Annotated in this window: 59 protein-coding genes (2 of these 59 cut by a window edge); 54 read left to right on the top strand and 5 right to left on the bottom strand. The window is 40.5% G+C overall.

The features are described from left to right. Positions 1 to 551, bottom strand: the beginning of a protein-coding gene (locus CD03_RS0113895; protein WP_027294173.1) for an IS1182 family transposase. It extends 907 nt beyond the left edge of the window; only the first 551 of its 1,458 coding nucleotides appear in the window; its start codon is at positions 549 to 551; its stop codon lies off the left edge, out of view. A 213-nt stretch (positions 552 to 764) separates the two neighbouring features. Between CD03_RS0113895 and fliB the strand changes: the two genes are divergently transcribed. From fliB to eno, 6 genes are all read left to right on the top strand, one after another. Next, entirely contained in the window at positions 765 to 1,934 is a 1,170-nt protein-coding gene (fliB, locus tag CD03_RS0113890) for a flagellin lysine-N-methylase (protein WP_027294172.1), read from the top strand. 386 nt (positions 1,935 to 2,320) lie between these two features. Next, on the top strand, positions 2,321 to 4,150 hold the full coding sequence (locus CD03_RS0113880; RefSeq protein WP_027294171.1) for an ABC transporter ATP-binding protein: 1,830 nt from the start codon (positions 2,321 to 2,323) through the stop codon (positions 4,148 to 4,150). Next, positions 4,147 to 5,970 carry an ABC transporter ATP-binding protein gene (locus tag CD03_RS0113875; protein WP_027294170.1) on the top strand — a complete coding sequence of 608 codons (1,824 nt, stop codon included), beginning with the start codon at positions 4,147 to 4,149 and terminating at the stop codon, positions 5,968 to 5,970. The genes CD03_RS0113880 and CD03_RS0113875 overlap by 4 nt, the downstream gene beginning before the upstream one ends. 225 nt (positions 5,971 to 6,195) lie before the next feature. Continuing rightward, a complete protein-coding gene (gene ahpC / locus CD03_RS0113870) occupies positions 6,196 to 6,759 on the top strand; it encodes an alkyl hydroperoxide reductase subunit C (RefSeq protein WP_027294169.1) in 564 nt (187 codons plus the stop codon). Position 6,760: 1 nt separating this feature from the next. Then, positions 6,761 to 8,413 carry an FAD-dependent oxidoreductase gene (locus CD03_RS0113865; RefSeq protein WP_027294168.1) on the top strand — a complete coding sequence of 551 codons (1,653 nt, stop codon included), beginning with the start codon at positions 6,761 to 6,763 and terminating at the stop codon, positions 8,411 to 8,413. Positions 8,414 to 8,478: 65 nt separating this feature from the next. Continuing rightward, complete coding sequence (gene eno / locus CD03_RS0113860; protein WP_027294167.1) at positions 8,479 to 9,771, top strand: phosphopyruvate hydratase; 1,293 nt, start codon at positions 8,479 to 8,481, stop codon at positions 9,769 to 9,771. Between the two features lie 98 nt (positions 9,772 to 9,869). Here the strand turns inward: eno and CD03_RS0113855 are convergent, their stop codons facing one another. Further along, positions 9,870 to 11,156, bottom strand: coding sequence for a S41 family peptidase (locus CD03_RS0113855; RefSeq protein ID WP_027294166.1), 1,287 nt, complete (start codon positions 11,154 to 11,156; stop codon positions 9,870 to 9,872). Positions 11,157 to 11,263: 107 nt separating this feature from the next. Beyond that, positions 11,264 to 12,364: a DUF3810 domain-containing protein gene (locus tag CD03_RS0113850; protein ID WP_044289376.1), complete on the bottom strand. Its 1,101-nt coding sequence runs from the start codon at positions 12,362 to 12,364 to the stop codon at positions 11,264 to 11,266. A 242-nt stretch (positions 12,365 to 12,606) separates the two neighbouring features. Between CD03_RS0113850 and CD03_RS0113845 the strand changes: the two genes are divergently transcribed. The 13 genes from CD03_RS0113845 to CD03_RS38870 all read left to right on the top strand — a co-directional run bounded on the left by CD03_RS0113845 (position 12,607) and on the right by CD03_RS38870 (position 23,090). After that, the gene (locus CD03_RS0113845) at positions 12,607 to 12,837 is read left to right on the top strand and encodes an HPr family phosphocarrier protein (protein WP_027294164.1); all 231 of its coding nucleotides are present in this window, start codon (positions 12,607 to 12,609) and stop codon (positions 12,835 to 12,837) included. Positions 12,838 to 13,093: 256 nt separating this feature from the next. Further along, a complete protein-coding gene (locus tag CD03_RS0113840; RefSeq protein WP_027294163.1) occupies positions 13,094 to 13,387 on the top strand; it encodes a LytR/AlgR family response regulator transcription factor in 294 nt (97 codons plus the stop codon). Positions 13,388 to 13,417: 30 nt separating this feature from the next. Further along, positions 13,418 to 13,804 (top strand): LytR/AlgR family response regulator transcription factor, encoded by a 387-nt coding sequence (locus CD03_RS36085; RefSeq protein WP_052377799.1) that lies wholly within the window; start codon positions 13,418 to 13,420, stop codon positions 13,802 to 13,804. After that, positions 13,805 to 15,115 carry a sensor histidine kinase gene (locus CD03_RS0113830; RefSeq protein ID WP_027294162.1) on the top strand — a complete coding sequence of 437 codons (1,311 nt, stop codon included), beginning with the start codon at positions 13,805 to 13,807 and terminating at the stop codon, positions 15,113 to 15,115. A 126-nt stretch (positions 15,116 to 15,241) separates the two neighbouring features. Next, positions 15,242 to 15,823, top strand: coding sequence for an accessory gene regulator B family protein (locus CD03_RS0113825; protein ID WP_027294161.1), 582 nt, complete (start codon positions 15,242 to 15,244; stop codon positions 15,821 to 15,823). Beyond that, positions 15,823 to 15,978: an AgrD family cyclic lactone autoinducer peptide gene (locus CD03_RS38255; protein WP_161597291.1), complete on the top strand. Its 156-nt coding sequence runs from the start codon at positions 15,823 to 15,825 to the stop codon at positions 15,976 to 15,978. Before CD03_RS0113825 ends, CD03_RS38255 begins: the two co-directional genes overlap by 1 nt. A 390-nt stretch (positions 15,979 to 16,368) precedes the next feature. Continuing rightward, positions 16,369 to 16,983, top strand: coding sequence for a zf-HC2 domain-containing protein (locus CD03_RS36080; protein ID WP_052377798.1), 615 nt, complete (start codon positions 16,369 to 16,371; stop codon positions 16,981 to 16,983). Positions 16,984 to 16,995: 12 nt separating this feature from the next. Beyond that, the gene (gene polA / locus CD03_RS0113810) at positions 16,996 to 19,638 is read left to right on the top strand and encodes a DNA polymerase I (RefSeq protein WP_027294160.1); all 2,643 of its coding nucleotides are present in this window, start codon (positions 16,996 to 16,998) and stop codon (positions 19,636 to 19,638) included. 19 nt (positions 19,639 to 19,657) lie between these two features. Continuing rightward, positions 19,658 to 20,263 carry a dephospho-CoA kinase gene (gene coaE, locus CD03_RS0113805; RefSeq protein ID WP_027294159.1) on the top strand — a complete coding sequence of 202 codons (606 nt, stop codon included), beginning with the start codon at positions 19,658 to 19,660 and terminating at the stop codon, positions 20,261 to 20,263. After that, positions 20,250 to 21,047 carry an MBL fold metallo-hydrolase gene (locus tag CD03_RS0113800; RefSeq protein WP_027294158.1) on the top strand — a complete coding sequence of 266 codons (798 nt, stop codon included), beginning with the start codon at positions 20,250 to 20,252 and terminating at the stop codon, positions 21,045 to 21,047. The genes coaE and CD03_RS0113800 overlap by 14 nt, the downstream gene beginning before the upstream one ends. Before the next feature lie 103 nt (positions 21,048 to 21,150). Beyond that, positions 21,151 to 21,423: an ACT domain-containing protein gene (locus CD03_RS0113795; protein ID WP_027294157.1), complete on the top strand. Its 273-nt coding sequence runs from the start codon at positions 21,151 to 21,153 to the stop codon at positions 21,421 to 21,423. Positions 21,424 to 21,477: 54 nt separating this feature from the next. After that, positions 21,478 to 22,842 carry a PFL family protein gene (locus CD03_RS0113790; RefSeq protein ID WP_027294156.1) on the top strand — a complete coding sequence of 455 codons (1,365 nt, stop codon included), beginning with the start codon at positions 21,478 to 21,480 and terminating at the stop codon, positions 22,840 to 22,842. A gap of 125 nt (positions 22,843 to 22,967) precedes the next feature. Then, on the top strand, positions 22,968 to 23,090 hold the full coding sequence (locus tag CD03_RS38870; protein ID WP_255348087.1) for a hypothetical protein: 123 nt from the start codon (positions 22,968 to 22,970) through the stop codon (positions 23,088 to 23,090). Between the two features lie 192 nt (positions 23,091 to 23,282). Here the strand turns inward: CD03_RS38870 and CD03_RS0113780 are convergent, their stop codons facing one another. Beyond that, the gene (locus CD03_RS0113780; RefSeq protein WP_027294154.1) at positions 23,283 to 24,599 is read right to left on the bottom strand and encodes a nucleotidyltransferase; all 1,317 of its coding nucleotides are present in this window, start codon (positions 24,597 to 24,599) and stop codon (positions 23,283 to 23,285) included. A gap of 480 nt (positions 24,600 to 25,079) precedes the next feature. Here CD03_RS0113780 and pta point away from each other — a divergent pair, with 480 nt between their 5' ends. The 28 genes from pta to pgeF all read left to right on the top strand — a co-directional run bounded on the left by pta (position 25,080) and on the right by pgeF (position 48,909). Then, positions 25,080 to 26,075 carry a phosphate acetyltransferase gene (pta, locus tag CD03_RS0113775; RefSeq protein ID WP_027294153.1) on the top strand — a complete coding sequence of 332 codons (996 nt, stop codon included), beginning with the start codon at positions 25,080 to 25,082 and terminating at the stop codon, positions 26,073 to 26,075. A gap of 81 nt (positions 26,076 to 26,156) precedes the next feature. Continuing rightward, a complete protein-coding gene (locus CD03_RS0113770; protein WP_027294152.1) occupies positions 26,157 to 27,347 on the top strand; it encodes an acetate kinase in 1,191 nt (396 codons plus the stop codon). A gap of 205 nt (positions 27,348 to 27,552) precedes the next feature. Beyond that, positions 27,553 to 28,080 carry a YceD family protein gene (locus tag CD03_RS0113765; RefSeq protein ID WP_027294151.1) on the top strand — a complete coding sequence of 176 codons (528 nt, stop codon included), beginning with the start codon at positions 27,553 to 27,555 and terminating at the stop codon, positions 28,078 to 28,080. A gap of 3 nt (positions 28,081 to 28,083) precedes the next feature. Next, positions 28,084 to 28,266: a 50S ribosomal protein L32 gene (gene rpmF, locus CD03_RS0113760; protein ID WP_027294150.1), complete on the top strand. Its 183-nt coding sequence runs from the start codon at positions 28,084 to 28,086 to the stop codon at positions 28,264 to 28,266. A gap of 179 nt (positions 28,267 to 28,445) precedes the next feature. Then, positions 28,446 to 29,453, top strand: coding sequence for a phosphate acyltransferase PlsX (gene plsX / locus CD03_RS0113755; protein WP_027294149.1), 1,008 nt, complete (start codon positions 28,446 to 28,448; stop codon positions 29,451 to 29,453). 21 nt (positions 29,454 to 29,474) lie between these two features. Then, positions 29,475 to 29,705, top strand: coding sequence for an acyl carrier protein (acpP, locus tag CD03_RS0113750; RefSeq protein ID WP_044289983.1), 231 nt, complete (start codon positions 29,475 to 29,477; stop codon positions 29,703 to 29,705). A gap of 97 nt (positions 29,706 to 29,802) precedes the next feature. Beyond that, positions 29,803 to 30,516 carry a ribonuclease III gene (gene rnc, locus CD03_RS0113745; RefSeq protein ID WP_027294147.1) on the top strand — a complete coding sequence of 238 codons (714 nt, stop codon included), beginning with the start codon at positions 29,803 to 29,805 and terminating at the stop codon, positions 30,514 to 30,516. Next, positions 30,507 to 34,067 carry a chromosome segregation protein SMC gene (gene smc, locus CD03_RS0113740; RefSeq protein WP_027294146.1) on the top strand — a complete coding sequence of 1,187 codons (3,561 nt, stop codon included), beginning with the start codon at positions 30,507 to 30,509 and terminating at the stop codon, positions 34,065 to 34,067. The genes rnc and smc overlap by 10 nt, the downstream gene beginning before the upstream one ends. A 153-nt stretch (positions 34,068 to 34,220) precedes the next feature. Continuing rightward, entirely contained in the window at positions 34,221 to 35,159 is a 939-nt protein-coding gene (gene ftsY / locus CD03_RS0113735; RefSeq protein ID WP_330373792.1) for a signal recognition particle-docking protein FtsY, read from the top strand. A 14-nt stretch (positions 35,160 to 35,173) separates the two neighbouring features. Next, a complete protein-coding gene (gene ilvA, locus CD03_RS0113730) occupies positions 35,174 to 36,385 on the top strand; it encodes a threonine ammonia-lyase (RefSeq protein WP_027294144.1) in 1,212 nt (403 codons plus the stop codon). A 13-nt stretch (positions 36,386 to 36,398) separates the two neighbouring features. Then, a complete protein-coding gene (locus CD03_RS0113725) occupies positions 36,399 to 37,097 on the top strand; it encodes a phosphatase PAP2 family protein (protein WP_027294143.1) in 699 nt (232 codons plus the stop codon). A gap of 51 nt (positions 37,098 to 37,148) precedes the next feature. After that, positions 37,149 to 38,228 carry a lysylphosphatidylglycerol synthase transmembrane domain-containing protein gene (locus CD03_RS0113720; RefSeq protein WP_027294142.1) on the top strand — a complete coding sequence of 360 codons (1,080 nt, stop codon included), beginning with the start codon at positions 37,149 to 37,151 and terminating at the stop codon, positions 38,226 to 38,228. Further along, positions 38,219 to 38,839 carry a CDP-alcohol phosphatidyltransferase family protein gene (locus CD03_RS0113715; RefSeq protein ID WP_027294141.1) on the top strand — a complete coding sequence of 207 codons (621 nt, stop codon included), beginning with the start codon at positions 38,219 to 38,221 and terminating at the stop codon, positions 38,837 to 38,839. Before CD03_RS0113720 ends, CD03_RS0113715 begins: the two co-directional genes overlap by 10 nt. 114 nt (positions 38,840 to 38,953) lie before the next feature. Beyond that, entirely contained in the window at positions 38,954 to 39,859 is a 906-nt protein-coding gene (locus CD03_RS0113710) for a phosphatidylserine decarboxylase (protein WP_330373793.1), read from the top strand. A 65-nt stretch (positions 39,860 to 39,924) separates the two neighbouring features. Continuing rightward, positions 39,925 to 40,251, top strand: a complete 327-nt coding sequence (ylxM, locus tag CD03_RS0113705; RefSeq protein WP_027294139.1) for a YlxM family DNA-binding protein — start codon at positions 39,925 to 39,927, stop codon at positions 40,249 to 40,251. Between the two features lie 3 nt (positions 40,252 to 40,254). After that, positions 40,255 to 41,601 carry a signal recognition particle protein gene (gene ffh, locus CD03_RS0113700; RefSeq protein WP_027294138.1) on the top strand — a complete coding sequence of 449 codons (1,347 nt, stop codon included), beginning with the start codon at positions 40,255 to 40,257 and terminating at the stop codon, positions 41,599 to 41,601. 36 nt (positions 41,602 to 41,637) lie between these two features. Further along, a complete protein-coding gene (gene rpsP, locus CD03_RS0113695) occupies positions 41,638 to 41,883 on the top strand; it encodes a 30S ribosomal protein S16 (protein WP_027294137.1) in 246 nt (81 codons plus the stop codon). Between the two features lie 16 nt (positions 41,884 to 41,899). Beyond that, entirely contained in the window at positions 41,900 to 42,127 is a 228-nt protein-coding gene (locus CD03_RS0113690) for a KH domain-containing protein (protein ID WP_027294136.1), read from the top strand. 135 nt (positions 42,128 to 42,262) lie between these two features. After that, positions 42,263 to 42,769, top strand: a complete 507-nt coding sequence (gene rimM / locus CD03_RS0113685) for a ribosome maturation factor RimM (protein ID WP_027294135.1) — start codon at positions 42,263 to 42,265, stop codon at positions 42,767 to 42,769. Between the two features lie 3 nt (positions 42,770 to 42,772). Then, entirely contained in the window at positions 42,773 to 43,510 is a 738-nt protein-coding gene (trmD, locus tag CD03_RS0113680) for a tRNA (guanosine(37)-N1)-methyltransferase TrmD (protein ID WP_027294134.1), read from the top strand. 172 nt (positions 43,511 to 43,682) lie between these two features. After that, positions 43,683 to 44,030 (top strand): 50S ribosomal protein L19, encoded by a 348-nt coding sequence (rplS, locus tag CD03_RS0113675; RefSeq protein WP_027294133.1) that lies wholly within the window; start codon positions 43,683 to 43,685, stop codon positions 44,028 to 44,030. 71 nt (positions 44,031 to 44,101) lie between these two features. Next, the gene (gene lepB / locus CD03_RS0113670; protein ID WP_044289375.1) at positions 44,102 to 44,686 is read left to right on the top strand and encodes a signal peptidase I; all 585 of its coding nucleotides are present in this window, start codon (positions 44,102 to 44,104) and stop codon (positions 44,684 to 44,686) included. Between the two features lie 15 nt (positions 44,687 to 44,701). Then, positions 44,702 to 45,553: a ribosome biogenesis GTPase YlqF gene (ylqF, locus tag CD03_RS0113665; RefSeq protein WP_027294131.1), complete on the top strand. Its 852-nt coding sequence runs from the start codon at positions 44,702 to 44,704 to the stop codon at positions 45,551 to 45,553. A 38-nt stretch (positions 45,554 to 45,591) separates the two neighbouring features. Next, positions 45,592 to 46,170: a signal peptidase I gene (lepB, locus tag CD03_RS0113660; RefSeq protein ID WP_027294130.1), complete on the top strand. Its 579-nt coding sequence runs from the start codon at positions 45,592 to 45,594 to the stop codon at positions 46,168 to 46,170. Positions 46,171 to 46,272: 102 nt separating this feature from the next. Further along, on the top strand, positions 46,273 to 46,839 hold the full coding sequence (gene lepB / locus CD03_RS0113655; RefSeq protein ID WP_027294129.1) for a signal peptidase I: 567 nt from the start codon (positions 46,273 to 46,275) through the stop codon (positions 46,837 to 46,839). Positions 46,840 to 46,854: 15 nt separating this feature from the next. Further along, entirely contained in the window at positions 46,855 to 47,616 is a 762-nt protein-coding gene (locus CD03_RS0113650; protein ID WP_027294128.1) for a ribonuclease HII, read from the top strand. 13 nt (positions 47,617 to 47,629) lie between these two features. Then, complete coding sequence (locus CD03_RS0113645) at positions 47,630 to 47,986, top strand: YraN family protein (protein WP_027294127.1); 357 nt, start codon at positions 47,630 to 47,632, stop codon at positions 47,984 to 47,986. A 59-nt stretch (positions 47,987 to 48,045) separates the two neighbouring features. After that, entirely contained in the window at positions 48,046 to 48,909 is an 864-nt protein-coding gene (pgeF, locus tag CD03_RS0113640; RefSeq protein ID WP_044289374.1) for a peptidoglycan editing factor PgeF, read from the top strand. A gap of 447 nt (positions 48,910 to 49,356) precedes the next feature. Here pgeF and CD03_RS0113630 read toward each other — a convergent pair whose 3' ends face one another. Next, entirely contained in the window at positions 49,357 to 50,532 is a 1,176-nt protein-coding gene (locus tag CD03_RS0113630; protein WP_027294125.1) for a ribose-phosphate pyrophosphokinase, read from the bottom strand. A gap of 243 nt (positions 50,533 to 50,775) precedes the next feature. Here CD03_RS0113630 and CD03_RS0113625 point away from each other — a divergent pair, with 243 nt between their 5' ends. The 7 genes from CD03_RS0113625 to CD03_RS0113595 form a co-directional block, all read left to right on the top strand. Next, positions 50,776 to 52,095 carry a DUF512 domain-containing protein gene (locus CD03_RS0113625; protein WP_027294124.1) on the top strand — a complete coding sequence of 440 codons (1,320 nt, stop codon included), beginning with the start codon at positions 50,776 to 50,778 and terminating at the stop codon, positions 52,093 to 52,095. A 22-nt stretch (positions 52,096 to 52,117) separates the two neighbouring features. Continuing rightward, positions 52,118 to 53,446, top strand: a complete 1,329-nt coding sequence (gene der, locus CD03_RS0113620) for a ribosome biogenesis GTPase Der (protein ID WP_027294123.1) — start codon at positions 52,118 to 52,120, stop codon at positions 53,444 to 53,446. A 6-nt stretch (positions 53,447 to 53,452) separates the two neighbouring features. Beyond that, positions 53,453 to 54,091 carry a glycerol-3-phosphate 1-O-acyltransferase PlsY gene (gene plsY, locus CD03_RS0113615; protein WP_027294122.1) on the top strand — a complete coding sequence of 213 codons (639 nt, stop codon included), beginning with the start codon at positions 53,453 to 53,455 and terminating at the stop codon, positions 54,089 to 54,091. 32 nt (positions 54,092 to 54,123) lie between these two features. Further along, entirely contained in the window at positions 54,124 to 55,131 is a 1,008-nt protein-coding gene (locus tag CD03_RS0113610) for an NAD(P)H-dependent glycerol-3-phosphate dehydrogenase (protein ID WP_027294121.1), read from the top strand. A 14-nt stretch (positions 55,132 to 55,145) separates the two neighbouring features. After that, positions 55,146 to 55,916, top strand: a complete 771-nt coding sequence (locus CD03_RS33490; RefSeq protein ID WP_052377796.1) for a CFI-box-CTERM domain-containing protein — start codon at positions 55,146 to 55,148, stop codon at positions 55,914 to 55,916. Positions 55,917 to 56,035: 119 nt separating this feature from the next. Next, the gene (locus CD03_RS0113600) at positions 56,036 to 56,722 is read left to right on the top strand and encodes a ClpP family protease (protein WP_027294120.1); all 687 of its coding nucleotides are present in this window, start codon (positions 56,036 to 56,038) and stop codon (positions 56,720 to 56,722) included. A 489-nt stretch (positions 56,723 to 57,211) separates the two neighbouring features. Then, on the top strand, positions 57,212 to 57,671 hold the 5' portion of the coding sequence (locus CD03_RS0113595) for an undecaprenyl-diphosphate phosphatase (protein WP_027294119.1). 416 nt of this gene lie beyond the right edge of the window; 460 of the gene's 876 nt are visible here — the first part of the coding sequence; it begins with the start codon at positions 57,212 to 57,214; its stop codon lies beyond the right edge, outside the window.

Genomic DNA, 57,671 nt, shown 5'->3' with positions numbered 1-57,671 from the left:
AACTGGTTTTTCATTGTTTCTTCCACTTCATAAACGGTACGCCGTAGTTTTTTCGACCTTTCCTGTAGTGCCTGCCGCGGAGTCATTTGATTGTATCTTGATTTTGTATGTGTGGCATCAACAATAATGGTTTTTGATTTTATGATTTCCTGCTCTAATGCAATCTGGACTGTTTTCGCAATCAGCATATCTAAAAGTGCCATATCTTTTAATCGCAATTTACGAAATTTCGTCAATGAGCTGGGATTAATAACCTTCTCCTCCGGCACCATATCCAGAAAGTATTTAAAAGACATATCATACCTGGAACGCTCTACGACATCAACATCCGATAGATCATAAATTGCTTTTAACAGCAGATATTTAAACATGCGGATAGGTGGAACTGCATTACGTCCGTTATCAAGACAATATTTATCAATTAACTCTTCATAAATAAATCCGAAGTTTACGAGTTCTTTTATCTGTCGGAGAAGATTATTCCTGGGAACCACCAATTCATATATTTTCATGTAGGAACTTAATACTAATTTTTGTTGTTGATCTACCATAAAAACACCGCCTTTATTTGATACATACATTATATCAAAAATAGACGGTAATATCTACTTTTTCAGTGCCCTCGAGAAAACCAGCTTTGTATCAACGAATGCTCCCTTCTCTTTCCGTACACTACCTATCATCTACAAAGCGTCATTACTCAGCTAAACACAAATTCAAGAAATTGTCCGCTGTATTACCAGAGGTTACAGAAAGGAAAAAATATGCAATATACAATTCCACACTATTTCAAAAAATTCCAATGCACTGCATCTGCATGTCCGGACACCTGTTGTGCCGGCTGGGAAATTGTCATCGATGAAAAAACGGTAAAGAAATATAAAAAGACAAAAGGTTCCTTCGGTAACCGCCTGCACAATTCCATAGATTGGCAGAACACGGTTTTTAAGCAGTATCAGCACCGTTGTGAATTTTTAAATGAAGATAACTTGTGTGATATTTATAAAGAAGCAGGACCTGCAATGTTATGCAAAACTTGCCGTACTTATCCCAGACATATTGAAGAATATGAAGGCTTACGAGAAATATCGCTGTCCCTTTCCTGTCCGCCTTCAGCTGAATTGATACTTGGCTGTAAAGAGCCGGTACGGTTTCTAACAAAAGAAAAAGAAAATATTTCTGAAGAATATGAGGATTTTGATTTTTTACTGTTTACTAAGTTAATGGATGCAAGAGATGCCATAATTCATATCCTGCAGAGCCGTAATCTGGACTGTACTATCCGAATGGCTATGGTACTGGCTTTTAGCCACGACTTGCAGACCCGTATAGAACATGACCAGCTTTTCTCTATGGATGAACTGATCACCCGATATCAGAGTGAAAAAGCTATATGCTTTTTCCAAAAAAAACAGAAAGAATATGAAAACCGGGCAGAAAAACGCTGTTTCGAAATGAAAAAAATGTTTCACATATTTGATCAATTAGAAATATTAAGGAAAGACTGGCCGGAATTTGTAAGCAGCAGTCTGAGCAGTCTCTTTGATGATGGTGCCTCTGCCTATCAAAAAAACCGCAGCAAATTCCAGGAAAACGCCGGATATAAAAGCAATACACACAATACCTGGGAGAACTGGTGCGAACAATTAATGGTTTATTTTATATTCACCTATTTCTGCGGTGCAGTATATGACCGTGAAGCCTATTCCAAAATGAAATTAGCGGTAGTAAGTACCTTGTTGATTCAGGAGTTGGCTCAGGCTCTGTGGCAAAAACAGGACGAAAAGCTCAGCTTTAAGGATTTTACGCGAACGGCGCAGAGATTCTCACGGGAAATAGAACATTCTGATTCAAATCTCAACCGGTTGGAAGATATTTTCTCTGTAGAAGAGACTTATGATCTGGAAAATTTGTTGCTTTGTATTTTTAATTAAAAATATTTCAAAAATATACTTGACTTTAAAAATATGGTAAGTTATACTAATTAAACAATTTGCTTAAAAAATAAAAAAATTAATGAAAGGAGGCAGGCAAAATGAGAAACTTTAGATTTATTAAAACGTTATTAAATGAACGTATAGCTATCAATAACAAGTTGAATAATCAGCGGACATTTTGCCTGCCTTTTCAATGAATATCGTTTTCTTAATGGAGCAGTATGCCTGTTGAGATGTCATTGCGTAAGCACGATAGGAATAGAATAAGGACAGTTAAAAAGCGCCTCTGGTCATTCAGAGGCGCTTTTTTGCTGTGTCGGAAACGGCACAAAATACAGTAACTATTTACATAACAACGAAAAGTATGGAGGGGAAACAGAATTATGGAAAGGAATAAAACAGGAAAAGTGCGCCTGATCGCCCGATTCCTGAAAGGAAATCTGCACCTGTTTGTATTTGCATTGGCATTTTCAATGCTGAATACCGTTTTTAACTCATTAACACCTCAAATTGTCCGAATCTCTGTCGACTCGGTTATCGGTGGCGCAGACTGGCAGCTGCCGGGGTGGCTGATAGAGTTTCTGCATCTAAAACAGCTGCAGAGCTCTGGAGGAAAGGCTTTACTTGCTGCGGCTGCGGCCGTTATGGTAACTGCAGTGATGTCCGGTATTTGCAGTTACTTCAGCAAAATGGGCATTGCCAAAGGATCGGAGTCTTTTGTAAAAAGTATCCGGGACCAATTATATGCCCATATACAAAAGCTGCCATTCTCCTGGCATGTGAAGCATCAGACAGGCGAAATTATTCAGCGATGCACCTCTGACGTGGACGTTGTACGAAACTTTGTCTGTAACCAGATGGTAGAAGTGTTTCGTACCAGTTTTTTAATTATTTTATCTATGGGGATTATGTTTTCTATGAATGTGAAAATATCTCTGGTGGCTCTTTGCTTTATCCCTGTTATAATGGGATATTCCGGATTTTTCTATTCCAAGATCGCCAAAAGATTCCTAAAAGCTGATGAAGCGGAAGGAGAGTTATCCAGTGTTGTTCAGGAAAATCTCACCGGTGTTCGGGTAGTAAGGGCATTTGGCCGAGAAAAATTTGAAATTGACCGGTTTGATCAAAAGAATGAGGCATTTTCCAGCCTGTGGATCCGCCTGGGCCGCCTGATGAGTGCTTACTGGGGAATCGGAGACTTGATCACAGGACTTCAAATTCTTACTGTAATCTGCGTTGGAGTTGTAGTGGCTGTAAACGGTCAGATAACACTTGGAGAATTCCTGGCATTTGTTTCTTATAATGCTACCATGGTCTGGCCGGTAAGGGGACTTGGACGAATTCTATCCGAAATGAGTAAAGCCGGTGTATCCATAGAGCGAGTAGCTTATATACTGGATGCCAAAGAGGAGCAGGACAGCCCAAGCGTAGAAAACGGGCCTATGGACAGAGACATTCATTTTGAACAGATTAACTTTTCCTACGGTACAGGTTATCCTATTTTAAAAAATGTTGATTTTACTATACCGGCAGGCACTACCTTTGCCATTCTGGGCGGAACCGGAAGCGGCAAATCTACTCTGATGCATCTGTTGAACAGGCTTTATGACCTGCCGGAAGAATCCGGCAAGATTACCATTGGGGGCAAGGACATTGCCAAGATGAGCCGGGAGTACCTGCGCAAAAATATCGGTATGGTTTTGCAGGAACCATTTTTATTCTCCAGGGCAATTCATGAGAATATCGCAATTGCCAACGAAGATGTCTGTCATGAGTCCATCCGGGAAGCAGCGCGGATTGCATGTGTAGATGAAGCAATCCAGCATTTTCACAAAGGATATGACACCATTGTAGGCGAGCGCGGTGTTACGTTGTCCGGAGGACAGAAACAAAGGGTTGCAATTGCTCGTATGCTGATGCAGAACGCACCAATCATGGTATTTGATGACTCTCTTTCAGCCGTCGATGCCGAGACAGATGCCAAAATCCGGGAGGCATTACAGGACCAGATGGGAAAAGCTACCGTTATCTTAATATCACATCGTATAACAACACTGATGCAGGCAGACTGCATTCTGGTACTGGATGACGGCAGTGTGGCACAAATGGGAACTCATGAGGAATTGATTGCACAAGAAGGTATTTACAAAAACATTTATGATATACAGATGAACAATGATGATCGTCTGTTACTGGAAGGAGGGGCAATATGAGCTACGAAGAGCAGGAATTTACAAAATCATTTGATATAAAGATCTGGAAAAAGATCCTGCCGTTTCTAAAACCATATAAAAAGATTTTTATCATGATCATCGCACTGAATGTATTCTGCTCACTGGTAGATATTGCACTGCCATTATTTCAGCGCTATGCCATTGATCATTTCATTGAAGAAAAAACCGTTGACGGTATTATAGGATTTGGTGTAGTTTACGCAATCGTAATCCTGCTTCAGACCCTGAGTGTTATATTCTTTACCAGAGGTAATATGAAAGTAGAAATGAAAGTGGGCAGAGACTTAAAAAAGGCTTGCTTCGTACATCTGCAGACATTATCTTTTTCTTATTACAACGTAACGCCGGTTGGATATATTCTGGCAAGAGTCATGAGTGATACTAACCGTATCGCCGGACTGGTAGCCTGGAACCTGATTGATGTTCTATGGGCATCCACATATGTATTCGGAGTATTTATAGCCATGTTGATTCTGAACTGGCAGCTTGCCCTGCTGGTTATACTGATCGTTCCTGTAATTGCCCTGCTGACCGTATATTTTCAGAATAAGATTCTAAACTGGAACCGGAAGGTCCGTAAGATCAATTCCAAAATTACCGGGGCCTATAACGAAGGAATCATGGGTGCAAAAACATCGAAAACCCTGGTAATCGAAGATAAGAATTATGATGATTTTCAGGGGATTACAGAAGAAATGAAAACCTCCGGGGTGCGTGCAGCCAGATTAAGCGCTGTTTATATTCCCCTGGTCATGCTGTTCAGCTCTCTGGCAACCGCTATGGTACTGGCTAAAGGCGGTAATATGGTATTAAAAAACCTTTTGATGATCGGAACCCTGTCTGCATTTACATCCTATGCGGTAGGAATCTTCGAACCGATACAGCAGCTCGCCAGAAATATTGCAGATATTATCTCGGTACAGGCAAATATTGAACGGGTTACCGGTTTATTAGATCAGGAACCTCAGATCGTTGATTCGAAAGAAATCACAGACAAATATGGGGATTCCTTCTATCCTAAAAAAGAAAACTGGGAAACACTTCATGGAGAAATTGAATTTAAAGATGTTTCCTTTCATTATCCGGATGGTAACGAAGAAGTACTAAGCCATTTTAACCTGAAGATTCCGGAAGGAACCACCGTTGCCATAGTGGGAGAGACCGGTGCCGGTAAAAGTACCCTGGTGAATCTGGCGTGCCGCTTCTTTGAACCAACCGAAGGAAAAATACTGATAGACGGGAAAGATTACCGGGAACGCAGCCAGTTATGGCTGCACAGCAACATCGGATATGTCCTGCAAAATCCCCACTTGTTCTCAGGTACCGTCATGGAAAATATCCGCTATGGAAATTTAGAAGCAACTGATAAGCAGGTAATTGCTGCCGCAAAGGCTGTATCGGCCGATCTTGTGGTGGATAAGCTGGAAAATGGATATCAAAGCGATGTAGGAGAAGGCGGTGACCGCCTGTCCACTGGCGAAAAACAACTGATCTCTTTCGCCCGGGCAGTATTGGCGGATCCCAGAATCTTTGTATTGGACGAAGCAACTTCTTCCATTGATACCCAGACAGAACAATTGATTCAAAATGCTACAATGCAGCTGCTTAACGGAAGAACTTCTTTTTTAATAGCCCACAGGCTGTCTACAATTCGCAAAGCGGATGTGATTCTGGTAGTAAAAGACGGTAAAATTATTGAACAGGGAAAACATTTGGAGCTGCTAAAACAGAAGGGATATTATCATGACCTTTACAGTAAACAATTCCAGGAAGAATCTTCCCGAAAAGTATTAGCGTAAAGATTTGGGGCTGAATAATTCAGCCTCATTTTTTATACATAAATTTACCAATATATCAATAATAATTATCATTATTAAAATATTCATTGACTAAGATACTAACTTGTGATAGAATGCAATCAAGTTAGCAATAACTAACTACAACAATTAATAAGATCAGCAATTTTTGGAATACTACAAGCTGACAATAATTTTAAATATGAAAATCTAAGGAGGAAACAAATTATGTCATTAATCGGAAGAGAAGTAAGTGATTTTAAAGTACAGGCATACGTAGGAGGAGAATTTAAGGAAGTAAGTAAAAGTAATATTATGGGAAAATGGTCGGTATTCTTTTTCTATCCTGCAGATTTTACCTTTGTGTGCCCCACAGAGTTAGAAGATCTGGCTAATAAATACCAGGATTTTAAAAATATCAACTGTGAAATCTACTCAGTATCCTGTGACACCCATTTTGTTCATAAGGCATGGCATGATGCTTCAAAAACAATTCAAAAAATCCAGTATCCTATGCTGGCTGATCCCACTGGGACTTTAACCAGAGATTTTGATGTCATGATTGAAGAAGATGGACTGGCTGAACGCGGCAGCTTCATTGTAAATCCGGAAGGAAAAATCGTTGCATATGAAGTAATCGCAGGAAACGTAGGACGTAATGCCGATGAGTTATTCCGCCGGGTTCAGGCATCCCAGTTCGTTGCAGAACATGGCGATCAGGTGTGCCCTGCAAAATGGCAGCCAGGTGCAGAAACACTGAAACCAAGCCTGGAGCTTGTAGGACTGATTTAATATGGAAGAGTTATATGATGTAATTATAGTAGGCGGAGGGCCGGCAGGCCTCTCTGCCGCTATCTATATGGCGCGCGCTAGATACCGGACACTGATAATAGAAAAAGAAAAATTTGGCGGACAGATAACCATTACTTCAGAAGTAGTGAACTATCCCGGCATACCCAGTATCAGCGGCAGTGAATTGACCGAAGGAATGCGAAAACAAGCAGAAGCATTTGGTGCAGAATTTCTTCTGGCAAATGTGGAACAATTAGATTTGAATGAAGATATCAAAAGGGTTAAAACTGACCGGGGAGAGAAACGGGCCCTGGGTATTATACTTGCAACCGGCGCATCTCCCAGAAAAATCGGTTTCCCAGGCGAACAGGAGTTTCAGGGCCGAGGGGTCGCTTACTGTGCTACCTGCGATGGAGAATTTTTTACCGGAAAAGATGTTCTGGTGGCAGGCGGAGGCTTTGCTGCAGTAGAAGAAGCAATGTTTCTAACCAAATATGCAAGGCAGGTGCTTATTCTGGTACGGGGGGAATCTTTTTCCTGTGCCAAATCAGTTTCAGATGAATTAGCGAATTACGAAAAGATAAAGGTATTGTTTCATACAGAAATTAAAGAAGCAGGCGGAACAGACAAACTTCAATATGCATTGCTATACAACAGCCAGACCGGGGAAACCACACGGTTTGAACCGGAGGACGGCAGTTCTTTTGGTATCTTTGTATTTGCAGGGTATGCCCCCGCAAACAGCCTGTTCAAAGATATTGTTGATATAGATGAGCATGGTTATCTGATCACCGATATGAACCATAAAACAAGTATAGACGGTGTTTACGGCGCAGGAGATATCTGCGTAAAAAATTTACGCCAGGTAGTGACAGCCGTTGCAGACGGCGCCAAAGCCGCTACTTCTCTGGAAAAGTATGTTTCGGAAGTCCATGAGCGAAAAAATATACCACCGATTCCGATGCCGCTAAAAGCCCACACGAGTGATAGCGCGTCAAGGGAAGCGAATAACCATCCGGAACAGGAAGAATCCCATTCCGATGGAGCATTTATTCCTGCTACCATGAGAAGTCAGCTGAAACCTTTATTTGAAAAGTTTACCAGACAGATCCGATTAAAAGCATTTTTGGATCAAACTCCTATATCACGGGAAGCAGAAGGATTTGTACAGGAAATGGCGGAATTGACTTCCTGGATCGAAACTGAAATCATACAGGATGCAAACATACCACTGACACCGTCCATAGACTTATATGAAAGTTCCGGATTATCTCTTGGATTCCGGTTTCATGGTGTCCCGGGCGGACACGAATTCAATTCTTTTATTGTAACTTTATATAATGCAGCAGGGCCGGGACAGATGATTGATGAGCAGCTATTGGGAAAGATACGGGCTATATCCGAACCGGTTAAAATAGATATTGCCATCTCCTTATCCTGCACAATGTGTCCGGACTTAGTTATGGCTGCAGGCAGAATCGCCATTGAGAATGCTAATGTCCAGTGTGATATTTTTGATCTGAATCATTTTCCGAAGCTCAAAGAAGATTATCAGATCATGAGCGTGCCTTGTATGATAATCAATCAGGAGCATGCTTATTTTGGAAAAAAGAGCATCGAGGAAATTCTTGGTCTTATAGATGAAAACAGTTAATATACTGATACAGTAATGCCTGGCAGGTTATTACTGTATCAGTTATAGTCAGAAAGAGGTGCGGTATGAATCAATTAGAAATAGAAAAAGTAATCGGTAGGGAAATCATTGATTCCAGGGGGAACCCAACGGTAGAAGCGGAAGTTCATCTCAAAGACGGAACCATAGGAAGAGGTGCTTCTCCAAGCGGAGCCTCAACCGGAATATTTGAAGCACTGGAACTTAGAGATAATGATAAGACCCGTTTTAAAGGAAAAGGGGTCCAAAAAGCAGTTCAGAATATCAATGAAATCATAAATCAGGTCCTCTCAAATATGAATGCCGGTGACATTTATAAAATAGACAGCGCAATGATTGCAGCAGACCAGACAGAAGATAAATCAAAGCTGGGCGCCAACGCGATCCTTGCCGTTTCCATAGCATGTGTACGCGCTGCTTCTTTATCACTTAAAATGCCTCTATATCAGTTTCTTGGCGGCATCTCCGGAAATAAACTGCCGGTGCCTATGATGAACATTTTAAATGGAGGTGCACACGCTTCCAATACGGTAGATGTGCAGGAATTTATGATTATGCCGGTTGGCGCTTCCAGTTTTAAGGAAGGGCTTCGCTGGTGTACTGAAGTTTTTCATACACTGGCATCCATATTAAAATCCAGAGGCCTTGCTACTTCTGTCGGGGATGAAGGTGGATTTGCACCGGATCTTGCCAGCGATGAAGAAGCTATTCAGTATATTCTAATGGCAATAGAAGAGGCAGGATACCAACCCGGAAGAGATTTTGTGCTGGCGATCGATGCAGCAGCCAGTGAATGGAAAGGTGAAACCAGCGGAAATTATCTGCTTCCTAAGTGTAAAAAGAAATTCACCTCCCAGGAACTGATTGCGCATTGGAAAATGCTCTGTGATAAATACCCCATTTATTCCATTGAGGATGCGCTGGACGAAGAAGACTGGCAGGGCTGGCAGCTCCTTACAAAAGAACTGGGAAGCCAGGTTCAGTTAGTGGGAGATGATCTGTTTGTAACGAATACCAAGCGTCTGAAAAAGGGTATTGAATTGGGCTGCGGAAATTCCATCTTAATTAAACTAAACCAGATTGGAACGGTGTCGGAAACACTGGAAGCCATCAAAATGGCACAGCAGGCAGGTTATACGGCAATTGCTTCCCATCGCTCTGGAGAAACGGAAGATACTACTATTGCTGACCTTGCAGTCGCCCTCTCTACCGGTCAGATCAAAACCGGAGCTCCAAGCAGAAGTGAGAGAGTTGCCAAGTATAATCAGCTGCTCCGTATTGAAGAAGAACTTGGTAATGAAGCAGTGTATCCCGGTATTCATGCATTTAACAGACACTAAATATTATTGACACAAAAAAAGCAGGAGTAAAACGGCTTTATGCCATTTAGTCCTGCTTTTGCATTTGGTTTTCCGATGCTTTATCTGCTTCTTATCTGTTATTTATCAAATATCTTCAATGCTTCCTGAAGCTGTTTATCCTTTTTCAATGGAACATTCGCTTCTTTTGCCTGTTCCTCATCTGCTTCTATCACCACATCCGGTTCCAGTCCGTTACCCTGGATGGAATAGCCGCTTTTTGTGAAATAGCTGGAAATGGTAAGTTTCACGGCTGTGCCATCTTCCAGAGGAATAACATTTTGTACAATTCCTTTGCCAAAGGAAGTAGTTCCTGCTAATGTACCCCATTCATAATCCCGGATTGCACTTGAAAATACTTCTGCCGCACTGGCTGAATTTCCATTCATTAACACGACCGTTGGAAGTTTTACTTCATGCCCGTCCTGTCCGGATATTTCATCAAGGCGGCTGCCATGTTTATCTTCCGTATATACGATCAATCCATCCGGCAGAATATAATCCAGCATGGAAACCACGCTGTCAAGAAGTCCTCCGGGACAGTTTCTAAGGTCATAAACAATTTTTTCCATTCCCTGTTTCTCTAAATCATCAATTGCATTCTTAAACTGTTCAACCGTTACTTCATCAAATTCACTGATCGCAATATACCCGACTTTATCCGGAAGCATTTTATAAGTAATGGTGTCTACTTTTATTTTTTGACGCTTCATGGTTAATTCCAGGGTTTCATCTGTCGATTTACGGTAAACCGTAATCTTAACATCGGTTCCTTCCTCCCCGGATATCATTTCAACGATCTTGTTTAACTCGGTTCCTGAAACATTCATATCGTCTACACCAATAATAATGTCATCTACTAATATTCCAGCGCCTTCTGCCGGACTATTTTCATAGACCTTAGCAATACTGGCTTGTTTTGTTATATAGTGCTGGTTAACCAGTACTCCAATTCCACAGTAATTTCCGGAAGAAGATTTTTTCATTGATTCAAAATCCTCTTTATTGTAATAAGCAGAATAGACATCGTCCAGCCCATACAGCATCCCCTTGTATATCCAGTCCTCAACCTGTTCATTATTCTCATCAAAATAATAATACTTGTCGATTAAATTCTGAATAGTGCTGATCTTATTTGATATACGGGACACATCCAGTTCTTCTTTTTTTCCGGATTCTGTCCCGTTCTCACTTTTAGCGGCAGTTTGCTGTGCCCCATTGGTTTCACCCGCGACAGATCTGGAATCCCAGGCCTTGCTGTTCGTATAAATCAATAAAGACATTATACAGATGATCCCCATCGCTGCGGCGCCTGTTATAATGCCTTTCCAATAAGAATTTTTATGATCTCTGTTCTTATCCTCCAATGTTTTGTCCTCCTTGCACTCTCTATATTCAGTATGGTACGTTCCTATTAACTATACCCGTTAAATATTTTAAGTATACAAGGATTTATCAACAGAGTCAATGTAAATTACTTAAAAAACACTTTATATCCTACCATCAAATCTACCATTCTGTTATAACTTTTCACACCGTCTGACTGACCATTCGCTTTTAAATAAGTATCATTCATTTTTACAGCTGCCTTTGCCACTTTTGTATCATAGCGTTTCCAAAAGCTATTATTGGCGGTAAGGTCTGCTTCTACAATGGGGTTAATCTGTCTGCGGATTGTTTTGTAGGCTTCTTTATCCGACTTGCTTAAAACATTCATGCTGGATATCCAGGCGGTAAGGCTGCCGCTGTAACGAAATTCCGGTACATCCGATTTTTCACATGCCAGATATGCTATAAAATTTGCTTCATCCTCCTGCATAAATCCTTTTAAGTGGGAGAGTTCATGGCACGCAGTAAATGGGATATTATAAGGAAGCATATCTCCATTGTAGTTTGCCTCAATCGTAAAAGGCGAGTAGATGCCGCTTAAATTCTGAACGGATAAAATACCGGATGCCCACAATTTTTTAGGTCTTGGATAATAATCCGACAATCCGATATAGTCTTTACTGACCTTCTTCATAGCCTCTACTGCCTGATCCTGTACGGTTGTGTCAACAATACAAATACCTTCCGTATTGCGTTTTACCATTCCTGCCCACAGATTTACTTCTACGGTTAAGTCCTCACACAGGATAGCCAGATCCGAAGAAGTGTAGGAAACAACCTCAAAACCATTATGCTGTGAAAAGGAAACTCTCTGATAATTAATGCCGCAGTTAATGGTATATAAAAAAAATAGAATAGCCGCTCCATGAACCAGATATAAAAGGCCTATGTAAATATGCGATAATTTTTTCTTTTTGCGGACTACTTGCAAAATAAATATGAAAATACTAATGACACAGACGATGATAGCGATATAGAGAAATATTTCTACCAAAGAAAACGGGAATATGGATTCCAATCTCCCGATACAGTTGACCAGGACCGGATAAATCGTTGCCGAATACCATTCTGCAAATCCTTTGTATTCTTTTGCCAGAAATAACAAAAAGAGGCTAAAAACGTATAATAACATACTTCCAAATAATTGTAACAGTTTTTTGTTGTCATCTACTCCAATTTCTCCCATAATTTGCCCACCTATCACAAAAATTCTAATAATTATATTTTAGCAAAATTCGACAAATTTTTCTACAAAAAACAGAAATGTTCATACAATGTTTACATGTTAATTTTTACCATTAACCCTACCATATTTTATGGGCAAATGTGATAAAAAAAGTACTAAAAATCATAAAATATTACTCTTGTGGAACCAAAAGAAAGAGTAATATAATGATAACATACAAAAGATGGAAAGGAGGTAAACTGATGACAAAGATGCCCGTTAATTTTCAGAGTCCTGAGGACATCATTAAATTTGTAAATATTGTAAGCAGTTATGATTATGATGTGGATTTAAAGTGTGGACACTACGTGGTGGACGCGAAATCCCTGGTCAGTGCATTTACGCTGAGTAATTCCACTAATATTGAGATGCAGATCCATGGCGATGATTGCAATGAATTGTTAGTCCATGTTGCCGAATATTTATGCAATTAGTAGTAGAAATAAGAATGTCATTTGATTAATGTTCTATAGACGGCACATAATCAGATCGGCATTCTTATTTTTTGCGTTTATAATTTTATACAGCGGGACCGTGCCCGTACCTTGAAATAATTGTGGACAAACCCTAAAATAATAGGTATGATAGGCTAGAGTATGTTTATTTTTAAAACATGCGCTGGTAGTCCAAAGAGGACAACCAACTATATACATAAGAATAAATTAATAGAAGGAACAAAGGAGAAATTTTATGCTTCATATCGTCATATGTGATGATCAACCCATTATTGCCGAGAAAATTAAAAATATCATAGTTAGTCAGATGGCTGATACTAATGAAGATTATCAATTAACTGCAAAATATAACGGAAATGATCTGCTTGCATTTGTATCTGAAAATCAGGCAGATCTAATTTTTCTGGATATTGATATGCCGGACATCTCAGGCATGGAAATTGCATCACAGCTTTATCAGTCAGGAATCAGCAACCGCATTGTCTTTGTAACCAGTCATGCAAATCTGGTTTTCGATACTTTTAAGTAGCACCCGTTTCAATTTATAAGAAAAGAGTATATGGATACGGAACTGCCGGAAGTCTTGAATGGCTTTCTTGATCTGAACACAGATGAGAATCAGGTACTTGAGATTACAGACGCAGATGGTATACATCTCATTCCCATTAAACAGATCATATTTATGGAAAAGATAGACAGAAAAATTGCTATTATTTGCAACAATGATAAAACCTTCCAGGTCTGGGCATCACTGCGTGATTTTGAAACAACCTATGCTAAGAATGGCCTGTGCAGAATACATAATGGCATTATGGTGAATCTGAAGTATGTTTCAAGTATCGAAAACGACACCGTTATTATGGAAAATGAAATGGAACTTCCAATGAGCAGAAGCCGTAAGAAAGATGTGAAACAGCGGTTTATTGCATATATGAGGGGGCGATAAATGAATATACTTTATACAATAACTAAATACTTAGCCAGTCCGATCGAAAACTTTCTGATTTTATATTTTCTGATTAAATATCTGGACTATAAAAATGATTCAACTTCAAGTAAAGTAGGCGGAGTGTTAGCTGTCATATTTGTTACGATTATTGCACAATTTACAGGAACATTCTACAGAAGTGACGTGATTCTCCCTATAGCAGCAATTTTTGTTCTGTGGCTCTATTGCAGATGGGCGCTAAACGGTGGTGCAATGCTTCAAATGCTGTGTTGTTTTACACCATTTATCATGATTACACTGATTAATACTCTTGCATATCAATTAGTTGCAATGTCTTTTAATATTACTGTGGATGCCTTGTTAACATCTGAATCTTATATCCTGATATGGGTATTTATTATTACAAGAGTTTTGTTATATGTTTTTATTCAAGTCATATTACGTGTAATGAAACGTAGTAAACTAAACCTTAGAAGGCGGGAATGGATTACATTTTTAATCGTATTCCTGGTTTCTTTTATTACTGATGCAACTTTGTATTTAATGGTTAGAAATAATCCTACAGATGAAGCAATGAACCTTAAAGCCCTCATTATTCTCATTGGCATTATTATTATTGATATTTATATCTATCATTCTATATTATCATTAAGCCAGGAAAATCAGGATATTCTTCATATGGAGCTGACAGAATTAAAATGCAAAGAGTTGGAGCGACAACTCTTTCAAATAAAGGATGCAGAAAATAGAGAAACAAAAATGCGTCATGATTATAAAAATCACCTTGCCTGTATACAAACACTTTTACTTGAAGAAAAATATGATACCGTAATAGATTATGCCAAGAAAGTATCAGACTTTTATCTTCAGCAGTCAACAGCTTCGGAAATCTGCAATAATCATACTATCAATGCCGTTCTTCACGCTAAATCGGACGTTTGTCAAAAATACGGTATTCTTTTAGATATCAAAGTAGCGGGAGATACAAGTACTCTGGATGGAGTTGATACCAGTATTGTTTTATTCAATCTCCTGGATAATGCAATTGACGCAAATATGAATAATGAGAATAAATGGATTTCACTGGAGATGTATCAGGAAAAATGTTATTTTAATATATTTGTAAAAAATCCTATTAATGAATCAGTATTAAAGAAAAATCCACAGTTGTTATCTACAAAAGAATCTTCCGGAAAGCACGGTCTGGGACATCTGAATGTAGCTGATGCTGTAAATAAGAACGGAGGTATAGTAGAATATTACGAAAAAGATAATACATTTATAGCACATATTATGATGAAAATATAAATGAATTACCAGTTAGGCGATAAATCAAACCAATTAGTCAATTCGTATTGAAACTTTTAGAATAAATTGGTAAAATCCAATAGAAATGTAAAATTTTATTAGGTTTTTAGGGATTTAGGTGAAGTTATGATTTCAAAGTGTGCTAATGTGGTGACTGATTTATGTGTCCGGAAGATGATCATTCAAGGCACTGAAAAAGAAGTATACCAGTATGGTTTTGAATTAATAATATCAACTGCAGTCAATATATTCTGGGTATTATTAATTGGTATTGTTTACCAAAGAATTTTTTTAGCTTTATTCGGGTTTTTAATTTTTGCATGGATTCGGACCCAAAGTGGAGGATACCACGCAAGTTCTTATTTCAGATGTAACTTTTCATTAATTATTGTATTTGGATTTATCATGACATCTGTTCGTTTTTTTAAAATAACAGATATTAATTTTGCCTTTTTTGTACTGGCATACATATATGTTCCACTTTTTATGTGGCAGTTTTCACCAGTTGAAAACTTGAAATCCCCTTTAGACACTACTGAAATTCCTCTTATAAAAAGAAAAGTTTTATTAAGGGTGCTGTTTTGTGAGGTAGTGGGCATTTGCGGATGGATATTCGGTTACGACGAATTAGCTGTTTTAGTCTTGTTTGTCCTTGTAACCGTTATCATATTAATAATCATAGAAATATTGAAAAGGAGGCGATTATAATGAAAGCCAATATTAAAGAGAACCTGTTAAAAGTTGTTGCAGCTGCTGGACATGCTGTAGCATTAGAAGGCGGTGACTGGCCTTCATGGTTTGGTACATACCAGCCATCTAAACCAGAAGCATTAAAAAAATCTAATGGTAAAAGTACCAAATAGGATACAAAAATTACCAACTAGACAAGAATCTAATCCAGTTAGTCAAAAGCTATTGTAATTTTTTCAAAATGAGTTAATATATTGGTGTTCAGACAATTATTAACTCATTATCCTTTTTCGGAAGCTGTCTGATTTGATTACTGTTATCGTTTGAGGGAGTACTGCGTGAAGTGGGGAACGCGTGTATATAAATATATATGAGCGATAATAACGTACGGAAATTTTTTAATAAACGAACAGAATCAAATCGGCTTCATAATACGCCTCTGTAATATGCCAGACGCCTTTATCTGGGATATTACAGAGGCCATTTTTATTTTGTAATGGCAATTTTGAATAAGGTGTGTTAGAATCATGTTAGTTTAAATTTTGCCTTTCGGAGGAAAGCATATGGATTGTAAAACTGCCCAGCAGATGATTTTGCCTTATATACAGCGAAAATTAAATGATAAAGAACTCGAAAAATTCATTGAGCATATCAAAGAATGTCCGGAATGCCATGAAGAACTTGAGATTTATTTTACGATCTATTTTGCATTGGAACGTCTGGATGATGAAAGCCATATAAACTATAATATCCAGAAGCTGCTGGTTGATGACCTGCATTCTTCTGAGCATCGTGTCCACCGCAGAAAGATCATGCGTTTTTACCGGCATTGCTTTATGGCTGTGGCGGAACTGGCTCTGTTAATCGTTCTTTTTACCCAGTTTCAGATGTGGGGAAGTAATAAAACGATTCAGCAGACAACAATCTATGAATTTGTCTATGGCAATCCAAAATCCGAGATCGATGAAAATTTAAAAGATATACCTCAGATCTACCAGATTGAAACTATGGATTCTGAGAAAGCTTCCGGCAGTGAAAAGAGCAGTGTGAAAAAAACTCCCGAGACGGAAAGTTCTGCCAATTCTGCCAGCGAAAAATCCACAAATAAAAAAAAGAAGAATACAAAGAAAAAGAATGCAAAAAATAAGAGTACTGAAATTCAGACTACAAAAAAGTAATTGGAGATATCTATGAGTAAAAAAATTGTTTTAATAGATGGACATAGTATTTTAAACAGAGCATATTACGGAATTCCCGACCTGACTAATTCGGAAGGACTTCATACCAATGCGATTTACGGATTTTTGAATATCATGTTTAAAATATTATCCGAAGAAAACGCGGATTATCTGGCAGTGGCATTTGACTTGAAAGCCCCTACATTCCGTCATACAATGTATGCGGATTACAAAGGCACCAGAAAGCCTATGCCGGATGAACTGCGCCAACAGGTGCCGGTGATGAAAGAAGTTCTCCAGTCTATGGATATTCCGCTGATGCAGCTGGAAGGATATGAAGCAGATGATCTTTTGGGCACCGTTGCAAAAAAAATGGAAAAAGAAGGTCTGGTGGTTTCTATCGTTTCCGGAGACAGGGACATGCTGCAGCTTGCAACAGACCAGATCAAAATCCGCATTCCCAAAACGAAACGTACCGGTACGGAAATAGAAGATTACAATACCAAAGATGTAATAGAAAAATATCAGGTTACACCCCCTCAGATTATTGAATTAAAAGCACTGATGGGGGATGCTTCTGACAACATACCGGGAATCCCGGGGGTTGGTGAAAAGACGGCAACAAAATTAATTGTTGAATACGGATCTATTGAAAATGTCCATGCTCATGTGGATGAGGTGAAACCGAATAAAGCCAAAGAATCTCTGAAAAATCATTATGATTTGGCTGTACTGAGTAAGGAACTGGCTACGATTAACATAGAAAGCCCTCTTGAATTCTCTCTGGAAAGTGCAAGAATTCATAACCTCTATACCCAGAAGGCTTTTGAAATGTTTAAGCGTCTGGAGTTTAAAAACCTGCTTTCAAAATTTGACTGCGAAGCACCGGCTAATACAGTGACCGATTCATTTGCGAAAGCTGATGACTTGGGTAAAGTAGAAGAGATATTTACAAATGCCTGTAAGAAAGAGCATGTAGGCTTACAGCTTTTTATAGAGAAAAACTTGCTTTTCGGGTGTTCACTCTGTTTTGGAACTGCAGATATTTATTTTATACCGGTTCAGGGATTCATATCCGAAGATTACCTGACAGGGAAGATTCATGAAATGATTCGGGCAGTCCCGGGCATTAGTACCATTAATCTGAAAGAGCAGTTAGGGTATCTTGCAGTAACCAGAGAACAGCAGCCGAAATTTGCTGACGCAGCCATTGGTGCTTATCTGGTGAATCCGCTAAAGGACACATACACATACGAAGATATTGCCAAAGAGTATCTGGAAATGATGGTTCCTTCCAAAGCAGAACTGTTGGGTAAAATTTCTCTGACAGCGGCAGCGGAAGATAAGGAAGCAGAACTGATAACTTATGCCTGCTACGCAGCTTATGTTGCTTTTGCTTCCACACCTAAAATCCGGGAACGCCTTGTGGAAATGAAGATGGATCATCTTTTTGATGAAATTGAGATGCCCCTTGTTTATACACTCTTTGATATGGAGCAGGAAGGGATTCTCGTAGAATCGGACGCACTGAAGATCTATGGGGAACAGCTTCAGATCCGTATTACGGAACTTGAGAAATCTATTTACGAGCAGGCAGGAGAGCAGTTTAATATCAATTCTCCAAAGCAGCTGGGTGTTATTTTATTTGAAAAGTTAAAATGTCCTAATGGCAAAAAAACAAAAACCGGGTATTCTACTGCCGCGGATGTTCTGGAAAAACTGGCTCCGGATTTCCCAATCGTAACCAATATACTGGAATACCGCCAGCTTACAAAATTAAAATCCACTTATGCAGACGGACTTGCGAATTATATCTCTTCTGACGGCAGAATACACAGCACCTTTAATCAGACCATTGCGGCAACTGGAAGAATCAGCAGCACAGAACCAAACCTGCAGAATATTCCCATCCGTATGGAACTCGGCAGACTTATACGTAAAGTTTTTGTTCCAAAGGAAGGCTGTGTATTTGTAGATGCCGATTATTCCCAGATTGAATTACGTGTTCTTGCACATATCTCAGGAGATGAAACTTTAATAAATGCCTATAGAGAAGCTCAGGATATTCACCGGATTACTGCATCCCAGGTATTTCACATACCATTTGATGAGGTTACCGATCTGCAGAGACGTAATGCAAAAGCAGTAAACTTTGGTATTGTCTATGGCATCAGCTCTTTTGGGCTCAGTCAGGATCTGAGCATCACCAGAAAAGAGGCATCGGAATATATTGAGCAATACTTCATCACCTATCCCAGAATCAAGCAGTTCCTGGATGAAACCGTAGAAGCTGCTAAAAAAGAGGGATATGTAACGACCATGTTTGGCAGAAGACGCCCTGTTCCGGAATTAAATTCCAGTAATTTTATGCAGCGTTCTTTTGGAGAGCGTGTAGCGATGAACTCTCCGATACAGGGAACTGCTGCAGATATTATTAAAATAGCTATGATTCGGGTAAATAACAGTCTGAAAGAAAAAGGACTGAAATCCAGATTGATCCTTCAGGTACATGATGAGCTTTTAATTGAAGCAGCTCAGGATGAACTTGCTCAGGTAGAACAGATTTTAGAGGCTGAAATGACAGGCGCTGCTGATCTGGCTGTAAAAATGGAGATCGATATGCATACCGGTAATAACTGGTATGAGGCTAAATAGATAGGAGATATGATTACTAATGAAAGTATTAGGAATCACCGGCGGAGTTGGCGCCGGTAAAAGCACCGTTTTACACTATATTGCAAAAATGTATCATGCGAGAGTCATTCAGGCTGACCAGGTAGGACATCTTCTGATGTCCCCGGGCCAGGTATGTTACTACCGCATTACAGAAACATTTGGAAGCGGAATTCTAAAGGCCGACCAGAATATCAACCGCAGCAAGCTTGCTGATATAGTTTTCCAGGATCACGAGAAATTGCAGAAACTAAATCAGATTGTCCATCCTGCGGTAAAAGAATATATTGTAAATGAAATCAAAAAAGAACGCACTGCCAAAAAAGTTCCTTTTGTTGTGATCGAAGCGGCTCTTTTGATTGAAGATCATTATGAAACAATCTGTGATGAATTCTGGTATGTCTACACATCCGATGATGTACGCAGAAAAAGACTGAAACAGGCACGTGGATATTCCGATGAAAAAGTAAAACAAATCATAAAAAACCAGATGCGCGACAACGTATTTCGCCAGCATTGTCAATTTGTAGTTGACAACAGCAGCAATATTGTAGAAAATACATATGAACAAATTGACAGGGGATTGATAGAACATGAATTTTTGTAGTATAACAAGCGGAAGCAGCGGAAACTGCATTTACGTAGGATCAGAACATGCCAGTCTTCTTGTAGACGTAGGCTTAAGCGGCAAAAGAATTGAAGCCGGATTAAACTCCATTGACCGTAAAACGGCCGAAATGGACGGCATTTTAATTACACATGAACATTCTGACCATATTAAAGGCCTGGGAGTTCTCGCCAGAAAATATCAGATACCAATCTATGCAACCGGCGCAACCATTGAGGCAATGAAAGCCTATACACCACTTGGCAAAGTAGATGATTCTCTTTTTTGTGAGATCTATCCGGATGAGCCATTTTGTATTAAGGATCTGGAAGTAGCACCATTTTCTATTTCCCACGATGCGGCCGATCCGGTAGCGTACCGCATTAACCATGAAAATAAATCCGTTGGTGTGATTACCGACCTCGGACATTATAACGATTACATAGTAGACCATCTTCAGGGACTTGACGGCGTACTTCTGGAAGCGAATCACGATATTAATATGCTTCAGGTAGGAAGTTATCCTTATTATCTGAAACAGCGTATCCTTGGAAACAGGGGACATCTGTCTAACGAAAATGCAGGACGGCTGCTCTGCCGGATTCTTCATGATGGATTAAAAACAATTATGCTTGGACATCTCAGCAGAGAAAATAATTATGAGGAGCTTGCATATGAAACGGTCTGCTCAGAAGTGACTTTAGGTGAAAATCCTTATAAAGCCAAAGATTTTCCAATCCGCGTGGCTCACAGGGATGAACCAAGTGAATTATTTGCGATATAAAGCCATAACGTACCGGATCTTTGCTAAGGCCGATCTGGTGCGGAATTGACTTACATATATAGATTAATGTGAAAGAGGACTCCGGTCCCCGAAAGGAGAAGAAATGAAAAAAACAATTATCACAGTCGTAGGAAAAGATACCGTGGGAATCATCGCTAAGGTTTGTACTTTCCTTGCAGAAAACAACGTTAACATCCTGGACATCTCTCAGACAATCGTACAGGGATTCTTCAATATGATGATGGTTACCGATGCAAACAATTCTACAAAGTCTGCAGAAGAATTGGCAAAAGCACTGGAAAAACTCGGCGACGAAATCGGCGTAAGCATCCGCTGCCAGCATGAAGAAATCTTCAACATGATGCATCGTATCTAGAGCGCGTCTGCGGGCGCCAATCTGTCACTATATGAAGAAAGGTAATAATCTGTTATGATAAATTTATTTGAAGTAAGCGAAACAAATAAAATGATTACCCAGGAGAATCTGGATGTAAGAACCATTACTCTGGGTATCAGCCTGTTAGACTGTATTGATTCTGATCTGGGAAAACTAAATCAGAAAATCTACGATAAAATCACGACTCTGGCAAAAGACCTGGTTTCTACCGGTAAAGATATTGAAAGAGAATATGGAATTCCCATCGTAAATAAGCGTATTTCCATAACCCCAATTGCTTTAGTTGGCGGAAGCGCATGTAAATCTTCTGATGATTTTGTAACCATTGCAAAAACACTGGATAAAGCTGCCAAAGAAGTCGGCGTTAACTTTATAGGCGGATATTCCGCTCTGGTCAGCAAAGGAATGACAAAAAGTGATGAATATCTGATTCGTTCGATTCCAAAGGCTCTTGCATGCACTGAGCGCGTATGCAGTTCCATCAATCTGGGTTCTACCAAATGCGGTATCAATATGGATGCAGTGCGTCTGATGGGCGATATGATTCTGGAAACAGCAGAGTACACCAAAGAGAACGATTCTCTTGGATGTGCAAAACTGGTTGTTTTCTGTAATGCTCCGGATGATAATCCTTTCATGGCAGGTGCTTTCCACGGTGTGACAGAAGCAGAAGCAATCATAAATGTAGGTGTCAGCGGTCCGGGTGTTGTGAAAACAGCTTTGGAGCAGGTGCGCGGAGAAAGTTTTGAAGTATTATGCGAAACCATTAAGAAAACGGCATTTAAAGTTACACGTGTAGGACAGCTGGTAGCCCAGGAAGCATCTAACCGTCTGAATATTCCTTTTGGAATTATTGACTTGTCTCTGGCGCCAACTCCTGCCATCGGAGATAGTGTAGCTGATATCTTATGTGAAATCGGTCTGGAATATGCAGGTGCACCCGGAACAACTGCAGCACTTGCACTTTTAAACGATCAGGTGAAAAAAGGCGGTGTTATGGCTTCTTCCTATGTAGGGGGATTAAGCGGTGCTTTCATTCCGGTCAGCGAAGACCAGGGTATGATTGACGCAGTTCAGGCAAATGCACTGACCATTGAAAAATTAGAAGCAATGACCTGTGTATGTTCCGTAGGCCTGGATATGATCGCTATACCGGGAGATACCAAATCTACTACCATAGCAGGTATTATTGCTGACGAAATGGCAATCGGTATGGTAAACCAGAAAACAACCGCAGTACGTCTGATTCCGGTTATCGGAAAAGGCGTAGGAGAGATCGTACAATTCGGCGGACTGTTAGGTTATGCACCGATTATGCCGGTCAACAAATATGGCTGTGATGCCTTTGTAAACCGGAAAGGAAGAATTCCGGCTCCAATTCATAGCTTTAAAAATTAAAAATCAGGCGCGATGCTTTTGTATAAGCATCACGCCTTTTTATATGAAACAGGTAAAGTTCGCACCAGCTAGAGCGAACAAATTTGGGTTTAGTTGAGAAGGGGACGCTTTGTATATGTTGGGTAATGTACGGAAAGATGGGAGTGGGAAACTTGTATGGACTCCGTCAGCTGGCCGCAGAACTGGTATTTTCTAACCTTTCCGAAGCGCTTTTTGGCGGCACGCGGGCATTCACCGGGAAATCCTGATGCATTTCCCGGTTCAGTGCCCGCTTAGTATCCGATGGGAGCCAGTCGAATACTATCCGCCAAAAAACACTCCGCAAAGGTAAGTAAATACTCAGCTCTGCTCTACGCTTCCTCCGTCCATACAAGTTTCCCACTCCCATCTTTCCGTACACCATCTCCATCTACAAAGCGTCCCTTTCTTACCTAAACCTGCTATGGCTCTACCAGAATCTGTCTTGTAATTTCATTATATCTGTGATCCTGATATAAATTGGTTACTGCACTATGATATACCTGTGCGCAATAGATATCACAGTCCAGCATCATTTTTGCAGTATTACAAGCCTGCGTGCCCTCTAAAAGTGTATGCGCAACCGCCATTTTTGTAAGGATGGGCAAATCACTTTTTTTCTTAATTTCTGACAACAACACCGAAGCTTTTTTACGAAATCCCAAAACGCGGATGTAACAGGCCGCATTGTCTGATCTTACAGACTTAAGGACTGCATCTCCTTTTATCCCCAGTAAAATATGCATTAATGCCCTCCGGATTCTGGTTTCCGTAAACTGGCGGGTTTTTAAGAGCGAAACAAATGCTTCCAGCCCCTGATAGGAAAATCTCAGGTTCCACATTCTTTTTGCCAATTCGTCAGTAACATCAAAAAATTCTGCAAGTTCTTCTGGATTAGCTGCCGACAGTAAACGATAGTGCAGTAATTGTGAAAAATCTGCACTTTTTACCGGAAACGACTGTGCTGATTCCCGCTTTAAAATAGTATAAACCGCATCCGGAACCTGATCTTTTAATGGATCTGCGTCCGGATCTCTGTACGAACAGCCGGCTCCTGCCTGAACTTCCTGTATCACACGCCGTATGGCAGTTGCTGAACTGATTCCGGCATGAAGCGACTGATCGTGATAACCACTGGTAATACGGTCAATCGTTACCGGAACCATGCTGCTATTTATCTTTTTTAAAGCTTTCAGATACTCAATACCCAGGATGTTATTCGGTGAATCCAGCACCTCTTCCCACTTAGATATATTTCCGTCTCGTTCCTTCATATGCATTTCCCTGAGATAGGAGAGCAGCGCCCCTTCTCTGGCTGCCGGAAAAGATATTCCTTCTGCAAGGAGGGTTTTTAACGTACTTTTGTATTGCGCAGGTTCTGTTGTCAGAACTTCTGCAATTTCATTCAGAACCTGAATATCACCACACTCACTGCCAAAACAAATGGCATCTACAATCCCAAGTGAATTTAAAAGGGAGACTGCACCCAGTGCAAAATATTCCGCACTTGCACATGCAAAATATGCTGGAATCTCCAACACAAGATCCGCACCGCATGCCAATGCCATTTCTGCCCTGGAAAACTTGTCAATGATCGCAGGTTCTCCCCGTTGCAGAAAGTTCCCGCTCATTACAACCACCACAAAATCAGCGCCTGTTTTTAATTTTGCCTGCTCTAAATGATATAGATGTCCATTATGAAACGGATTATATTCCGTAATCAGTCCAACAACCTTCATATAATGTTAAAATCCTCCATTCTGTAAATCCAAAAATCCCATAATCATCTATCGATTATACCACACTCCATCCCCTTCGTACATTCCTCTTATGTGCCTATAAAATTTCTCCGGTACCTTTCTTTTTCATCCCGCAAATCGATCAAACCAAAACAATCAAAAAATAAACAACAAAATACAAAACCTGATTTTAAAAAATATAATCAAAAATCAAAACGTTTGATCTCAAAATACCGCCTGACGATCCAAAAATCCACTCCTGATATCAAAATTTTATCCAAAAATACAATTTTACCCCCGGTGTATGGAAAAAGATACACCATAACGGTTGAAATTAGCCATTTATAGGGCTATAATTAAAAAGAATGAAAGGTTGTTAAACATTGTTAAAATATTAATTAACTTGTATGCCAATATGGTATCATGTATAATATTTTTATGACGGTTTGGGGACCTAAAACACGAAAGGAGTCAGAAATCATGGGATTTATTGACGTAATCAAAGAAAGAGCGAAATCAAACAAAAAAACGATCGTACTGCCGGAAACAGAAGACCGCAGAACATATGAAGCAACCGCCCAGATCTTAAAAGAAGGCGTTGCTAATGTAGTACTTGTAGGTAGCGAAGAGGCAGTTAAAAAAGGCAGCGAAGGATTAGACATTACAGGAGCTATCATCGTAGATCCTGCAACTTCAGATAAGACAGCAGGCTACATAGACAAGCTTGTAGAGTTAAGACAGAAAAAAGGCATGACACCGGAACAGGCAAAAGATATTTTATTAAACCAGTACCTGTACTATGGTGTTATGATGGTTAAAATGGGCGATGCAGACGGTATGGTATCCGGAGCATGTCATTCTACCGCTGATACTTTAAGACCATGCCTTCAGATCTTAAAGACAAAACCGGGAACAAAATTAGTATCTGCATTCTTCCTGATGGCAGTGCCAAACTGCGAATATGGTGCAAACGGAACATTTATTTTCGCAGATGCAGGATTAAACCAGAACCCAAATCCGGAAGAATTGGCAGCAATCGCAGCTTCTTCTGCAGAATCCTTCCAGTTATTAGTAGAAGAGGAACCGATCGTGGCAATGCTTTCCCATTCTACTATGGGAAGCGCAAAGCATGCAGATGTTGACAAAGTAGTAGAAGCAACCAGAATTGCAAAAGAGCAGAATCCAAATCTGAAATTAGACGGTGAATTCCAGTTAGATGCTGCAATTGTACCAAGCGTAGGCGCTTCTAAAGCTCCAAACAGCCCGGTAGCAGGTAAAGCAAACGTATTACTGTTCCCAGACCTGGATGCTGGAAATATCGGATACAAATTAGTTCAGAGATTAGCAAAAGCAGAAGCTTACGGACCTGTAACACAGGGTATTGCAAAACCGGTAAATGATTTATCCCGTGGATGCAGCGCTGAAGATATCGTTGGGGTTGTAGCGATTACAGCAGTTCAGTGCCAGGCACAATAGGAAAAATTTACCTACATAATTATACGGAAGTTCTAAAAGAATATAATAAAATGAAAAGAAAACCAACGGAGGTATTTTTTAATGAACGTATTAGTTATCAACTGTGGAAGTTCATCTCTTAAGTATCAGTTAATTAACTCTGATACAGAAGATGTATTGGCAAAGGGGCTTTGCGAAAGAATTGGAATCGAAGGAAGCAGACTTGTATATCAGCCAAAGGGCGGCGAGAAAGAATTTACAGAAAGCCCAATGCCAACTCACAAAGAAGCCATCAAAATGGTACTGGATGCATTGGTAAATGAAAAGACCGGTGTAATTAAGAGTCTGAAAGAAGTTAATGCAGTCGGTCACAGAATCGTACACGGCGGCGAGAAATTTGCTTCTTCTGCAGTAATTACAGAAGAAATGTTAAATGCTGTTGAAGAATGTAACGATCTTGCACCTCTTCACAACCCTGCAAACTTAATTGGTATTCGTGCGTGCCAGGAATTGATGCCTGATGTACCGATGGTTGGTGTATTCGATACTGCATTCCATCAGACAATGCCTGAAAAAGCATATATGTATGGTCTGCCTTACGAATATTATGAAAAATATAAAGTAAGAAGATATGGTTTCCACGGAACTTCCCACAACTTCGTATCCAAAGAAACAGCAAAATTCTTAGGACTTGATATCAATAATTCTAAAATTATTGTTTGCCATTTAGGTAACGGTGCATCCATTACTGCTGTATTAAACGGCAAATCCATAGATACCTCCATGGGATTGACTCCTCTTGAAGGACTGGTAATGGGAACACGTTCCGGTGATATTGATCCTGCTATCTTAGAGTTCCTGTCCAAGAAAGAAAATATGGACATTGATGATTTAATGAACATGTTAAATAAAAAATCAGGTGTTTATGGTTTATCCGGAATCTCAAGCGATTTCCGTGACCTGGAAAATGCTGCTGAAGAAGGAAATGAAGCTGCAATCCGTGCCAGAGCTGTATTCAATTACCGCGCTGCAAAATATATCGGTTCTTACGTAGCTGCTCTCAATGGTGTTGATGCAATTGCCTTTACAGCAGGACTTGGTGAAAATGACTCTCTGGTACGCCGTGATATCATCGCATATCTTGGATACCTGGGCATTACTTTAGATGATGAGGCAAACAAAGCAAGAGGCAAAAAGACTCTGCTTTCCACACCGGATTCTAAGGTGAAAGTTGTTCTCCTTCCTACCGATGAAGAACTTGCAATCTGCAGAGAAACAGTAGCTCTGATTTAGTTTAAAACTATACCGGAATAAGGCGGAGACTGCGAAAGTCTTCGCCTTATTTATATAATTCGGCGGGTGCTGATTAAGGATGCTTTGTGCACTGCCTATATCTGCAAAGCGTCATTAATCACAAAAGCCCACTTTATTGTAAAATTATGTTGACAAAAACAAATTGAATATGTATAATAATTTAGGTGTGGATAGGAGGGTCATAATGCTGATTGACTTAAACGGTGTTTTAAAAAACGACGAATTAGTAATGCAGACTGATGCAGGACTGGAGCTGGAAACCTTTGTTTCGAAGCTTGGCAGTTTTCCTATCATTAGCAGTACCCCCGTTTCTTTACAGATTCAGAACAAAGGAGACAGGAAACTGCACATAACAGGGAGCGGGATAATAACAGTTTTGATTCCCTGTGACAGGTGTCTGGAAGACGTGAAAACTGAAATTAAAGTTCATATTGACAAAGAAATTGATATGAATATAGATGAAGCAGAACATCAGAAAGCACTTGATGAACACAATTATATTGATGGATATAACCTGGATGTGGATAAGCTTGTCTATGGCGAGATGTTATTGAATTGGCCGATGAAGGTTTTATGCAGTGAAAACTGCAAGGGAATCTGTAATCAATGTGGCGCCAATTTAAATCTTGGGACTTGCAACTGTGATCATACAGATTTAGATCCAAGAATGGCCAAAATCCGTGATATCTTTAGCAAATTTAAGGAGGTGTAAACCATGTCAATCTGTCCAAAAAATAAATCTTCCAAAGGAAGAAGAGACAAGAGAAGAGCAAACTGGAAAATGTCTGCTCCAAATTTAGTGAAATGTGCTAAATGCGGCGAACTTATGATGTCTCACAGAGTATGTAAGAACTGCGGAACATACAATAAAAAAGAAATCATATCTACAGAAGCTTAAGATATGATAAAGCATCTCGATGGAGATGCTTTTTTTACGTGCTTTTCTCCTGTTTTTTACCCCTTTTACGCAGAAAACTCAAAGAACTTATGTACTTCGTAAGATTCTCTGAAAATATCTATTGATTTTCTGTATGATGTTTAGTATATTAGTTAATAGAAATACGAGGAGGAAATAATATGCAGGAATTAGTTCGGGTCGCAGTCGACGCTATGGGTGGTGATAATGCCCCGGCAGAGATTGTTAAGGGAGCCGTAACCGCAGTGAATGCGAGAAAAGATATTAAAGTATTCCTGGTAGGGCGCTCGGAAGATGTGCAGAGAGAATTATCAAAGTACACCTATCCAAATGAGCTAGTGGAAGTTGTTCATGCTGAAGAAATTATTGAAACAGCAGAACCGCCGGTTATGGCTATTCGAAAGAAAAAAAGTTCTTCCATTGTAGTAGGGCTGAATCTGGTAAAAAAAGGCGAAGCAGATGCTTTTGTTTCAGCTGGCAGTACCGGAGCCGTATTAGTCGGCGGACAGCTCTTAGTTGGGCGCATCAAAGGAATTGAGCGGCCGCCTCTGGCACCACTGATACCCACTAAGACCGGTGTTTCATTGCTGGTTGACTGTGGCGCAAATGTAGATGCAAGACCATCTCATTTAGTGCAGTTTGCAAAAATAGGTTCTATTTACATGGAAAATGTAGTAGGTATTAAAAATCCTAAAGTCGGTATCGTTAATATCGGTGCAGAAGAGGAAAAGGGCAACGCTCTGGTAAAAGAGACATTTCCACTCTTGAAGGAATGTAAAGACATTAATTTTATCGGAAGTGTGGAGGCCAGAGACATTCCGGCAGGCGTATGCGATGTCATCGTTTGTGAAGCATTTGTCGGAAATGTAATTTTAAAGTTGTATGAAGGTGTGGGTGCCACCCTGATTTCAAAAGTCAAGGCCGGCATGATGACAAGCCTTCGCAGTAAGATTGGCGCCTTACTGGTAAAACCGGCATTAAAAGAAACACTTAAATCTTTTGATGCAAGCCAATATGGCGGTGCACCTTTACTTGGGTTGAATGGCCTTGTGGTAAAATCTCACGGCAGTTCTAATGCGTCGGAGATTACCAACTCCATTGTTCAATGCGTGCAGTTTAAGCAGCAGCAGATCAATGAAAAAATTAAAGAAAAAATTAAAGTAGATTAGTAAAAGAGAGGATTGATGATTATGGAATTCGAAAAGTTACAGAAAATTATTGCCGAGGTACTGAATGTTGATGCAGATGAGATCACAATGGAGACTACATTTGTAGATGATTTAGGAGCTGACTCCTTAGATGTATTTCAGATTATCATGGGAATTGAAGAAGAATTCGATATTGAAATTCCAAATGAAGAAGCAGAAAAAATTGTTTCAGTAGGCGATGCGGTAGAACAAATCAAAAGTGCAATCAACTAAAACGGTTTTTATGAGGGTGTTGCAAAGCAGCACCCTTTGTTGTATAAATACGTTTTATTTATTACAGCCGCAGTAAATGCGGCACAGGAGGATAACTATGAAATCAACCAGAAAATTAGCAGAACTGGAGAGCAGGATCGGATATAAGTTCCACAATTTCGATCTTCTGGTACAGGCCATGACTCACAGTTCTTATGCAAATGAGCATAAAGCCGCCAGGATGAAAGATAATGAACGCCTTGAATTTTTAGGTGACGCAGTGTTGGAAGTTACCAGCAGTGAGTTTTTATTCCACAATTATCCGGATCTGCCGGAAGGGGATCTGACAAAGCTTCGTGCAAGTATCGTCTGTGAGCCCACTCTTGCCCTGTGTACGAAAGAAATTGAGCTGGGCAGTTATTTACAGCTTGGTAAAGGTGAAGAGCATACCGGAGGCCGTCATCGTGATTCTATTGTGTCTGATGCCATGGAAGCCCTCATAGGTGCCATTTATTTAGATGGTGGTTTTGCTAATGCAAAAGAGTTTATTTTAAAGTATATAATGAAAGATATTGAAAATAAGCAGCTCTTTTATGATAGCAAGACTATCCTGCAGGAAATAGTACAAAGAGATTTTAAAGGTGATGAGATCGTGTATACCCTGACAGGGGAAGAAGGCCCTGACCATGATAAGAAATTCATTGTAGAACTGCATATCGGTGAAAAAAATGCAAGCCAGGGAATTGGACGTACCAAGAAAGCTGCTGAGCAGGAAGCGGCCTATCGCGCCATCATCGACTTGAAAGGAAAGACAAAAGAGATATGTACTTAAAAAGCATAGAAATCCACGGCTTCAAATCTTTTGCCAACAAAATTGTCTTTAAGTTTCACAATGGTATTACCGGTATCGTGGGACCAAATGGCAGTGGTAAGAGCAATGTTGGCGATGCTGTCCGCTGGGTATTGGGTGAGCAGCGTGCAAAACAGCTGCGTGGTGCCAGTATGCAGGATGTTATCTTTTCAGGAACGGAAAACAGGAAACCTATGGGGTTTGCATCCGTTGCCATTACGCTGGATAATGAAGACCATCAGCTGCCCATTGATTATAATGAAGTAACCGTAACCAGACGCGTATACCGTTCCGGCGAAAGTGAGTATCTAATCAACGGTACCACCTGCCGTCTGAAAGATGTCAATGAGCTTTTTTACGATACCGGTATTGGTAAAGAAGGATATTCCATTATCGGACAGGGACAGATTGATAAAATTTTAAGTGGAAAACCGGAAGAGCGCAGAGAACTTTTTGACGAAGCAGTAGGTATTGTAAAATATAAACGCCGGAAACTGGCCGCCCAGAAAAAACTGGAAGATGAGAAGCAAAATCTGGTTCGTGTTAACGATATACTATCCGAATTAACGAAACAATTAGGGCCCCTTCAGAGACAGGCTGAAACCGCGAAAATCTATCTGAAGAAAAAAGAAGAATTAAAGACGGTAGATGCCAATATGTTTTTAATGGAGATGGACCGCATCAAAGCCCAGCTTCGGGAAATAGAAGAAAAGATCTCCATTTCCAATCAGGATCTGCAGTCCACAAAAGCCAATTATGAAAGTGCAAAAGTGGAGTACGAGCGGATAGAAAAAGAAATGGAAGAGTTAAGTGCTAAGATCGAGGAAGAAAAGGAACGCTCCAATAAAAACCAGTTGTTAAAACAGCAGTTAGCCGGACAGATTAATGTCTTAAAAGAGCAGATTAATACGGCAAAGCTAAATGGTGAACATTTACAAAACCGTATCCTGAGCATACAAAAAGAATTGGATGGAAAAACACAGCAAAAAGACTCGCAGCAGACAGAGCTTGGTCTTCTAAAAGAACAGCTGGATAAATTCCAGGCTGTAGAAGTAGAAAACAAAGCGGTCGGCTTAAAGCTCCAGGAAGATACCGGTATTCTGGAAAGCCATATTGAAGAGGGCAAGAACCAGATTATTGATTTATTGAATAAGAGAGCATCTACAAAAGCCAAGCTGCAGCGCTATTCCACAATGATTGAACAGATCCAGATCCGAAAAGCAGAACTGAGCCAGAAAATCCTAAAATTAAAAAGTGAAGAATCTGAGCAGGAAGAATCTCTTGCTGCATATCAGAAGGATTACATGGAAGTTTCCGCCCGTATTGATGCTTTAAGTGAAGAAAGTACAAAGTATGATAATGAAGTAACCGAACTGCAGCAGATCCTTTCCCAGCAGAATGAACAAATGGAAACCGGGCAGACCGCTTACCATAGGGAAGCATCCCGTTTGGAGTCCTTAAAAAATATTACCGAACGATATGATGGATATGGCAACAGCATACGGCGCGTTATGGAACAAAAAAACCGGGAAACGGGAATCATGGGCGTTGTTGCAGATATTATTAAAGTGCAGAAATCTTATGAAACCGCAATCGAAACCGCTCTGGGCGGAAGTATCCAGAATATTGTTACCCAAGATGAACATACAGCAAAACGTATGATTGATTTTCTAAAACGGGGCAAATACGGACGGGCTACCTTCCTTCCTCTGACAAGCATTGGCAACCGAAATGGATTCACTAATGAGAAAGCTTTAAAAGAACCCGGAGTCATTGGACTGGCAAGTTCTCTGGTAGATGTAGAAAGCTGCTATGAAGGGCTTGCAAAATACCTGTTGGGCAGAACCGTTGTGGTTGACCATATTGACAATGCAATTATCATAGCAAAAAAATATCAGCATACCCTTCGTATTGTTACACTGGACGGAGAATCCCTAAGTCCCGGAGGATCTATGACCGGTGGTGCATTTAAAAATTCCAGCAATCTTCTCGGACGAAGAAGAGAAATTGAAGAATTAACGGAAAGTGTTGCACTTTTAAAGAATGATATGGAAGAGCTCCAGAAATCCATTGACGTGAACCGGGATAAACGGCGCATCCTGCGTAATAAAATTGTAGAGCTGAAAGACAGCCTGCAAAAAGAGTATATCGTCCAGAATACGGCGAAAATGAAGATTAAGCAGATGCAGAGCCGCAACACGGAAACAAAATCCGGATACGCCCAGTTAAAACGGGAATCTTCCGAAATTGAAGCACAGATTTCAGACATACGGATAGAAGAATCGGAGATCCAAAAAGAACTGGAAGAATCTGTATCCCTGGAGAAGAAAACAGAATCTCTGATCCTGGGACTTCAGAAGGAACTGGAAGTCAAGAAACAGGAGCAGGATGCACATAACAGCAAATCAGAAGGAATCCATCTTGATCTGGCTAATTTAAAACAAAAAGAAGAATTTATACATCAAAATATATCACGTATTAACCATGAGATGAAATCCTTACAGGAAGAGCGGGAATCTATTAAAAATGATATTCTGGAAAATGAAAAGGATATTCAAAAGAAAGCCCATGATATACGGGAGATAGAAATATCCATTGCAAAAGCTTCGGAACACGAAGGCGAATCGAACGGACAGGTAAAAGAGTGGATGGAGAAAAAAGACAGCCTTTATACCAGTCACAAGTCTTTCTTTGCCAAACGGGAAGAGCTGTCTGAACGCATGGCAATGCTGGATAAAGAAAATTTCCGTCTGGCAAGCCAGCTTGAGAAGCTGGAAGAGAGTAAGGAAACCCAAATCAATTATATGTGGGAAGAATATGAACTGACGGTAAGCACCGCTCATGAATTTAAAGACGTTTCTTATGAAAACCAGGGGCAGCTGAAAAAGGCGATTCAAATCCTCAAATCTGATATCAAAGGTCTTGGTTCCGTTAATGTCAATGCCATTGAAGATTTTAAAGAATTGTCTGAGCGCCATGAATTCCTCAGCACACAACATGATGACCTGATTAAGGCAGAAGAAATACTGCTTGGCATCATAGAAGAACTGGACAGCGGAATGCGTGCCCAGTTTAAAGAAAATTTTGCCATTATCCAGGCAGAATTTGACAAAGCATTTAAACAGCTGTTCGGAGGCGGCAAAGGCAGCCTGGAACTGGTGGAAGATGAAGATATTCTGGAGGCGGGCATCCGCATTATTTCCCAGCCGCCAGGTAAGAAGCTGCAGAATATGATGCAGCTGTCCGGCGGTGAGAAAGCATTGACAGCAATTGCCCTTCTCTTTGCCATTCAGAAACTGAAGCCATCACCTTTCTGTCTTCTGGATGAAATTGAGGCAGCGCTTGATGAGTCAAATGTTACCAGATATGCAAAATACCTTAATAAGTTGACAACGAATACACAATTTATTATTATTACACATAGACGTGGTACAATGGAAGTTGCGGACAGACTGTATGGTATCACTATGCAGGAAAAGGGTGTATCCGCACTGGTATCCGTTAATTTAATTGAAGATGAGCTAGATAAGTAGGAGAGTGGCAGTATTGCAGGCAAGCCTGTAATATGCAATGGGAATAAGGTTGAAAGAAAATTATGATATAGAAAGGATGCCACGGTGATTCTTTCAACCTGTTTTATTGTGGCAGTATTGCAGGCAAGCCTGTAATATGCAATGGGAATAATTATGGAAGAAAAGAAAGGGTTTTTTAAACGGCTTGTGGAAGGGCTGTCAAAAACCAGGGCTAATATTGTTGCTGGAATTGACTCCATTTTCAGTGGCTTTTCCAGTATCGATGACGATTTTTATGAAGAGATAGAAGAAATTTTAGTCATGGGTGACCTGGGTATTAATGCCACTACCGCTATTATCGAAGATTTAAAAGCAAAAGTGAAAGAGCAGAAAATCAAAGAACCTTCCGAATGCAAGCAGCTGCTGATTGACAGCATCAAAGAGCAGATGGATGTAGGTGAAACAGCATATGAATTCGAAAACAAACAGTCAGTGGTGCTGGTTATCGGTGTAAACGGCGTTGGAAAAACCACCAGTGTAGGAAAATTGGCCGGTAAATTAAAAGATCAGGGGAAAAAGGTAATTCTGGCTGCAGCAGATACATTCCGTGCCGCAGCAGGAGAGCAGTTAACCGAATGGGCAAACCGGGCAGGTGTGGATATTATCGGCGGACAGGAAGGTTCTGATCCGGCTGCTGTTGTATATGATGCCGTGGCATCAGCGAAAGCAAGGCATGCGGATGTGCTGTTATGTGATACGGCAGGCAGGCTTCACAACAAGAAAAACCTGATGAATGAATTGGGTAAGATTAACCGTGTGCTTGAGCGGGAATATCCGGAAGCTTACCGTGAAACACTGGTTGTACTGGATGGCACCACCGGACAAAACGCATTGGCACAGGCAAGGGAGTTCAGTGAAATTGCGGACATTACTGGTATTATTTTAACAAAACTGGATGGGACAGCCAAGGGCGGCATTGCCGTTGCAATCCACTCTGAACTTGGTATTCCCGTGAAATACATTGGTGTGGGAGAAAGTATTGATGATCTTCAGAAGTTTAATGCAGATGAATTTGTAAATGCATTATTCAACGTACAAACCCCGGCAAATTAGAGAAAGGCGATAAAATGTTAACGTTAGATAAGTTTGAGGAAGCTTCCGAGGCAGTGAAGCAGGTTACACAGGAGACAAAACTGGTTTACAGCCAGTACTATTCAGAACAGACCGGCAACAAAGTATTTTTTAAGCCTGAAAATATGCAGCGTACAGGAGCATATAAAATCCGCGGCGCTTACTATAAAATCAGCACATTAACCGACGAAGAAAGAAATAAAGGGCTTATTACTGCCTCTGCAGGCAACCATGCACAGGGTGTGGCATATGCTGCAAAAGCATTTGGTGCTAAAGCAGTAATCGTAATGCCAACCACCACACCGCTCATTAAGGTAAACCGAACCAAAAGTTATGGTGCTGAAGTTGTATTATACGGAGACGTATATGATGAAGCATGTGCCCATGCATATGAACTTGCCAGCGAGCACGGCTATACCTTTATCCACCCGTTTGATGACCTGGCTGTAGCCACAGGGCAGGGAACCATTGCTATGGAAATCGTACAGGAACTTCCTCTGGTAGATTATATCCTGGTTCCGATCGGGGGAGGCGGACTGGCAACGGGAGTATCTGCCCTTGCCAAACTTTTAAATCCCAATATCAAAGTAATCGGAGTTGAACCAGCCGGTGCCAATTGTATGCAGGCTTCCCTGGATATCGGGAAAGTTACTACCATGCCCAATGTTAATACCATAGCAGACGGTACAGCCGTTAAAACACCGGGTGAACAATTATTCTCATATATTCAGAAAAACCTGGATGGAATCATTACCGTAGATGATGATGAATTAGTGGTAGCATTCCTTGATATGGTCGAAAACCATAAAATGATTGTAGAAAACTCCGGCCTTCTCACTGTAGCTGCTTTAAAACATATGGATGTGAAAGGCAAGAAAATCGTATCCATCTTAAGCGGCGGTAATATGGATGTTATTACCATGTCTTCTGTCGTACAGCTGGGATTAATCCAGAGAGACCGGATCTTCACCGTATCCGTACTGCTTCCGGACAAACCGGGAGAACTGGTGCGCGTTGCCACTGTAATTGCAGAAGAGCAGGGTAATGTCATTAAACTGGAGCATAATCAGTTTGTAAGTACGAATCGCAATGCAGCAGTGGAATTGAAAATTACGCTGGAAGCTTTTGGTACGGAACATAAAAACAACATCGTAGACGCACTGAAAAAGAACGGTTATAAGCCTAAGCTTATCCGTCCAAACCTGTAGGAGCTTGAATTACATGTATAGGTGGCTTAAAAAATATGTAGATCCCTGGGCAAAACTCTATTCTATCATACCCTTGGTATCCTGTTTTGTCCTAAACAGTGTTATTTACTTTGGAACACAGCATTTGTGCAAAGACTGGTATCACTATGATTTTACTCTGTCAATCGACCGGATGCTTCCATTTAAACCGGGCTGGGTTTGGATTTACGTGATCTGTTATTTATTCTGGATTGTGAATTATATCATAATAGGACATCTGGGCAGGGATTCGTTATATAAATTTGTAACTGCTGATATGTCCTCCCGTATTGTCTGCATGCTGTTCTTCGTATTGCTGCCAACCACAAACGTGCGGCCTGAGCTGATCGGAGACAGTTTAAGCGTACAACTGCTGGGCTGGGTGTATAAAATGGATCTTCCAATGAACCTCTTTCCTTCCATACACTGCCTGGTAAGCTGGTTCTGTTATATTGGTATCCGGGGCAATAAGCAAGTCCCCAAATGGTACCGTATTTTTTCATGTCTGTTTGCTATTGCAGTCATGATTTCCACGCAATATACGAAGCAGCATTATATTATTGATATATTCGGCGCAGTTGCCCTTGCTGAAATTGCTTATTATTTAAGCAGCAAATATAAATATTATGAGTTTCTTAAGAAAGTTTTTGGAAAAATAAATTGTAAGATACGCAAAATATTGATAGAATATTGATAAATTTATTCTATAATTATCCAGAGGATAATTTAGAAAAGAGGGAAATGCGTGGAATTTTTAAAGAAAAACAAAAAAAACATACTTCAGATCCTGTTTCTTTTTGCTCTTTTGGGCTTTACATTTTATGAATTGTTTAAAGGGCAGGAACTGGGTGCCATATGGGATACCATAAAAATGGCAAAAAAGGGATATATCTGGTTTGGTATTGCCCTGGTAATCGTATTTGTCTGCAGTGAATCGGTAATCATCCACTATATGATGAACTCGCTGAATAAGAAGATCCCTTTACGAAATTGTGTGAAATACAGTTTTATCGGATTTTTCTTCAGCTGTATTACCCCTTCCGCTTCAGGCGGACAGCCGGCTCAGATCTATTATATGAGCAAAGATAAGGTGGAAATCCCAGTTGCATCACTTGTACTGATGATTGTCACCGTTACTTATAAATTCGTATTAGTATTAGTCGGGCTGGTACTGATCATCGGATTTCGTCCGCTGGTGGATAACTACATGAAAGATACAGTATTTTTCTTATATCTGGGACTGATATTAAATGTAGGATGCGTGGCACTGATGTTTATCTTAATATTTCTGCCAAATTTCACAAAAAAGCTAATGCATTTAGGTCTGCATATTTTAGAAAAGGTCCGTATTTTGAAACACAAACCGGAAAGAACAGAACGTCTTTCAAGCGCTATGGATAAGTACCGGGATTCCGCCTATTATTTCAGAGATCATAAGCTGGTTGTTTTCAATGTGATTCTGATTTCCATCTTCCAGCGGTTTTGTCTGTTCTTTTCAACTTATTTTGTATACCGGGCATTCGGGCTTCACGAATTCAGCGCTTTTGAGATCGTCACCTTACAGGCAACTATTTCTATTTCTGTAGACATGCTTCCGCTGCCGGGTGGTATTGGAGCAAGCGAAGCGTTATTTATGTCTATATTTAAACCAATTTTTGGTCCGGCATTAATTTTATCGGGAATGCTGTTAAGCAGAGGTATCAGTTACTATGCACTGCTGATAATCAGTGCACTTGTAACCATTTATGCCCATATCAGCATTACTAGAGCAGCCGTGAAAAGAGAAGCGGCAAAGAGGGAGAAGGATAATATACCATGTGGATAGGATTTTATAATTATACGGTTATTTTAACATATTTAGGACTGATCAGTTCTGTATACGGAATGACAGAAGCATTAGATGGCCGTTTTACGACGGCAATTGCCTGTCTTGTAATATCCGGTATCTGCGATATGCTGGATGGTAAAGTTGCCCGTACCAGAGAACGGACGGACGATGAGAAAAGATTTGGAATTCAGATTGATTCCCTTTGTGATTTGATTTGTTTTGGTGCATTTCCTGCATTTCTGGGATATGGGCTGGGACTTCGGGGATTCTGGGGAACAACGGCCATGTGTCTCTATGTATTGGCAGCTGTAATCCGCCTTGGATTTTTCAATGTTATGGAAGAAAAGAGACAGCAGGAGACCACAGAAGCCCGCAAACACTATCAGGGGCTTCCCGTAACATCTATCGCAATTATTTTTCCGGTGGTTTATCTCTTGCGTCCAAGTTTTGGACAGCAGACATATCTGCGGATACTGATCTGGGTAATGCTGCTTGTAGCATTTCTGTTTATCAGTAAAATAAAAGTTTATAAACCAGGAAATAAAATGATGATCGTTATCATTGTAGCGGGAGTCATAATACTAGGCAAGCTGTTACATTTTTATTAAACACGCTCTTGCCGAACAACATTTTAAGAAAGATATGCAATAGGTGGTAAGGTTGAAAGAAAATGATGAAGTAGGAAGGAAGCCACGCTGTGATTCTTTCAACCTGTTTTATTTGTGGCAGTATTGCAGGTACGCCTGCAATATGCGATGGGTGTAAAAATGAAATACATCGACCGAAAAGGAAAACTATATGAAAACGAGGAAACGCAGGATAAAATCCTGCGTAAACTTTATGCTTCCCTATGGGGAAGATTATTGTTAAAACCTCTGATCCGTCCCGGATTTTCCGAATTAGCCGGAAAATTTCTGGATACCGGGGCATCCAGATGCATTATTAAGCCTTTCATACAAAAGAATAACATCGATATGTCACCATATGAACCCAGAGAATATCATTCTTTTAATGATTTCTTTACCCGTGAAATCAAACCGGAAGAACGGATGATTGATTATGACGAGACGCATCTGGTAAGTCCTGCTGACGGTAAAATCAGTGCTTATCATTTGGGTAATACCAATCGATTCTTCGTCAAGAACACCTGTTACACCATATCCTCATTATTACAAAACCAAAAGCTGGCAAAACGTTATAAAAACGGAGCAGCGATTATCATTCGGCTAAGCGTTGACGATTATCACCGTTATTGCTACCCCTCGGATGGTTTGAAATCCTCCAACTATTACATTCCCGGAGTACTTCATACGGTACAGCCGGCAGCCTGTGAAACAGTACCGGTTTATAAAGAAAACCAGCGGGAATATACGCTGATTAAAACCCGCTGTTTCGGTACACTTCTCCAGATGGAGGTAGGTGCGCTCCTGGTTGGACGCATTAAAAATTACCAGCAGGAAGGCTTTGTGAAAAAAGGACACGAAAAAGGGAAGTTTGAATACGGCGGTTCTACAATTATACTGCTTGTAGAACCGGATAAAGTTAAAATAGCACCAGAATTTTTTGAAAATACAGAGAACGGATATGAGACTTTCATTAAGATGGGAGAGTGTATCGGTAAAATTTAATTTTGTCAAGAAAAAATACTTGACAAGAATAACTTTATCGTATATGATAATCAAGGTGATTACAAATGGAAAAATTTGTGGAACAAACTTTATTATATGATTTTTACGGTGAGCTCCTGACGGAACATCAGAGAAATGTCTATGAAGATGTGGTTTTAAATGATCTGTCCTATACGGAAGTCGCGGAGGAGCAGAATATAAGCCGGCAGGGTGTACATGATTTGATAAAAAGGTGTAATAAGATTCTGGATGATTATGAGAACAAATTACATCTGGTTGAAAAGTTTTTGTCTGTGAAGGAAAAAGTAGAGCAGATTCATGCGCTTTCAAAAGGACAGCAGGGGCATGAGGAGATTGAAAGAATATCCAATGAGATATTAGAGGAGTTGTAATCTATGGCATTTGAAAGCTTATCAGATAAACTGCAGAATGTCTTCCGCAATTTACGAAGTAAGGGACGGCTGACAGAAGCAGATGTAAAGACTGCATTAAGAGAAGTAAAGATGGCTTTATTAGAAGCAGATGTAAGCTTCAAGGTTGTTAAGCAGTTCATCAAGGCTGTTCAGGAAAGAGCAGTCGGACAGGATGTTATGAACGGCTTGAATCCGGGACAGATGGTTATTAAGATTGTAAATGAGGAACTGGTTAAGTTAATGGGTTCCGAAACTACGGAGATCGCACTAAAACCCGGTAATGAAATTACAGTCATTATGATGGCCGGACTTCAGGGTGCCGGTAAAACCACAACAACGGCAAAGATTGCCGGTAAATTAAAGTCAAAAGGCCGAAAGCCATTGCTGGCAGCCTGCGATATCTATCGCCCGGCAGCAATCCAGCAGTTACAGATAAATGGTGAAAAGCAGGGTGTGGAAGTCTTCTCTATGGGAGACAAACAGAATCCTGTAAATATTGCAAAAGCCGCTATTGAACATGCGAAAAGCAAAGGATTAAATGTTGTAATCCTGGATACGGCAGGACGTCTTCATATTGATGAAGACATGATGAATGAACTGATTCATATCAAAGAAGCAATTCATGTTGACCAGACAATTCTGGTTGTAGATGCCATGACCGGTCAGGATGCCGTAAATGTATCCGAAATGTTTAATGAGAAGATTGGTATTGACGGCGTCATTGTAACCAAGTTAGATGGTGACACCCGTGGTGGTGCCGCATTATCTATAAAAGCAACCTGTGGTAAACCGATCTTATACGTCGGCATGGGTGAAAAGCTCTCGGATCTGGAACAATTTTATCCGGAGCGTATGGCTTCCAGAATATTGGGCATGGGTGATGTGATGTCACTGATCGAGAAGGCACAGGCCAATATCGATGAAGAAAAAGCCCGGGATATGGAACAGAAGCTGAAAAAAGCACAGTTTGGATTTGACGATTACTTAGAAAGTATGAATCAGATGAAAAACATGGGTGGAATATCCAGTGTATTAAGTATGATGCCTGGATTCGGCAGCAAAGCCAAAGATATTGAAGGAATGATCGATGAAAAGGATATGGCAAGAAAAGAAGCAATGATTCTTTCCATGACACCGAAGGAACGTTCCAATCCGGATATCCTGAATCCATCCCGCAAAAAAAGAATTGCCGCTGGTGCCGGAGTAGATATCAGTGAGGTAAATAAACTGGTAAAACAGTTTGACCAGGCAAGAAAAATGATGAAACAGTTCCCTGGCATGATGGGAGGCAAAGGTGGTAAAAGAGGTAAGTTCAAACTTCCTTTTTAACATATATTGAGAATAAACCAAGGAGGTGAAAGACAAATGGCAGTAAAGATTAGATTAAGAAGAATGGGACAGAAAAAAGCTCCTTTCTATAGAATCGTAGTAGCTGATTCCAGATCACCAAGAGATGGAAAATGTATCGAAGAACTCGGTACTTACAATCCAAACATCGAGCCTAGCGAATTCAAAGTTAATGAAGAATTAGCTAAAAAGTGGCTTGCTAACGGTGCTCAGCCAACAGAAGTAGTTGGTAAACTCTTCAAAATAGCTGGTATCGAAAAGTAGAACAGAGGTGAACGTGATGAAAGAATTAGTAGAAGTAATTGCAAAGTCTCTCGTTGAACATCCGGAAGAAGTAGAAGTAACTGAAAAAGAAACCGGCAAGTCTATTGTTGTAGAATTAAAGGTTGCTCCATCCGATATGGGTAAAGTTATCGGCAAACAGGGACGTATTGCGAAAGCAATCCGTTCTGTAGTCAAAGCTGCAGCTTCTAAGGATGATAAGAAAGTGATTGTGGACATCCTGTAGCTTTTGCTATAAGATTTCATAACGGTCAGGCCTCGTGAAAACGGGGCTTTTCTTACTTTATAAAAAAGTACGGTTTCACAGATTATTTTTAATAGAGAAGAACCCTCCAATTTTAACAAATGAAAGGAAGAGAAAATGGAAGATTTATTACAGGTTGGCATCATTTCCTCCATGCATGGCTTACGGGGCGAGGTAAAGGTATTTCCAACTACCGATGATCCGAACCGGTTCAAAAAATTAAAATCTGTCATTCTGGATACCGGAAGAGAAACAATGGATCTGCAGATCGAACAGGTAAAATTCTTTAAGCAGTTTGTAATCCTGAAATTCAAAGAATACAACGATATCAATGAGGTGGAAAAATTTAAAGGAAAAGGGTTATTTGTAACCCGGGAAAATGCCGTAAAGCTTAAACCAAACGAATACTTCATTGCTGATATGATCGGAATGCAGGTATGTACCGATGACGGAAAAGAACTGGGTATCCTTACCGACGTATTGGAAACCGGAGCAAATGATGTCTATGTGGTAGAAACTCCAGAACGGAAAGAAATTCTCCTTCCAGCCATTAAAGAATGTATCTTAAACGTTGATATCCAGGAACGGAAAATGGAAGTACACTTAATGGAAGGATTGGTGTAACCTATGAATTACCACGTATTGACCTTATTTCCTGAAATGATTCAGGACGGTTTAAATACCAGTATCATCGGGCGCGCAATGGAAAAAGGACTGATTTCCCTGCAAACCACCGATATAAGGGACTATTCCACCAATAAACACCATAAAGTAGATGATTATCCATATGGAGGCGGTGCTGGAATGGTAATGCAGGCAGAGCCTGTATATGGTGCCTGCAAAGCCGTTTCAGAGAAAATAGGATACCGCCCCAGAGTGATCTATCTAACCCCTCAGGGCAGCGTATTTAACCAGACTATTGCAGAAGATCTGGCAAAAGAAAAGGACCTGGTCTTTCTCTGCGGACATTATGAAGGAATTGATGAGCGGGTATTAGAAGAAGTCGTCACAGACTATCTCTCCATTGGTGACTATGTCCTTACCGGCGGAGAACTGCCCGCAATGGTCATGATAGATGCCATTTCCAGACTGGTACCCGGCGTTTTAAACAACGATGAATCTGCACAGTTTGAGTCTTTTCAGGACAATTTGCTGGAGTATCCCCAGTATAGCCGTCCCGAGGAATGGAATGGAAAAATAGTTCCGCCGGTTTTACTGTCCGGCCACCATGCCAATATAGAAAAGTGGCGGAGAGAGCAGTCTGTCATACGCACAGCCCTGCGCCGTCCTGATCTGTTGGACAAGGCTCAGCTCACAAATTCAGAGCTGGAATTAATCAGCAGAATATCAGAGCCGGAAGCGTAAATATTGTCCCTATTCTTTAGGATTTATTAAAGAATTTTCTTAAGGATTTATTAAAGAATTTTATTTGACATAATCCAACAAACATGATAAAATAAATAGCGTTGTGAGAAAAGAGATGGTCCTCTGTTACAGACAGTATTAAGAACATCCGATATAAATAAGGAGGCACACAATGAACGATATTATTAAGAACATCGAAGCAGCTCAGTTAAGAGCTGACGCACCAGAATTTAACGTTGGTGATACCGTAAAGGTATATGCAAAGATCAAAGAAGGAAGCCGCGAAAGAATTCAGGTTTTCGAAGGAACTGTTTTAAAGAAACAGGGCGGAAGCAATAGAGCTACATTTACTGTTAGAAAAAATTCTAATGGCATTGGTGTGGAAAAAACCTGGCCGCTTCATTCCCCAAGCGTGGAAAGAGTCGAAGTAATCAGAAGAGGTAAAGTAAGACGTGCAAAACTGAATTACTTAAGAAACCGTGTTGGTAAGAGAGCCAAGGTAAAAGAGTTAGTAAAATAATGAAATGAACCAGGGACAAATACTTAGGTAATTGTCCCTATTTTCTACTAGAGGCAATTGTGAGGTGCATTATGCGAAAAGAACGTGCAAGGAGCAGAGGGGATCGCCAAGGGGAAAAGAAAGAAACGAATACACTAAAATCTATCTTAGGATGGACATTCGAAATCATTGTAGTTATTTTATTTGCATATATCCTGGTATTTTTCTTTGGACAAGTACGGACAAACATCGGTCAGTCTATGGATACGACCCTGTCCGGGGGAGACAAAGTCCTGATTAATACCCTAGCGTATAAACTGGGTGGGCCTTCCAGAAATGACATTATATCATTTAAGCCAAATGGCAGCAAGACCAGCCACGCTTATATCAAACGCGTAATCGGACTTCCTGGAGAAACTATCCAGATTAAAGAAGGCATGATTTATATTAATGACAAGGTATATCTGGAAGATGCGGACTATCCATCGATCAGCAATACCGGTCTGGCTGATCAGCCCATCGTTTTGGGTTCTTCTGAATATTTTGTTTTGGGAGATAACCGCAACAACAGCGAAGACAGCCGCTACGCAGATATTGGCAACGTCAATATTGACGATATCGAAGGCAAAGTCTGGCTTCGTGTCTCACCAGCCAGTGAGTTTGGTTTCGTGAAGTAGAAAGGGCAGAAATTTATGAATTATCAATGGTATCCGGGTCATATGACAAAAGCCAGACGTATGATGCAGGAAGATATAAAATTAATTGATCTGGTTATTGAGCTTGTAGATGCCCGGATTCCACTAAGCAGCAGGAATCCGGATATCGATGAACTTGGAAAAAACAAAGCCAGACTGATTCTTTTAAACAAAGCAGATCTGGCAAATGAGAAGCAAAATGAATTGTGGTCGGCATATTTTAAAGAGAAGGGTTTTTTTGTCGTCAAAGTCAATTCCAAAAACGGTACCGGTATCAAGGCTATTAATGGTGTTATACAGGAAGCATGCCAGGAAAAGATAGAACGTGACCGCCGAAGAGGCATTAAAAACCGTCCGGTCAGAGCAATGGTGGTGGGGATTCCCAATGTAGGAAAGTCCACTTTTATTAATACCTTTGCAGGTAAAGCCTGTACCAAAACAGGTAATAAACCTGGTGTAACAAAGGGAAAACAATGGATCCGTTTAAATAAAAACGTAGAACTTCTGGACACTCCTGGAATTCTATGGCCAAAGTTTGAAGACCAGACAGTGGGCCTTCATCTGGCAATGGTCGGATCCATTAAAGATGAAATTTTAAATGTAGATGAATTAGGCATACAGTTGATTCACTTTTTGAAAGAGCACTATAAGGGAGTGCTTGCAGAAAGATATGAATGTGATGAGTCCGGTACTGATGTAGAAGTATTGGAACAAATCGCGGTAAACAGAGGCTGCCGCTTAAAGGGAAATGATTTAGATTATGCAAAAGCAGCTTCCACAGTAGTTGAAGATTTCAGGAGTGGAAGATTGGGGAAAATCACTATTGAATTTCCGGAAAGAAAAGTTTAAGATTAAAGGGACAAGAGTATAAAGAAAGTGGTGACGGAATGTCAAAAGGGGAAAATAAAGAACCGGGCGGTGAAGAGCCGTCCAGGAGCGTAGTGCGTGAACTTTTAAGCATGTTGATGTACATAGTGATCGTTCTCGTGCTGGCATTTGTAGTAATACATTTTATAGGACAACGTACCCAGGTTAGCGGTCCTTCCATGATTCCGGCTCTGGAAGATAAAGATAATCTGATTGTTGATAAATTAAGTTACCGTTTTCAGGATCCAAATCGTTTTGATATTATCGTCTTCCCTTATTATTATGAAGAGGAAACGTATTATATCAAACGGATTATCGGACTTCCCGGAGAAACGGTACAGATTAACAACGGAACCATCTATATCAATGGCGAAGTACTGGAAGAAAGTTACGGAAAAGAAGTGATGCAGGACAGCGGAATCGCCGAAGATCCAATTGTTCTTGGCAATGATGAGTATTTCGTAATGGGGGACAACCGCAATCAAAGTAAAGACAGCAGGGATCCCCATGTAGGCAATATAAAGCGTTCCGATATTATCGGACGCGCATGGGTAAGAATCTGGCCTTTCAGCAAATTTGGTGTACTGAAACACCAATAAAATCATAATGTTTGGAATAAGCCGGAAATGAGCAGGTGTAAAAGTCTGCCATTGCCGGCTTCATTTAATATATACTAATAAGTAAAGGAAGCGGTGGACAGCATGAGTCAGAAAAATACTGAGGAAAACAAGGAGAGAAGCATGTTAAGGGAGCTTTTAAGTATGTTACTGTATATAGCCATTGTATTAGTAGTAACATTTTTAATTGTTCATTTTGTAGGACAGCGTACACAGGTGGACGGATCCTCTATGTATCCCACACTGGAAAACCGGGACAATCTGATAACCGATAAGATTACATACCGTTTCAAAGATCCGGAGAGATTCGATATCATTGTATTTCCTTATCAGCACGCAGACCATACCTACTATATCAAACGAATTATCGGACTTCCGGGAGACACCGTGCAGGTCATAGACGGAAAAGTTTACATCAATGGTGAAGATTTAAATGAACATTATGGCAGAGAGACTATCGATGATCCCGGAACGGCTGCAGAACCGATCACTCTTGGCGATGATGAGTATTTCGTAATGGGTGATAACCGCAATAACAGCTCTGACAGCCGTGATCCCAATGTAGGGCTTATCCACAGAAAGGATATTATCGGCAGGGCATGGCTTAGAATCTGGCCATTCAGTAAATTCGGATTCTTGAAGCATCAATAGAAAACAGAGGTATTTATGAATAAAAAAATATCAGAGATAAAAGAAGAATTTGAGCATGCCGGATCAAAGGAGCAGCTTTTGCAATTAATGGAAACCTATGCTCCTGATACAAGGACCGGTGTGATCAGTCTGATCAAACGCTATCAGAAAAAAATGGATGCTCTGGAAGCCGAAAAGCAGCGTCTTGAAAAAATGATGGAATATGAGAAAGAATATGAATACATCGGATATGCCTGCGGCATCGACGAAGCCGGAAGAGGACCTCTGGCAGGTCCCGTAGTTGCCGGTGCCGTTATCCTGCCGCAGGACTGCAGAATCATGTATCTCAACGACTCTAAGCAGCTGAGTGAAAAGCGGCGTGAGGAATTATTTGATGAGATTATGGAGAAAGCTCTTGCAGTTGGCGTGGGAATGGCAGGCCCTGCAAGGATTGATGAAATCAATATACTGCAGGCCACCTACGAAGCCATGAGAACCGCAGTATCAAAGCTGTCCATGGTTCCCCAGATTCTTCTTAACGATGCGGTTACCATTCCGGGCATTACGATACCACAGGTACCCATCATCAAAGGAGATGCTAAAAGCTTATCCATCGCTGCGGCAAGCGTAATCGCCAAAGTAACCAGGGACCGGCTCATGAAGGAATATGATGCTGTTATGCCGGAATATGGTTTTGCATCCCATAAAGGATATGGTTCAGCCACCCATATCGCAGCAATAAAACAGTATGGTCCATCTGCAATACATAGAGCTACCTTTATCAAAAATTTTATCTGACAGGAGATTTTGATTGAATAAACGTGTTATTGGTATCATAGAGGAAGACAAAGCCGCTGCCTATTTACAAGCGCAGGGCTTTGTTTTATTAGAACGCAATTACAGATGCAGGATAGGAGAGATAGATATCATCGCAGCCGATGGTTCCTATCTTGTTTTTGTAGAAGTAAAATATCGAAAAGACAGCGGGAGAGGTACATCTCTGGAAGCCGTCAATTACCGAAAACAGGCTGTAATCTGCAAGGTTGCCCGCCATTATCTTATGATACACCACAAGGCGGAAGATACACCCTGCCGTTTTGATGTAGTTGGCATCGACAACCATAAGATCACACTGATTAAAAATGCATTTCCTTTCCAGCTTACTTAAGTTCGTACTTCAGAACCAGAAGTCAGTAAATTCCATCTCAAAAAGGAGGATATCACATTATGAATATCAAAAGAACCGGAGGCCACGTGATTTGTACGGTTAAAAACGAAACTACTGTACCATTTCTTTCTTTTCCCATGCTGGAAGATACGGGTGTCACCATACATGGCTTCTCTACCCGCCTTGGGGGAGTCAGCAGGGATCATCTCACAAGTATGAATCTCAGCTTCTCCAGAGGTGATAAGGAAGAGAACGTTCGTGAAAATTTCCGCCGTATAGGGGAATCCATCGGCTTTTCCTGTGAAAATCTGGTATTTTCCGATCAGACCCATACCACTAACGTAAGAGTCATAACAGTAGAGGACCGGGGAAAGGGATTTGTGAAGCAAAGAGATTACAGCGATATTGACGGTATGATTACCAATGTACCGGGGCTGGTTCTGTCCACTTTTTATGCCGATTGTGTTCCCCTTTTCTTCGTGGATCCGGTTAAAAAGGCAATCGGACTGTCTCATTCCGGCTGGAAAGGAACCGTAGGTAAAATCGGCAGGGTAACCGTTGAAAAAATGACGGCTGAATATGGTTCGGATCCAAAAGACATATTTGCAGCAATCGGTCCTTCCATTTGCCAGGACTGCTATGAAGTCAGCGAAGATGTTATCCTGCAATTCAGGGAAAATTATGATCCGGCCTTATGGGATTCCTTGTTCTATAAAAAAGCAAACGGCAAGTACCAGCTAAATCTCTGGAAAGCAAATGAATCTGTATTTCTGGAAGCCGGAATCATAAAAGAACACATCAGCATAACCGATATCTGCACCTGCTGTAACCCGGAAATCCTGTATTCACACCGTGCTTCTCAGGGAAAGAGGGGAAACCTTGCCGCTTTCCTGGCTCTTAAGACTGCACCCAAGCAGCTATAAAAAAGCCTTAAGCACAGCATACGCTGCCCGAACCTATTGATTGTTACAAAAATGTAAGGTTAAAAACCAAAATGTAAGGTAAATCCATAGCAACAGCCGCCTTCTTCTTTTATAATAGACTTAAATGGAAAACACGTAAACTTTTACAGAAAGAAGGAGGGTTATAATGAAAAGTTTTCTTCTCACTGCGTTAAGTGCAACATTTGGATTTATCGGATTTTTATGGGTAGCATCAAAAGCTCTGCATATCCTGCTATACCTGATTGATCAAAAAATTGTACGATGACAACTGATACATATGAATTATTAAAACCAGACCTTATATTCATACAATGAAAAAATGAATATAGGATCATTATCTGTCATTATATTGACAAGATCGCTGTCATAATTATATAAACGCAAAAATAAAAATGGCCTTTCACAGCCATTTTTATTTTTATATCTTTATTTTCTTTTGTTGTACTTCTCCAGCAATTCATGAATCTTATCCGTAGGAGACTGTACACGGCTGATGGAAACATCATGATTCAGGGAATCAATGATACTTGCCAAAAACTTTGTCATATCAGCTTCTTCATAATACGGGCGATCCAGAAGTTCCGGCATGCGGTAATTTAGGTTCGTTGTAATTACTTTTTCAATATATCCCTTTTCATAATACTCATCAAATTCCTGCAGACCATCTGTGAAAAGGCCGAATGTTGTACATACGAATACTCTTTTCGCCTGACGTTCTTTCAATTGTTTTGCCACATCCAGCATACTTCCGCCGGAAGAAATCATATCGTCGATTACGATCACGTCTTTTCCTTTAACGGAATCTCCCAGGAATTCATGGGCAACGATCGGGTTCTTACCATTGATAATCGTAGAGTAGTCACGGCGTTTGTAGAACATACCCATATCCACACCCAGGATATTAGAGAAGTATACGGCTCTGCTCATAGCACCTTCATCCGGGCTGATAATCATTAAATGGTCATTGTCAATTTTTAAATCCGGTGTGGACTTAATCATTGCTTTTAAGAACTGGTAAGTTGGCATGAAGCTGTCAAATCCGCTTAATGGGACAGCGTTTTGTACTCTTGGATCATGGGCGTCAAAGGTGAGAATATTGGTAACTCCCATATTGATTAACTCCTGTAAAGCAAGAGCGCAGTCCAAGGATTCGCGATTGGAACGTTTATGCTGTCTTCCTTCGTATAAAAACGGCATTACAACATTGATTCGTCTTGCTTTTCCGGTAGCAGCAGAAATGATACGTTTTAAATCCTGAAAATGGTCATCCGGGGACATATGGTTTTCATACCCGCATACAGAATAGGTCAGGCTGTAATTACATACATCAACCATAATAAATAAGTCGGTTCCACGAATGGAAGATTTAATCATCCCTTTTGCTTCTCCGGTACCAAATCTCGGGCATTCGCAGTCAACCAGATACGTGTCCTGGCAGTATCCCTGGAAAGCGATGCTGTCCTTTTGATGGGTTGGGGAAGTGTGGCGGAATTCTACCAGATACTGATCAACGACTTTTGCAAAATCGCGGCAGCCTTCCAGCGGAATTATTTTCAGTGGTGCCACAGGCAGTGATTTACATAATGGTTCTAAATTTGGCATAAATTAACCTCCAAAAAATACGTATAATTGAAATTATTACATATACTTATATTAAATCTTTATAAATACCACTCTATTTATATCATTTTGAGTTGTCTCCGTCAAGATAATTGTCGTATAAAAGAAAAAACAAGAGATTTTTGTACAAAAATAAGAGAGATCTGTACCAATCTAAAAATCAGACGTTGCATTTTAGATTTGAATTTAGTATTATATAGGAAACAAAGGAGTAAAGATCAGATTATGAAAAAAACAAAACATATCATCGGCCGTGTTCTTGTCGGAAGCATTGCAGAGGAGATGGAAATCGAACCTGGCGATGTTCTGGTATCTATAAATGGTAAAATAATTGAAGACGTATTTGATTATCATTATCTCATCAACGAAGAATACCTGGAGTTACTGGTTGAAAAAAGCAATGGGGAAGAATGGGAACTGGAGATTGAAAAGGAATTCGAAGAAGATCTGGGCATTGAATTTGAAAATGGTTTGATGGACGAATACCGTTCCTGCCGCAATAAATGTATATTCTGCTTTATTGACCAGATGCCGAAAAACATGCGTGAAACCCTCTATTTTAAAGATGACGATTCCAGGCTGTCTTTCCTGCAGGGGAACTACGTTACACTCACAAATATGAGTGACCATGATATCGAACGGATTATCACCTACAAGCTGGCACCCATCAATATATCCTTTCATACAATGAACCCTGCACTGCGCTGTCAGATGCTGAACAACCGTTTTGCCGGAGAAGCACTGAAGAAAGTGGACAGACTGTATGAAGCAGGGATAGAAATGAACGGTCAGATTGTTCTATGTAAAGATATCAACGACAAGAAAGAACTGGAATATACCATTGGAGAACTTACAAAATACATTCCTCATTTAAAAAGCGTATCTGTGGTTCCTGTGGGAATGACACAGTACCGGGATGATTTATTCTCCCTGAAACCTTTTACAAAAGAAGATGCAATAGAAGTACTGGACTGTATACACCGCTGGCAGAAGAAATTATTTGCCGAATTCGGTACGCACTTTATTCATGCCGGGGATGAATGGTATATACTTGCCGGAGAAGAAATGCCTGCGGAAGAGACCTATGATGGATACCTGCAGTTAGAAAATGGTGTGGGAATGACAAGGCTTCTGTTAAACGAAGTAGAAGAGGAGTGTCAGAAACTAATCGGTAACAACCGAAAACAAGAGCTTTCTATTGCTACCGGTGTCTTAGCTTATCCTTATATAAAAAGCTTAAGCGAAAAAGTCTGCCAAAAATATCCCGGCATTCAGGCCCACGTATATGAAATTAAAAATAATTTCTTTGGAGAGCGGATTACCGTTGCCGGGCTCTTAACGGGAAATGACATTATTTCACAGTTAAAAGGGAAAGATCTGGGGCAGCGCCTCCTGCTTTCTGACAATGTCTTACGAAGCGGGGAAGACGTCTTTTTAGACGATGTAACGGTATCTGAAATGGAAATTGCTTTACAAACGAAGGTAAGTATTGTAAAATCAAGCGGTCGGGCTTTTGTCGAAGCCCTGATACAAAAGGAAGAATAAAAGACACAAGAGGTGAAAATATATGAGTAAACCAATCGTTGCAATCGTAGGAAGGCCAAACGTTGGAAAGTCCACATTGTTCAATGCTCTGGCAGGAGAAAATATTTCTATAGTAAAAGATACGCCGGGTGTTACAAGAGACCGTATCTATGCTGATGTAGAATGGCTGAATATCAATTTTACATTAATAGATACCGGCGGTATTGAACCGGACAGCAAAGATATCATATTAGCGCAGATGAGAGAACAGGCTCAAATCGCTATTGACACTGCAGATGTTATTATATTTATAACAGATGTACGTCAGGGACTGGTAGATTCCGATGCCAAAGTAGCAGACATGCTTCGCCGTTCCCAGAAACCGGTTATTCTGGTCGTGAATAAAGTAGATAATTTTGACCGTTTAATGTCCGATGTATATGAATTCTATAATTTAGGAATTGGAGATCCCGTTCCCATATCAGCTATTTCAAAGCTTGGAATTGGCGATATGCTGGATGAAGTTACAAAGCACTTTCAATTAGATGATACCGAGGATGAGGAAGATGACAGACCGCGTGTAGCCGTAGTAGGCAAGCCAAATGTTGGAAAATCTTCTATTATAAATAAACTTCTGGGAGAAAACCGTGTGATCGTTTCCAATGTTGCAGGAACCACAAGAGATGCCATCGATACTGCAATTACGTTTAACGGACAGGAATATGTATTTATTGATACTGCAGGACTTCGAAGAAAGAGTAAAATCAAAGAAGAGCTGGAGAGATACAGTATTATTCGTACCGTTACCGCAGTAGACCGTGCAGATGTAGTTGTCGTAGTTATCGATGCAGTAGAAGGCGTAACGGAACAGGACGCTAAAATTGCCGGCATTGCCCATGAACGCGGTAAGGGAGTCATTATCGTAGTAAATAAATGGGATGCTATTGAAAAAGATGATAAAACAATCTATAAATATACAAACAAAGTAAAAGATACACTTTCTTATATGCCATATGCCGAAATTATGTTTGTTTCCGCAATGACAGGGCAGAGACTGAATAAGCTTTTCGAAAATATCGATATGGTAATTGAAAACCAGTCCATGCGTATCGCAACCGGTGTCTTAAATGAGATTATGACGGAAGCAGTTGCTCTGCAGCAGCCACCATCGGACAAAGGAAAACGTCTGAAATTGTATTATATTACCCAGGTAGCTGTGAAGCCGCCTACCTTCGTCATTTTTGTGAATGACAAAGAGCTGATGCATTTTTCCTACACCAGATATCTGGAGAACAAAATCCGGGATACTTTTGGATTCAGAGGAACATCGCTTAAATTTATTATTCGTGAACGTAAGGAAAAGGAGAAATAATTGGTTATGGAACGTATCATCTGCTTAGTTATCGGATATGTATTTGGTCTTTTTCAGACCAGCTATATTTACGGCAGGATGCATGGCATCGATATTCGTGAACATGGAAGCGGCAATGCCGGAAGTACAAATATGCTGCGGACTCTTGGAAAGAAAGCAGGACTGATTACTTTTGCAGGGGACTGCCTCAAATGTATCCTGGCGGTAGTAATCATCCGCCTGGTGTTTGGCAGGTCACATCAGGATATCCTGCCCCTGCTGGTATTCTACGGTGCGGCTGGCACGATTTTAGGGCATAATTATCCTTTTTATTTAGGCTTTAAAGGTGGAAAAGGGATTGCCGCAACTGCAGGACTTGTGTTATCATTTAACTGGATTATGGCAATCCTTGGCATTGTTACTTTTTTTACGACTTTCTTTACAACTCACTTTGTATCACTTGGTTCCCTTCTGGTCTATGTGGGAATCATGATCGAATTGATTGTACTCGGTCAGACCGGATTTTTTGAAATGACCCAGCCGCATTTGAATGAGCTGTATGCTATTGGTGCTTTTCTAGCGATTCTTGCATTCTGGAAGCATCGGGCAAACATCGGGCGTTTACTAAGCGGTACGGAAAACAAAACCTTTTTAAGTAAGAAATAAGTCATTACATAAAACACAATGGGGGTAATCATATGGTTAAGATAGGCGTTATTGGAGCCGGCAGCTGGGGTACGGCTCTGGCGGTATTGTTGCATAAAAACGGACATGAAGTTACGATCTGGTCTATTATAAAAGAAGAAGTGGATATGCTGCGTGAAAAAAGACAGCATGAATCCAAACTTCCGGGTGTGGTAATTCCAGAGGACATAACAATTACAAACGATTTGAAAGCGTCTATGACCGATAAGGATATTCTGGTTCTTGCCGTTCCTTCTCCTTTTACGAGAAGCACCTGTAAGATGATGAAAGAATTTTTAAAACCTGGTCAGATTGTTATGAATGTAGCAAAGGGAATTGAAGAGAATTCACTGTTTACCCTGACCGATATTATGGAAGAAGAGCTGCCTGGCGTTGATGCGGCTGTTTTATCCGGTCCAAGCCATGCAGAAGAAGTTGGAAGAGGCCTTCCAACCACCTGCGTTGTTGGTGCACATTCGAAAAAGACCGCAGAATATCTGCAGAACATTTTCATTAGTCCTGTATTTCGAGTTTATACAAGCCCGGATATGCTTGGTATAGAGTTGGGTGGGGCATTGAAAAATGTAATTGCACTGGCTGCAGGTACCGCGGACGGACTGGGCTATGGCGACAATACAAAAGCTGCTCTTATTACCAGAGGAATTGCAGAAATTTCCCGCCTTGGCATGAAAATGGGTGGAAAACCGGAAACTTTCTATGGTCTGACAGGAATTGGGGATCTGATCGTTACCTGTGCCAGCGTTCACAGCCGTAACCGGAAAGCAGGTTACCTGATTGGAAAAGGTTATACCATGCAGGAAGCCATGGATGAAGTTAAAATGGTAGTCGAAGGAGTCTATTCTGCAAAAGCCGCTATGGGGCTTGCGAAAAAGTACGATGTAGAACTGCCGATTATCGAACAGGTGAATAAAGTTTTATTTGAAGGAAAGAATGCTGCCGAAGCAGTAAATGAATTAATGCAGCGAGACAAAAAGCTGGAGCATTCTGATTTGCTTTGGTAAGGAGGATATGAATCATGAATTATTATACTGTAGGCATTGAAGGTATGCCAAGACTTCTGTTGGAGATCGAAGATCCACTGGGTAATTTTCGAAAGAAATTATATCCGGCAGCATTTAAAAATTACTTTGAAAAAAATATGGTTACTTTCCAGGCTATCGAAAACGGTTACCAGGATGTAGTAGACAAAGATCAGTTTCTGTCAAATATGGCTAATGCCCTTGTAGAAACTGCAGATGAAAAGATTCAGGCTCAGGGTAAAAAGAATAATCAGGAAAAATTATTAATGGATTATAATTTGTATATGGCTGTTTACGTACTACCTGCCATATTGGAATTCCATGGTGAATCCTCCAAACCTTTAACTGAAAAATTACTGGCTGGGTGGAAAGAGCATTTTCCGAAGACCAATATACAGGCAGCAACTTATGAGCATATTGAACATGGATTTCACCGGAAATTCTGTTATATTACTACTGCCGTCTGTGAAACTTTCGGAAAGCCGGATGATTGTTATGAATTAACCATTCTACGTAATTACCGTGACGGTTATCTGATGGATCAGCCAGAAGGAGAAGAAATCATCAAAGAATATTATGATGTAGCTCCAACCATTGTGAAACACATTAATAAAAATCCGGAAAAGTCGTCTATTTACCAGGGTGTCTGGGATAAATACCTTCATCCCTGCATTCAGATGATTGAAGACAATAAAAATGAAGAGTGCAAGGAACTTTATATACAGATGGTCAGGGACTTGCAGACAGAATATTTTTATAACAGATAACTGTTATGAACAGAACAGAAGCCAAAAGGGTTTTGTTCTGTTTTTTTATGCATCAGATTCTGCTTAAGTGGGAATGCTACGATTAGCATATTTGAATAAAAAACAGGAGGAATTATAAAATGGCTAATGGAAACAATGATGATAAATCCGGCAAAGATGAAAAGAAAGAGCAGCAGCAGGAAGAAATCAAGGAAATGGGACAAATAACCTTGGATCATAAGATTCACCTTTTGACAGTAATCGGAGAAATTGAAGGTCACGAATGCCTTCCTTCAAACAGCAAGACTACGAAATACGAACATGTCCTTCCCCAATTGGCAGCAATTGAAGACAGCAATGATATTGAAGGCGTTCTGGTTCTGTTAAATACCGTAGGCGGGGATGTGGAAGCAGGACTGGCAATTTCTGAAATGCTTGCTTCCTTAAGCAAACCCACCGTATCTCTGGTTCTGGGCGGAAGCCACTCCATAGGCGTTCCTATCGCCGTATCCACCGATTATTCCTTCATAGTAGAGACAGGAACCATGGTTATCCATCCTGTACGAATGAGCGGTACCGTAATCGGAGCACCTCAGACATACGATTACTTTAAACAGATGCAGGACCGTATCCTTGGATTTATAGCCTCACACTGTGATGCTAACAGGGACCGCCTGGAAGAACTCATGTTAGACACCGGAATGCTGACCAAGGATCTGGGAACCATTCTTGTGGGTAAGCAGGCAGTGGATGAGGGCATCATTAATGAAGTTGGCGGGATTAAGGATGCACTGAAGAAAGTTTATGAGTTGATTAAAGCGAAATAGGGTTGATAAAAGGACGCTTTGTAGATGGGGGTGGTGCAGGTCAAGAGAAGGGGGCGGACCATGGCAGGCGTTTGGAAGGCGTATAGCAGATCTGAACATTTACTTACCTTGCCGGAGTGTTTTTTGGCGGATAGTATTCGACTGGCTCCCATCGGATACTAAGCGGGCACTGAGCTGCGAAATGCATCAGGATTTCACAGCGAATGCCCGCGTGCCGCCAAAAAGCGCTCCGGGAAGGTTATAAAATGCCAGTTCTGCGGTAAGCCTTCCAAACGCCTGCCATGGTCCGCCCCCTTCTCTTTTCGAACACTACATCTAATACAAAGCGTCTATTATCAGCAACCCACTCCCTAAATTTTCTTCATTGTAAATTCTCTCAATATATGCTATAATTAAGCGCTATAATAAAAATGTTTACACTATATAAAAAATATAAGATACAGTTCTTCTTTGCAGTAGCGGGGAAATGGACGAAGAGGAGAAATGGTTATGTCAATATTAGAGTCTATCCTGCTGGGACTGGTACAGGGGATTACGGAATTTCTGCCAGTCAGCAGTTCGGGACATCTAGCTATTCTACAAAACGTATTCCACATCAAAACAGATGGAGGAATGTTGTTTGATATTTTGCTTCACGTAGGTACGTTAGTCGCAGTTTTCATCGTATATCGAAAAGATATCCTGAGAATGATTGTGGAAGCAATCTGCATGTGCATGGATTCTTTTCAAAATGGGAAAACCTTTCTGCACAATCGGAAACACGATGATGCACTTCGCTACAAGAAAGTAGTACATAACAATTATCGTAAATTTGTTTTGCTTGTAATCGTATCTACGATTCCTACCGGAATTATTGGCTATGCCGCCAAAAGTCTGGTTGCCGCAGCAAGTATGACACTGGTAATTCCGGGTGTTTGTCTGTTGCTGACCGGAGTTCTTTTGCTGGTAT

The sequence above is a fragment of the Robinsoniella sp. KNHs210 genome (assembly GCF_000686105.1).
Taxonomy (GTDB): domain Bacteria; phylum Bacillota; class Clostridia; order Lachnospirales; family Lachnospiraceae; genus Robinsoniella; species Robinsoniella peoriensis.
This window is presented reverse-complemented; position numbering and strand designations above follow the sequence as displayed.

Bases quoted from the DNA above. Each gene is read 5' to 3' on its own strand.
- fliB (WP_027294172.1), top strand. From the start codon at position 765: ATGCAATATACAATTCCACACTATTTCAAAAAATTCCAATGCACTGCA.
- CD03_RS0113880 (WP_027294171.1), top strand. From the start codon at position 2,321: ATGGAAAGGAATAAAACAGGAAAAGTGCGCCTGATCGCCCGATTCCTG.
- CD03_RS0113875 (WP_027294170.1), top strand. From the start codon at position 4,147: ATGAGCTACGAAGAGCAGGAATTTACAAAATCATTTGATATAAAGATC.
- ahpC (WP_027294169.1), top strand. From the start codon at position 6,196: ATGTCATTAATCGGAAGAGAAGTAAGTGATTTTAAAGTACAGGCATAC.
- CD03_RS0113865 (WP_027294168.1), top strand. From the start codon at position 6,761: ATGGAAGAGTTATATGATGTAATTATAGTAGGCGGAGGGCCGGCAGGC.
- eno (WP_027294167.1), top strand. From the start codon at position 8,479: ATGAATCAATTAGAAATAGAAAAAGTAATCGGTAGGGAAATCATTGAT.
- CD03_RS0113850 (WP_044289376.1), bottom strand. From the start codon at position 12,364: ATGGGAGAAATTGGAGTAGATGACAACAAAAAACTGTTACAATTATTT.
- CD03_RS0113845 (WP_027294164.1), top strand. From the start codon at position 12,607: ATGACAAAGATGCCCGTTAATTTTCAGAGTCCTGAGGACATCATTAAA.
- CD03_RS0113840 (WP_027294163.1), top strand. From the start codon at position 13,094: ATGCTTCATATCGTCATATGTGATGATCAACCCATTATTGCCGAGAAA.
- CD03_RS36085 (WP_052377799.1), top strand. From the start codon at position 13,418: ATGGATACGGAACTGCCGGAAGTCTTGAATGGCTTTCTTGATCTGAAC.
- CD03_RS0113830 (WP_027294162.1), top strand. From the start codon at position 13,805: ATGAATATACTTTATACAATAACTAAATACTTAGCCAGTCCGATCGAA.
- CD03_RS0113825 (WP_027294161.1), top strand. From the start codon at position 15,242: ATGATTTCAAAGTGTGCTAATGTGGTGACTGATTTATGTGTCCGGAAG.
- CD03_RS38255 (WP_161597291.1), top strand. From the start codon at position 15,823: ATGAAAGCCAATATTAAAGAGAACCTGTTAAAAGTTGTTGCAGCTGCT.
- CD03_RS36080 (WP_052377798.1), top strand. From the start codon at position 16,369: ATGGATTGTAAAACTGCCCAGCAGATGATTTTGCCTTATATACAGCGA.
- polA (WP_027294160.1), top strand. From the start codon at position 16,996: ATGAGTAAAAAAATTGTTTTAATAGATGGACATAGTATTTTAAACAGA.
- coaE (WP_027294159.1), top strand. From the start codon at position 19,658: ATGAAAGTATTAGGAATCACCGGCGGAGTTGGCGCCGGTAAAAGCACC.
- CD03_RS0113800 (WP_027294158.1), top strand. From the start codon at position 20,250: ATGAATTTTTGTAGTATAACAAGCGGAAGCAGCGGAAACTGCATTTAC.
- CD03_RS0113795 (WP_027294157.1), top strand. From the start codon at position 21,151: ATGAAAAAAACAATTATCACAGTCGTAGGAAAAGATACCGTGGGAATC.
- CD03_RS0113790 (WP_027294156.1), top strand. From the start codon at position 21,478: ATGATAAATTTATTTGAAGTAAGCGAAACAAATAAAATGATTACCCAG.
- CD03_RS38870 (WP_255348087.1), top strand. From the start codon at position 22,968: ATGTACGGAAAGATGGGAGTGGGAAACTTGTATGGACTCCGTCAGCTG.
- CD03_RS0113780 (WP_027294154.1), bottom strand. From the start codon at position 24,599: ATGAAGGTTGTTGGACTGATTACGGAATATAATCCGTTTCATAATGGA.
- pta (WP_027294153.1), top strand. From the start codon at position 25,080: ATGGGATTTATTGACGTAATCAAAGAAAGAGCGAAATCAAACAAAAAA.
- CD03_RS0113770 (WP_027294152.1), top strand. From the start codon at position 26,157: ATGAACGTATTAGTTATCAACTGTGGAAGTTCATCTCTTAAGTATCAG.
- CD03_RS0113765 (WP_027294151.1), top strand. From the start codon at position 27,553: ATGCTGATTGACTTAAACGGTGTTTTAAAAAACGACGAATTAGTAATG.
- rpmF (WP_027294150.1), top strand. From the start codon at position 28,084: ATGTCAATCTGTCCAAAAAATAAATCTTCCAAAGGAAGAAGAGACAAG.
- plsX (WP_027294149.1), top strand. From the start codon at position 28,446: ATGCAGGAATTAGTTCGGGTCGCAGTCGACGCTATGGGTGGTGATAAT.
- acpP (WP_044289983.1), top strand. From the start codon at position 29,475: ATGGAATTCGAAAAGTTACAGAAAATTATTGCCGAGGTACTGAATGTT.
- rnc (WP_027294147.1), top strand. From the start codon at position 29,803: ATGAAATCAACCAGAAAATTAGCAGAACTGGAGAGCAGGATCGGATAT.
- smc (WP_027294146.1), top strand. From the start codon at position 30,507: ATGTACTTAAAAAGCATAGAAATCCACGGCTTCAAATCTTTTGCCAAC.
- ftsY (WP_330373792.1), top strand. From the start codon at position 34,221: ATGGAAGAAAAGAAAGGGTTTTTTAAACGGCTTGTGGAAGGGCTGTCA.
- ilvA (WP_027294144.1), top strand. From the start codon at position 35,174: ATGTTAACGTTAGATAAGTTTGAGGAAGCTTCCGAGGCAGTGAAGCAG.
- CD03_RS0113725 (WP_027294143.1), top strand. From the start codon at position 36,399: ATGTATAGGTGGCTTAAAAAATATGTAGATCCCTGGGCAAAACTCTAT.
- CD03_RS0113715 (WP_027294141.1), top strand. From the start codon at position 38,219: ATGTGGATAGGATTTTATAATTATACGGTTATTTTAACATATTTAGGA.
- ylxM (WP_027294139.1), top strand. From the start codon at position 39,925: ATGGAAAAATTTGTGGAACAAACTTTATTATATGATTTTTACGGTGAG.
- ffh (WP_027294138.1), top strand. From the start codon at position 40,255: ATGGCATTTGAAAGCTTATCAGATAAACTGCAGAATGTCTTCCGCAAT.
- rpsP (WP_027294137.1), top strand. From the start codon at position 41,638: ATGGCAGTAAAGATTAGATTAAGAAGAATGGGACAGAAAAAAGCTCCT.
- CD03_RS0113690 (WP_027294136.1), top strand. From the start codon at position 41,900: ATGAAAGAATTAGTAGAAGTAATTGCAAAGTCTCTCGTTGAACATCCG.
- rimM (WP_027294135.1), top strand. From the start codon at position 42,263: ATGGAAGATTTATTACAGGTTGGCATCATTTCCTCCATGCATGGCTTA.
- trmD (WP_027294134.1), top strand. From the start codon at position 42,773: ATGAATTACCACGTATTGACCTTATTTCCTGAAATGATTCAGGACGGT.
- rplS (WP_027294133.1), top strand. From the start codon at position 43,683: ATGAACGATATTATTAAGAACATCGAAGCAGCTCAGTTAAGAGCTGAC.
- lepB (WP_044289375.1), top strand. From the start codon at position 44,102: ATGCGAAAAGAACGTGCAAGGAGCAGAGGGGATCGCCAAGGGGAAAAG.
- ylqF (WP_027294131.1), top strand. From the start codon at position 44,702: ATGAATTATCAATGGTATCCGGGTCATATGACAAAAGCCAGACGTATG.
- lepB (WP_027294130.1), top strand. From the start codon at position 45,592: ATGTCAAAAGGGGAAAATAAAGAACCGGGCGGTGAAGAGCCGTCCAGG.
- lepB (WP_027294129.1), top strand. From the start codon at position 46,273: ATGAGTCAGAAAAATACTGAGGAAAACAAGGAGAGAAGCATGTTAAGG.
- CD03_RS0113650 (WP_027294128.1), top strand. From the start codon at position 46,855: ATGAATAAAAAAATATCAGAGATAAAAGAAGAATTTGAGCATGCCGGA.
- pgeF (WP_044289374.1), top strand. From the start codon at position 48,046: ATGAATATCAAAAGAACCGGAGGCCACGTGATTTGTACGGTTAAAAAC.
- CD03_RS0113630 (WP_027294125.1), bottom strand. From the start codon at position 50,532: ATGCCAAATTTAGAACCATTATGTAAATCACTGCCTGTGGCACCACTG.
- CD03_RS0113625 (WP_027294124.1), top strand. From the start codon at position 50,776: ATGAAAAAAACAAAACATATCATCGGCCGTGTTCTTGTCGGAAGCATT.
- der (WP_027294123.1), top strand. From the start codon at position 52,118: ATGAGTAAACCAATCGTTGCAATCGTAGGAAGGCCAAACGTTGGAAAG.
- plsY (WP_027294122.1), top strand. From the start codon at position 53,453: ATGGAACGTATCATCTGCTTAGTTATCGGATATGTATTTGGTCTTTTT.
- CD03_RS0113610 (WP_027294121.1), top strand. From the start codon at position 54,124: ATGGTTAAGATAGGCGTTATTGGAGCCGGCAGCTGGGGTACGGCTCTG.
- CD03_RS33490 (WP_052377796.1), top strand. From the start codon at position 55,146: ATGAATTATTATACTGTAGGCATTGAAGGTATGCCAAGACTTCTGTTG.
- CD03_RS0113600 (WP_027294120.1), top strand. From the start codon at position 56,036: ATGGCTAATGGAAACAATGATGATAAATCCGGCAAAGATGAAAAGAAA.